The organism is Nocardia noduli (genome assembly GCF_019038455.1).
GTDB lineage: Bacteria > Actinomycetota > Actinomycetes > Mycobacteriales > Mycobacteriaceae > Nocardia > Nocardia noduli.
Genome location: NZ_JAFMPL010000018.1, coordinates 1 through 55,633, shown reverse-complemented (window position 1 = coordinate 55,633; position 55,633 = coordinate 1). Strand labels below are relative to the sequence as shown.

Sequence of the window (55,633 nt, the reverse complement as noted above, 5' to 3'; positions counted from 1 at the left end):
GCCGGTCTCGACCACCCCGCGACGATCACCCACCTGGCCTGCCTCGACGTGCTGCCCACGCTGGACATGTGGGAGGTCATGCGCGGAGTGGACGCGGCCGTCGGCTTCCACCTGTATCTGATGGCGCAGCCGCCCGGACTTCCCGAACGGATGATCGCGGCGTCGGCCGACGCGTTCTTCGCCCATTTCCTCGATCAGTGGACCAACGATCCCGTCGCGATTCCGGCGGAGATCCGCGCGGCCTATCTCGACGCCTGCCGCGCCGCGGTCCCGTCCATCGTCGCGGACTACCGCGCCTCGGCGACCGTCGATCTCGACCACGACCGCGCCGACCGCGCCTCGGGCACCCGGCTGTCCATGCCGGTGACCGTCCTGCAACAGGATTGGGGCGCCGCACTCGGCTACGACGCGGTGGCGCTGTGGTCCGGCTGGGCCGCCGACCTCGACCATCGCACCGTCACCTCGGGCCATTTCATGGCCGAGGAAGCACCCACCGAGATCACCGCCGCCCTCCGCGATCTCCTCCGCCGCTGAGCGCCCTGCCACCTTCCCGAGAGGCCCGGGCATCCTCCGGGATCGTCGCGCGTTCAATCCTGCGACTCGCCGTGTTCACATCGTGTTTACGATAACCGAATGCTTATTCACGACGCGCCCGGCAGTTCGACCTCACCACCGGATCCACCGGGTGCGGAAGGACTCCGGGAGCGTCACTTTCGGCCCGCGGTGATCTGGGGCGGGATCGGCGCCGCGATCGTGGTATTGGTCGCGGGTCAGCTCATGTCCGTTCACATCCACGCGCTCGGCCCGTTGACCAGCCTTTTTCGCGACTATGCCGGGGTTCCGAAGTCCGCGACGACGCCGTGGGCCGGTTTCCTGCTCGCGCTGATCGGCATCACGGCGCGGGCCCGGGTGAACGCCCTCGCCGCGGCCGTGGTCATCGACCTGATCTTCGTCGCGATCCGGACCGTCGACGGCAGGCCGTTCACCGTCGGCAACGGTCCGACCATCGTGCTGACCGCCGTGGCGCTCATCGCCGCGCTGCGCTGGTCCGGCATCCGGCGCTCGACCGCGTTGCGCACCATCGCCCTGGGCGCGCTGCTCATCCTGGCGACCAAGGTGGGCGAGATCTGGCTCGACATCACCGCGTGGGCCTGCCCGCAGGTCCTGGATTCCTATGTGGAAGTGGCCGATCGGGCCCTCGGCAGTCCCGCGTGGGTCGTCGGGCACGCGCTCGATATCGCGGGGCCGGTGCCGCTGGGCATCGTGCGCTGGGTGTACTTCGAACTGCCGGTGGCCGCGATCGTCGTCGCGGCCTGGCAACTGCGCCGGGTGACCACGGGGGTGTGGCCGAGCCATCACCTGGTGCGGACATTCCTCGTACTCGGTCTGGTCGGGCCGATCTGCTACGTGCTGTTCCCGGTGGTCGGACCCGTTCTCGCGTTCGGACCGCAGGGCAACGGGCTGGAACTGGCCGATGTGTGGCCCGATCTCGTTCCCGCCCTGCCCGCTTCGGTGGATTCCATGCCGTTCGACGGCATCACCCCGCGCAATTGCATGCCGTCGCTGCACACGGCGTGGGCGCTGTCGCTGTTCATCCACTCCCGCCGCGGGCCGTTGTGGTTGCGCTGGGGTGGCGCGTTCTGGTTGGTGTGCACTCTCGTGGCGACCCTCGGACTCGGGGCGCACTACGGCCTGGATCTGGTGGCGGGCGCGGCGCTGTGCCTGACGGTCGAGTCGGCGCTGCGCGACCCGGAACGCGGCTGGGACCGCGCGCGGGTGACCGTGATGACACTCGGCGTCGCGGTCTTCGCCGGGGTGCTGCTGTGCACGCGCTACCTCGCGATACCGATGGCGACCTATCCCGCGCCGTTCGGCATCGTGATCCTCGGTGCGCTGACGGCGCTGGCGATCGTGTTCTACCGGACCTGGTTCGCCGACCGGCCCGGCGACCGCGTCAGCCCCGAATGACCAGCACGACCGCCGCGGTCACGACCGCGAGCGCGATGGCGGCGATGCCGTAGGCGAGGCGGTGGTAGCGCAGACCGGGTAGGAAGTGGTCGAAGGCGACACGCCCCGGCCCGGTCAACGCGAGTCCCGCCGCCGTGCAGGCCAGCACCAGGTCGTATTCGATCCCCTTCGGCGCGAAGAACTCGCCGGTGCCCTTCACCGCGATGGCGTTGATCATCACGCCGAGGATCGCGGCGGCGGCCAACGGGGTGAACAGCCCCGCGATCAGGCCGATACCGCCGAGGGTTTCGCTCAGCCCGGCGATCCAGGCCATGGTCTCGCCCTGCGGGTAGCCGCTGGATTCGAAGAACCCGCCGGTCCCGGCGATCCCGCCACCGTCGAACCAGCCGAACAATTTCTGGGTGCCGTGGGCCGCCATGGTCACGCCGACGACCAGTCGGATGACGAGCAACCCGAGGTCGAGCGCGGATTGATCAGCGACGGGCGCGGTGAGCACGGGCCTGTTCGAGGGAATCGTTGCCATGGGTATCTCCTTGCCGGTGGGGTGATCGGATCAGCCGAACTGGACGGAGCGTTTGGATAAACCGTGCCAGAAATCATCGATGACCGTGCGCTGGGTCGCCATATCGGTTTCGCCCGCGCCCAACGTGACGAACAGCGGGGCGAAATGCTCGGAGCGCGGATGCGCCAGCTGCGCCGCGGGCGCCTTGTGCTCGAAATCCAGGAGCGCGTCGATATCGCCGGAGGCCAGCGCGCGGTTGCCCCAGTCGTCGAATTCGGCCATCACGGGGTGCACCGAGCCGTCGTCGGTGAGCGCGCGCAGATTGTGGGTGAAGAAGCCACTGCCGACGATCAGCACTCCCGCGTCGCGCAGCGGGGCCAGCGCGCGCCCGACCTCGAACAGTCCGCGTGGGTCGAGGGTGGGCAGCGACATCTGGAGGACCGGCACATCCGCGTTCGGATACATCTCGACCAGTGGCACGTACGCGCCGTGGTCGAGTCCGCGCCCCGGTACGTCCCGCACCGCCGTGCCCCGCCCGCTCAACAGCGCGCGCACCTGGGCGGCCAGTTCGGGAGCGCCGGGCGCCGGGTAGCGCACCTGGTAGTAGTGCCGGGGGAATCCCCCGAAGTCGTAGACCAGCGGCACCGATTCGGTGGCGCCGAGCGCGATGGGGGCGTCCTCCCAGTGCGCGGAGATCATCAGCACGGCGGTGGGTTTCGGCAGTTCCGCCGACCACGCCGCGAGCTGCCCCGGCCAGATCGGGTCGTCGGCCAGCGGCGGCGCGCCGTGCGACAGGTACAGCACGGGCATCCGCGTGGACTGCGTCGCTGTCATGAGACCTCCCATGTCCCTCATATCATTCAAATTTGAACAACCTTCTCGAAGACTACCTGTTAGTTCGAATTCGAACAACAGCGGTAGGCTTATCCGCGTGGACGAAACGACGTGGCTGAACAGCGAGGAGATGCGCGCCTGGCAGGCACTGCTGTCCGGATGGGCGCTGCTCGATCGCGAGATCGAGCACCAGCTCAAGAACGATTCCGGACTGTCCCACACCCAGTACGAGGTGCTGGTGCGACTGGCCGCCGCGCCGGAGGGCCGGATCAGGATGACCGAACTGGCCGATTCGCTGGTGAACTCCAAGAGCGGGCTGACCTACCAGGTGAGCCGCCTCGAAGAGGCCGGACTGGTGCGCCGCGAGGCCTGCCCGACCGATGTCCGCGGTGTCAGCGCGGTCCTCACCGACAAAGGTCGAGACACCCTGGACAAAGCCGCGCCCGGTCACGTCGCCCAGGTCCGCGAACTGCTCATCGACGTGTTGACGCCGACGCAAATCACCGCGCTGGCCGACGGCCTCGGCGAGGTCGCGCGCCGCATCCAGGAAGGCTCGCCACGCGCCGGACGAGCGCCGACGACACGGCGGCCCGAGCGCACCGTCTGACTCCCTTCGGCTCGGCCGGGGACGGTTCTACCCCCACCACTGCCCGCCCGCTCGACCGCGTTGCCTACGATCCGGCCATGGCCGAGATCAGGAGTGAACGGCGGGGCAAGGCAGCGGTGATCACCGTGCACGACCCCGACCGACGGAACGCGTTGACACTGGAGTTGTCCGAACAGTTGGCGGCGGCGGTGGACGACGCCGAGCGCGACGATGCCGTGCACGCGGTGATCGTCACCGGAACACCGCCCGCGTTCTGCGCTGGCGCCGATCTGACGGCACTCGGTGAAGCGCGCGAGCAGGGTTTGCGCGCCATCTATCACGGATTCCTCGCCGTGGCGCGATGCTCGCTGCCGACCATCGCCGCGGTCGGCGGCGCGGCGGTGGGAGCCGGACTCAACCTGGCACTGGCGGCCGATATCAGGATCGCCGGGCCGCGCGCCCGTTTCGACGCGCGATTCCTGCGCCTGGGCATCCATCCCGGCGGCGGGATGACCTGGATGCTGCAACGGGCGATCGGCACACAACGAGCGACCGCGATGACACTGTTCGGGGAGATCCTCGACGCCGAGGCGGCCCGCGAAGCGGGTTTGGCGCACCGGGTCGTCGACGGCGACCACGACGCACTGCTGGCGGCGGCCGTCGAATTCGCGAGCGGTGCGGCCGAAGCACCGCGCGAGTTGCTGAAGACCACCAAGCGCACCATGCGCCACACCGCGACGCTGGACGCGCACGCCGACGCGGTCGACGCCGAGATCGTGCCGCAGGTCGCCTCGATCGAATCACCGGAGTTCGCGGCCAGACTGGCCACGATGAAGGCCAGAATCGGCGGAAACTGATACCCGATGTGCCGCAGCGACTTCGGCTGCGGCACATCGTTTCGATCACGGAAGTATCACGCATAACAAATTGCCGAATTCGGTCAATACGACCCAATGCCCGATTACCGACATCCGACCGAACATGTGACACTTGTCTCCACAGCGGCTCGACCGAGGCAATAAATAAGCCCTGAGCTGCAGTTTCAATTCTTCTCACCGCGCTCGACACCTCGCGAGAACAGAGTTTCAAAAGACGGACACAATTGGTTAACCGGCCGTTCGCTGGAATCGATTGTTATCGAATCGTCCCACTTGTGAAACGATTCGAACGAGGTATCCGAGAAATGCTGATGAGGAAATTCGCCGCCACGTCGGCACTTCTGATCGCCGCGCTGGGCGTCACCGCGGGCGCCGCCGACGCCGCCCCGGCACCGACCGAAACCCCCGTCGGCTTCACCGCCGACACCGTGGGCTCCTCGACCGTCGTGCGAACCGACGCCGGATCCCTCACCGTCGACAACGGCGTCTTCCAGATCAGGGCCGACAACGGCACCGTCCTCGCGGGCGCACCGCTGTCCTTCCGCGTCGACGATTTCGAATTCCCGATCGCCGCCGATATCGCCGACCACACCGCGACCCTGACCCCGCAACTCGACATGGCGCACGCGACCTACAAGCCGGTCGCGCTGCCGTTCGAAGACAAGGCGCCCTGGAAGAGCGAATACGACCGCGAGCAGGCCGCCTTCAACCGCATGAAGGACACCATCGCCATGGGCGCCACCATCGGCACCCTCGCGGGCGGTCTCGGCGGCGCGGCCGTCGGCTGCGTCCTGGGCGGCATCGCGGGCGCGACCGTCGCCTCGGCCACCATCATCGGCCTGTTCGGACCGTTCATCCCCGCCGCCGTCATCGGCTGCCTCGGTGGCGTCGTCGCCGTCGGCGCGCTCGGCACCGTCGCCGGACAACTCCTGGTCACCGCGCCGGTCGCGATCGGCGCCGCGATCCAATACTTCGCCACCGTCAACGCCCCCTTCCAGACCAAGTGAGTCGTTCCGACTGCCACCGAGATCGGTTCGGCGACCGATAGTTTCACCCTCCCGCGTTGCCGGAGCATTGCCCCCGGATCGAGTCGGCCGACTCGATCCGGGGGCGTTCTCGTTTTCCCGGCATCGGGTTCGGGCGCGTTTCCTTTCGATCGATGACCGACACGCCCGACCCGTACACGAGTTTCCCGCGCGAGATCCGGGCCAACGGGACGCCATCGGACGGCAGCGGCGGAATCCGCACCGGATGCGCGAAAGACATTCCAGATCAACAACTTCCGGGATCGACCCGCCCGAACGCATCGCATGACGGCGCGACGCCCGCATCCCGGACCACCGAACCCCGACCGCCGTGTCGACGGCACCACCGCTGCGGCGACACCGGGGTCCGTCACCGACGCAATGACATTGGGGAGACCGCGGTGTCACATCGGCGGGCAGCGCGACTTCCGTAAGCCACAAGTTATCCCTCAGTTCACGGCTGTGTCGCCGAAGGATAACTTCGACGAAGACCGGCACGAGGCGGTTCACACGCACGATCGAGGCCCCGACACTTCGAACGGCCTCTGCCGTCGCGATATTTCGCCTGCGGACTCGGCGGCCGAAAGACGAACATGATCAGCATGTCCGACCCGGCAAATCGCAGCGTGGGACGCCTCTTCCGGCGAACCGCACCCCGTGCGGACAGTTCGGTCGAAGCCTCACACCGAATCGTCGACGATTCGCCGTAACCTCCTGTATGTTAATAATCATTCCGACACGGTGAAGCTGACGACGTGACGCGCATCCCGCATCACTCGTCACCGATCACCGGCGGGATGACAGCCCGGAGTATCGGCGCCGACGTGTCGGCAGATCTCCGCGGGTGGACCGAACGGGTGGAAGACATGCGCACGACAACTCGACGAAGAAGCCGGGACAGCCCGCCGCCGACCGGCGAATCGGGCGGCGACACCGAATTCGGCCACGATGGACAGCGTCGGTCGTCATCCCCCTGAACCGGGACGACGACCGCACACGCCGCGCGCGCAACATGGCTTACACTTCCCGGGCGGTCCCCGTACTCCATGAATTCCGTGTCGCGGCACTCTCGCCAGACCTTGTGCCGACAGGGGATCCGCCCTGTATCGCGCAACCGTCCCGGGCACCACTTCGACCGAGTGACTTTCGGCAGTGAATACAACGGAGTACACGATGCTGACACGATGGAAGATCCATGCCGCCGCCTGCGTGGCCACGATGCTGACCGCCGCCCTCCAGTTCGGAGGCGCCGCCGTCGCGGGAGCCGCACCGGCCCATTGCCCCGACCTGTATGTCGTGGCTGTTCCCGGCACATGGGAAACATCCAATTCCGAACCGGGCAGGGGGATACTCGCGCAGAGCGTCGACAATCTGCCCGGTGATGTCCAGGTCGACTACGTCACCTACGCGGCCACCGCGTTCCCCTGGGAGGGTGAGGTATACGGCCGCTCCAAACAGGAGGCGATCGACAAAGCGCGCGGATTCGTCGCCGACATGGGCCGGTCCTGCGCGGCGACCCGTATCGCACTGGTCGGTTACAGCCAGGGCGCGGACGCGGCGGGCGATCTCGCGGCCGAGATCGGCACCGGGCTCGGTGTCGTCCCGGCGCACCGGGTCGCGCTGGTCGGATTGATCTCCGATCCTCGCCGCTCCCCCTCCGACACCTTGATCGGCCCGCCCGTGCGTGGCGCCGGAGCGGGCGGCCCCAGGGTCGGCGGTTTCGGCTGGGTCAGCCCGCAGACCTACACCTTCTGCGTCGACGGCGACCTCTACTGCGCCATGCCCGACGGTGATTTCGCGGGCCGGATCGCCGGTTTCGTCGTCCAGCTGTCGAATCCCGATCCCACCAAGATCGGCAGCTACCAGAGCCAGGCGGGCGAGCTCATCGGCGACGCGCTGGCGGCGGGAGGGCTCGGTCTGCTGTCCGACCAACTCAACGGCACCGCCTACGAACAGCGCAAACAGCAGGTCGACAACTTCCTGAAGTCCGGCGCTCACCAGGCCTATCCCTCGTACGCCGTCGACCCAGGCGGCGCCACCCCGTTGACCTGGCTGCGTCAACGGTTGATCGAGGCCGCCGGTCGATGACCATGGTCCCGCACGGTTCTCTTTTGGTACCTTCAGCTGAAGAGTCGACGTCGACTTTTCTGCGTGAAGGGTGATCCGGAGTGTCCAAAGGCTATGTGATCGTCACCGAGGCGATCAAAGATCCGAGCAAGATGGCCGAGTACGGCAAAGCCGCCGCGAAGGCCATGGCCAAGGGAGTGACCGTCCTTGCCGTCGATACCAAGACCCAGGTGCTCGAGGGCGAATGGCACGGAAACCAGACGGTGGTGCTGGAATTCGAATCCCCCGAGGCGGCGAAAGCCTGGTACGACTCCGAGGAATACCAGGCGGCCATCCCGCTGCGCCAGGCAGCCGCGGACGCCAATTTCGTGATCGTGAACGGACTGTAGGACCCGCTCGAATCCCCGAGGTTGTGATCGGCACCCGTGTCGATCACAACCTCGATTCGTGTTCGAATCGCCACGGCTGACCAGGAGAGATATGTCCTACGACCTGTTCGCGTTGGATGGCAGGGTCGCGGTCGTCACCGGCGGCGGACGTGGCATCGGCAAGATGATCGCGCGCGGCCTGCTGCACGCGGGCGCCACCGTGTACGTGAGCAGCCGCAAGGCCGCCGAACTCGACGCGACCGTCGAGGAACTCTCCCCGCTCGGCCGCATCGAGGCCATCCCCGCCGACCTGAGCACCGACGCGGGAATCACCGAACTGGTCGACACCGTCGGCCGACGCGAGAACTCGGTCCACGCCCTGTTCAACAACGCGGGCGCGACCTGGGGCGCACCGCTCGAGGAATTCCCCGACTCCGCCTGGGACAAGACCTTCGACCTCAATGTCAAAAGCGTCTTCACGCTGACCCGCGCTCTGCTGCCGATGTTGCGCGACGCGGCCACCGACGACGATCCGGCGCGGGTGATCAATACCGGAAGTATCGATGGACTCCGCGTCCCGATCGCGGGTTTCGACAACTTCTCCTACAGCGCGAGCAAAGCCGCGGTGCATATGCTCACCCGCCACCTCGCCGCCGAACTGGCCCCCGAGGTCCTGGTCAACGCCATCGCGCCCGGCCTGTTCGAATCGAAGATGTCCGCGGCGGTCCTGAAGACCGGAGGCGACGCCATCGCCGCGCAGTTCCCGCTCAAACGCATCGGCAGGCCCGACGATATCGCGGGCATCGCCGTCTTTCTCGCGAGCCGCGCCAGCGCCTACATCACCGGCGCCGTCATCCCCGTCGACGGCGGGGTGAGCACGACCCGCTGAGCGGTGGACGACGCCGCCGGGCGTAGGGAATTCAGTGGTCGGGCAGGACGACGCGAATCCTGGAACCCGGATCGGCGACGGCGATCGTGCCGCCGTGCAATTCCACGATCCACCGCGAGATCGCCAATCCCAATCCCGTTCCGCCACCGTCGGAGCGACCGCCCCGGGTGAAACGATCGAAGATCCCGGCTCGCTCCGCCACCGGAATTCCGGGACCGTCGTCCTCGACATCGATGACCACTCGGCCCTCGGCGGCGCGCGCCGTTATCCGCACCTCGCCACCCGCGGGACCGTGCCGGGCGGCGTTGTCGAGCAGATTGAGCAACACCTGATGCAATCGTGCGCGGTCTGCGTGGACGCACACGTCGCCGGGGTCCACGTCGGTGCCGAAACGCACGCCTCGGCCCAACACCGCCGCCGTCACCTCGGCTTCGTCGACGACCTGCGCCAAGAGCGGTGCGACGGCGACCTCTTCACGGTCGAGCGGAATCGCGCCCGCTTCGATACTCGACAGATCCAGGAGTTCGGAGACGAGCAACCCGAGACGTTCGGTCTGGGCCAAGGCGGTGCGCAGCGTGCCCGGATCGGGTTCGGACACCCCGTCGACCAGATTCTCCAGCACCGCGTTGAGTGCCGTGATCGGCGTGCGCAATTCGTGCGACACGTTGGCGATGAGATCGCGACGCTGCTGATCGGCGGCGGCCAGGTCGGCGGCCATCTGGTTGAACGCCTCGGCGAGCTGGCCGACCTCGTCGCGGGAGCTGGCCCGCACCCGGCGCGTGTAGTCCCCCTGCGCCATTCGCTTCGCCGCCGCCGTCATCTCCCGCAGCGGCCGGGTGATGCCGTGCGCGAGAAACTGTGATGTCACCAGCGCGATCACCAACGCGGCCACGGTGGTCTTCGGCGGTAACCACCCGATCCGGAATCGGAAGAACCCGAACGCGACACCGCCGGACACCAACATCAGAATCGCCAGTTTGAGTTTGACCGAGCGCACCGGGTCGAGCGGACGCGGAAGTACCGTCGCGATGTGGTCCGTCCACACCCGAATCCGCTGTGCGGACGAACCCTTCCCGATCTCGCCGCCGCGAGCGGAATCGGTCTGCGACTCGATCACGGCGCCTCCAGCGCATACCCGACACCGTGCACGGTCCGGATCAGGTCGGCCCCGAGCTTGCGGCGCAACGCCTTGACATGACTGTCCACGGCACGGGTACCCGCGGCGTCGGCCCAGTCCCACACCTCCTCGAGCAACCGTTCCCTGGCCAGCACCACGCGGGGGCGGCGCGCGAGTCGGGCGAGCAGTTCGAATTCCAGCGGCGTGAGCTGAGCTTCGTTCTCCGCGCGCCACACCCGGCGCTGGTCGACGTCGATGCGCAGATCGCCGACGACGATGCTCGCCCCGTCGCGGTCCGCCGCCCGATCCACCCGGCGCAGCAGCGCGTGGACCCGAGCGGCGAGCACCCGCATCGAGAACGGTTTGGTGAGATAGTCGTCCGCCCCGACCCCCAAGCCGACGAGCTGATCGGTCTCGTCGATCCGCGCGGTCAACATCAGCACCGGAATCGCCCGCCCCGCCTGGATTCTGCGGCACACCTCCAACCCGTCGAACCCGGGCAGCATCACATCGAGCACCACGAGATCCGGCTCGTTCGCCCGCACCGCCGCGACCGCCCCCGGCCCGTCGTGCGCCATTTCGACGGTGAATCCCTCCGCCCGCAATCGAGCCGCGACCGATTCCGCGATGGTCACTTCGTCGTCGACCACCAGAATCCGCCGCGCCCGCGCATTCCCCGCCCCACTGTGTTCCATGTCGGAACCCTAACCATTCGGTGTGGAGACCACCCGCCCCGATTGTGGAGATTCGGTGCGGTTTCGTCATCGATCCGGACCTTCGATGGCGCAGGCGTCGGAGGATGATCTCGCACCTCGCGACATCGAGAGAACGGCCCCGCGCCTCCGTGCGCCGCCGCCTCGGACCTTCGCGCGGCATCGTCGTGGTCGATCATTCGCACGAGGCGGGCGCGAGCCTCGAGGCAATTCAACCGCACAAAGTTAAGTTATATTCTTCCCTGAAATGAGACGGTGACGCACGATTCGAAAAGGCCTACGGCGGGCGGCGGCGATATCACGTCGAGGAGTCCCGGTCGGCGATCTGTGACTCGAGACAGTCGGAGTGCACTTCTACGTATACTTCTCTGGCGCTTCGGCATTGCGACGACCGGCGAGTGGGGAACTCTCCAGATTCGGGCGATCCACTCGCCACCTACGCGAAGACTGATAAGTTACTAGCTGTTCTTATTGGATTGCATGAAGTATCGATCTCGTCGCTCGTATACCCCTGGCGAGGCGGCGAGCTCATCGGTCGGCTCGACCCGTACCGCCCAGTGGATTTCGACACCCGGTGCCACGATGCCCGACCACCCACTTCCTGTTGTCCCACGCACCACGCCTTCTCGTACCCGGAGGATCCATGAACTCCCCAAGAACCGCTCGCCTGCGATCGGCCGCCGCCGCGCTCACCGCCTGCCTCGCGATCGTCGCGCCGCCCGCCGCCCTCGCGGGCGCGCAGCCCGCCGCACCGACCGTGGTACTCGTGCACGGCGCCTTCGCCGACCCGAGCAGCTGGGCGGCGGTGGCCGATCAGCTTGCCGCGCAGGGTATCCCGGTCCGCACCTTCGACAATCCGTTGCGCAGCGTGGCCGGTGACGCGGCCGCGCTCACCGCCTTCCTCGACGGCATCGACGGTCCGATCGTGCTGGTCGGCCACTCCTACGGCGGGGCGGTCATCAGCAATGTCCACGATCCCGATGTGAAGGCGAATGTCTTCACGCCCGCGGTCGCCGCCGACCTGTACGCCCACCAGAGAACCGCGGCGTTGCAAGCCAACCTCGAACCCAGCGGCCCACCGTCCTGGGCGCACACGCCCAGCTGGTACCTCGTCTCGACCCGAGATCGTGTCATCCCACCGGCGCTGCAACGCATGATGGCCGATCGCGCCGCACCCGGCCGCACCGGTGACGTCGACGCATCGCACGTCTCCCCCGTCTCTCGGCCCGACCGCGTGACCGCGGTGATCCGCGATGCCGTCGCGGCGACATCCTGACCTCACATCGACACCGGGACGTCCTCGGCGCGGGAAGCCACAGCGTGACCGCCGCCGAGAGCCGCGTCGAGCGTAATAAGGAAGTCGACGATGACTACCGAATATCCGGACGGATCCGAGCTCGTATCGACGGGCGTGACCGCATCCGAAACAGCAATGGATACCCGGGCGCTGGCCGACGAGCTGGTCCGCCACCTGTTCGACAGCATGGTTTCGCGTGGCGCCGCTCCCGACAGCGGGACCCGCGAATACGTCACCGACGTCACCCAGGCATGCCTGGATGTTGCTGTCGCCACCTTGGACGGACGCTACAAGTCGGCGGCGAGAAGTCTGAAACCACTCGAGGTGGCCGCGGCACAGTGGGCTCGCGACGGGGTCCCGATCGAGCGGATCAACCACGCCATCCACGACGGCTTCCGCCTGATGATGGAACTGATCTCGTCGAACGCGTTCGGCACCGACGCGAATTATCTGGCGCGCGTGCGTCGAGTGGCGATGGAGGTACTGGAAACAGTGACCTCGACGATGTCGTTCGCCTACGTCAAAGAACTCCACGCGGTGATCGCCGAGAATCACCGAATCCCGCGGTCGCTGACCGTGGCATTGCTCGGCGGGCACGATACGTCGACGATCACCCACGAGAGCGGCATCAAGATCGCGCGAAGTTATTCGGTGTTGGCCGTGCACTTTCCCACCCGTCGAGACGACAACAACTCCACGTCGAGCACCCATATCATCGGCGGACGGGTACTGCGGCGGATACGGGTATCGCTCGCCGCGCAATGTTCGGTGAGCGCGTTGTCCCTGCTGAACATCGATGGCGGAATCATTTTGATTCCCTCGTCACGGTGCGCCGACGGGGACCTGGACCGCCTGGTGGTCGGCCTGTCCGAGGCGGCGGACATCGAACTGACCGCGACCTGCGCGGAGGCGGAGCCGGAAGATATTCCGGCGGTGGTGGAGCATCTGCGCGAACTACTGAATCTGGTCAGGCAACTGCAATTCGCCCCCGGGCTCTACCGTTTCGCCGATCTGGCGGTCGAATACCAGCTGACCAGGCCGAGCCCCGCACGTCGGTTTCTCGGCGAGATGCTGGCGCCGCTCGACGCCCATCCGATGTTGATGGACACCCTGCGAACCCACATCGGCAACAATTTCAACCGCCGTCGCAGCGCACGCGACCTCAATATTCATACGAACACCATCGACTACCGCCTCAAGAAGATCGGTGAGCTCACCGGATTCGACCCCACGCAGCCCGGCGATTTGTGGCATCTACAGTCGGCTCTTATCGTGCGAAAGGCCGACGTCGAGTCGGCCTGACCTCGAATTCCGCCCCATCGAACACGCGCGTGGGCGTGGTTATTCCTGTCGAAAAATTCCACTGCGCGAATCCGCCCGATTGATTCCGCTCACAACGGTTTCTGTGCAGTTCACATGGCATTCGCTATCGCAGACGCGGCGGGAAATATGTTCTGATCGTATTACGCAGCCACACGGGATCAATTTATTTCATCACGGACTGCGTTTCGGTTTCGAAGAGGAGCAAGCATGGACAATCTCAGTAGACGAAACGTATTCAAGGTGGGCGGGGCCTTGGGTGCGGTCGGCGCGCTGGCGATGGTCACCCCGGCACGCGCGGAGCCGTGGACGTGGTCACCGAAGGGTTCGGTGGTCGGGACGGGGGCCGGCGCCGACCCGATGACACTGTGGGATCCCGAGGCGGACTCGGTGGTGGCCTCGCTCCTCGACAAGGGCGCTGTGCCCAAGGTCAACGAACTACTGCGGACGTGGACCAAGAACGGTCAGGCGCTGCCGACCGGACTGCCCACCGAACTCCGCGATTTCATGGAATACGCCCGCGCGTTGCCGCCCTGGACCGACCGGGCGAAGCTGGACGCCGCGATCGATTTCAACAAGAAGCGAGGTCTCTACCTCGGCGTGCTGTACGGGCTGGCCAGCGGCATGATGAGCACCGTCATCCCCAAGGAGGCGCGGGCGGTCTACCACTCCAAAGGTGGCGCGGACCTGAAGGATCGGATCTCGAAGACCGCGAAACTCGGCTACGACATCGGGACCGCGAACGCGTACAAGCCCGATGGCGAAATGATCGTGACCTGCGTGAAGACCCGGTTGGTTCACGCGGCGGTACGCCATCTGCTGCCGCAGTCCCCGCATTGGTCCCAGGTCGCCGACGAGGAGATCCCCATCAGCCAGAACGACCTGATGGTCACCTGGCACAGTCTGCCCACGACCGTCATGAAGAACCTGACCGCGTGGAAGGTGCCGATCTCGTCCACCGAGTCGTCGGCCTTCCTGCACACGTGGCAACTGTCCGCGCACATGCTCGGTATCCGTGACGAATACATTCCGGCGTCGTGGGACGCGGCGAACGCCCAGGCGAAGCAGGTGCTGGATCCGGTACTCGCTCCGACCCCCGAGGGGTTGAAGCTGTCCGACATCCTGCTGAGTCTGGGCGCCGAGGTCGATGCGGGCATTCTGAGCAAACCGATCCTCGGCGCGTTCACGCGTTTCCTGCTCGGCGACAAGATCGCCGACTGGCTCGCCATTCCGAAGGAACTCGTCTGGGATTCGCTGCTCGATGTCGCCTGGGGCCCCTTCATCGCGGTCCGTGAAGGACTGCTCCCGGTTCCCTTGGCCCCGGAGGCCTATTCGCTCTTCGACGAATTCCTCCGACAGGCGGCGCTGCTGTATCTGTCCGAACTGCGCACCATCAGCATCGAAATCCCTCAGACCAACCGCCCGAATTGATCCGAACGTGCCGAGCCGGAGATTCCGGGCCCGAGTCATACGAATTCTGGAGGTAACCATGGGCCAATTCAGCATTTGGCATTGGGCGATCGTGGCCGCGGTGTTCATGCTGTTCTTCGGCGCGAAGAGGATGCCCGACGCCGCACGCGGACTCGGTAAATCGTTGCGGATCTTCAAGAGCGAGGTGAGCCAGATGCAGTCCGAGGACGAGAGTCCCGAGACCGCTACCCCGGCACAGATTCCGACGATCGCCATGCCGCAGGCGCGGTCGAAATCCCTCTGAGCGTGCGCCAGGAATCGGGGTGGGCCGGTCCACCCCGATTCCGCATCGGATCGAATCTGAACGGTGCCCCGTCCCGGAGTGACGGGGCGGGGCACCGGGATCGTGCGGGTCAGCTACCCGGCATCTTGAATATCGGGGTGGTGTCGACGGCCTTCACATCGACCAATGTCCCGTCCTCCTCGGCTTTTCCGAGGAGCGCGGAAGCGGTGCAGATGTTCGGGACGACCGCGATCGGCTTGCTCCCGCACTGGAAGGTGTCACCGGCGGCGAGGGGCAGCGGTTTCGGTTCGGGCATCGCGTTCAGGCGCGCGACGACCGTCTCGCGGGTGATGTCACCCGGCATACCGTTCAGCGCCGACCAGAGTCCGAGAATCGCCCGGTACGCGGACGCGGCCGAGTCCGGCTTCTTGGCACCGGATCCCTCGACGACCGCGTCGAAGATCTTGGTTTCCGGTGCGCCCGGGTCGAGCGCGGCGTTGACGATGACCATGACGTCCTTGTAGCCACCCGGAATCTGCGAAGCGGCCTCGGCGTCGCCGATGCACTGGGTGACCGACATGACCGGTTGGGTGGCGTTCAGCGTCCGCATCGCCTTGATCGCCGACGTGCAGAACGAGACGTCGCCGAGCAGGTGGAACATATCGGGTTTCTTCTCGAGCGCGGCCTGGATCTGCGGAGTCATATCCGCGGTGCCGAGCGGAACGGCGACCACATCCACCTGCGCTCCGGCGTTGCCGAACGCGAAGGGCCCCAGTCGTTTCAGCGGTTCGACGGCGGTGGGCGAGTCGACGGTCAGGATCGCGACATTCTTGTAGCCCTTCTGTTTCGCGTACGCGGCGGGCACTCCGGCGAGGGCGCCGAGCGAGTTGCCCAGCACATAGGTGTTCGGCAGCATCAGCGATTGCTGTCCGCCCGCGGCCGTGAGGTACGGCATCGCCAGCGGGGAGGTGATGCTCGCGACGGTGTCGGCGTTGCTGGTCTCGCCGCTCGCCACCGCGACCGCGCCGGACTGGACGAATTTGTTGGCGCAGTTGCGCGCCAGGCTGACCTGGATCTCGTCCTCGCAGGTGGTGAGTGCGATCGGGCGGCCGTTGATGCCGCCCAGGTAATTGTTGATGTACGAGACGGTCGCCTTGGCCACCTCGAGTTCCTCGGTGTACACCGGCGCCTTGGGACCGGTGGTGATGAAGGCGATCTCGACCGGCGCGCCGGTGGCTTTGTTCTCCGGGCCGAGTACGGATTTGTCCGGTACGCGGCCGGACGACTCGGTGTCGTCACCGGAACAACCGGAGGCGAGAAGCGCCACCGCGAGCGCGGCGCACGGCAGGGCGGCCCACCGTCTCCGTGTGGAAAGGGACATTGCGATCTCCTGTAACTGTGGTGTAGCCCCCCTGCGATTCTGGATTCGAGGAATCACCCTGCGGCTGTGATGGATTCACCTCCGAGATACGCGGCTTCGAGGCGTTCGGGTGTCGCCCGCAGGTCCTCGGCGCGACCGCGCAGCGTCACGTCGCCGTGCACGAGGACGATGGCGTTGTCGGCTACCTCGAGTGCGAGTCGCACGTGTTGTTCGACGAGTACGACCGCGGCGCCGGTGTTGTCGGCGATATGCCGGACGGCGGGCAGCAGACTCTCCACGATCACGGGGGCGAGTCCCATGCTCATCTCATCGATGAGCAGCACCTGCGGGTTCTGGATCAGGGCGCGGCCGACGGCGAGCATCTGCTGTTCGCCGCCGGAGAGCGAGCCCGCCGCGACCTTCCATCGTGGCCGCAGCGCGGGCAGGAGTTCGAGGATCTCCTCGAGCGGGCGACCGTCGCGCCGTCGCGCGATCTGGAGGTTCTCCGCGACGGTCAAGCTGGTGAACAGGGCCCGGTTGTCCGGTACGAGCACGATGCCCGCCCGGTTCGCGGTGGCGGGCCTGCCGTTGGGCAGTCGCCGTTGTCCCACCGCCACCTCACCGGCGAGTGCGGGCAGCAGACCGGCCAGTGTCCGCATGAGTGTGGTCTTGCCCGAGCCGTTCGGTCCGAGGATGGCGGTGACGGTGCCTGCGGGGACGTCGAGATCGAGGTCGCGGACGATGGGGAGTTTGCCGTATCCGGCGGTCAGTCCGGTCAGTCGTAGACTCATCCGAGCACTTCCTCGGTGTACATGGCGCCGAGATAGGCCTCGGCGACTGTGCGGTCGCCGCGAATCTGCTCGGGTGTGCCCGAGGCGAGGGTGCGGCCGAAGTTCAGGACCTGGACGATGTCGCAGATCCGCAGGACCAGGCTCATATCGTGTTCGACCAGCAGGATCGTCACGCCGCTGGCGCGGATCGCCAGCAATCGGTCACCCAGCCAACGGCTTTCGGTGGTGTCGAGACCTCCGGCGGGTTCGTCGAGTAGCAGCACTTTCGGCTTGCCCGCGAGCGCGCGGGCGATCGACACCAATTGCCGCTGCCCCTGGGACAATTCACCGGCGGGTGTATCGCAGACCTCCACGAGTCCGAGCAGATCGAAGATCTCGTCCAGCTCGGCGGCGGTGTCGGCTCCCCCGGCTCTGCCGCGACCGGACAATCCGACCTGGACGTTCTCGCGGACGGTGAGATCCTCGTACAGTTCGATCGCCTGGAATGTCCGGCCGAGACCCGCGTGGACTCGCCGGTGCGTGCTCTTGTCGCCCAGTGCTTCGCCCGCGACTGCGACGGTGCCATCGGCGCGCACCGATCCGCTGATGGCGTCGATCAGGGTGGTCTTTCCCGCCCCGTTCGGACCGATGAGTCCGACGATCGCGCCTTCGGGCACATCGAAACTCACCTGGTCCACGGCGACGACGCCGCCGTAGCGGACAGTCACCCCGTCCAGCGAGAGCAACGGGTCTCCCGGTCTCACAGGCGTCGGATCGAGATCGGCGACCGGCGAACCCGCGAGCGGAGCGGGTCCGTCGACGGCCGGTCCAGCGGCGGCGACCATCGAGCCTGTGCGCGGAGACGGGCTTCTTCCCGCTCGTGCCAGAGCTCGCTGCGCCGGGCCGACGATTCCCTCGGGATTCATCAGCACGGTCACCATGAGACCGACGCCGACGATCACCTGATACCAGGTGCCCGCCGATTCGCCCACATTCTCGAGCAGCAGGAACGCGACACCGCCCGCGCCGAGTACACCGCTGAGGACCCCGCCCGAGATCGAGGTGATGCCCGCGAGATACACGATGGCGAACAGGGTGAGCCCGGCCAGTGCCGTGAAGGACTGGAACGAGACGTTGGTCTGTTGATAGGCGAGCAGACAGCCGCCGATTCCGGCGATGAACGCGCCGATCGCGAAGGCCGACAGTTTCGTTCGCACCACATCGACACCGGAGGCGGCGGCCGAACGCTCGTTCGCTCGAACGGCGAGCATGCGGGTGCCGAGCCCACTGCGTCGCAGATAGGCGACGCCCACCGCGACCACGGTGAGTACCGCGAGGCAGAACAATCCGAATTCCAGCCTCGGATAATTCTCTCCGCGACCGATCCCGAGGCTGTATCCGAAGATCTTCGGATCCGGGATATCGACACCGCTCGAGGGAACGAAATCCAGATTCCGGAACCACAGCGCTTCGATGGCGTAGGCCAGGGCCAGGGTGACCACCGCGACGGTGAGTCCCCGAATTCGCAAGGCGGGCAATCCCACGACCACCCCCAAAACCGTGGCGACGAGCGCGGCCAGCAGTGGCGCGAACGGGAACGGAATACCCCAACTCGCGGTGATCGGCCCGAGGATGAAGGCCGCCGCGCCCGCCAGGGCGAGTTGGGCCAGGGAGACCTGACCCGCGTAACCGGTGACGACCACCTGGGAAAGTCCGATGACAGCGAGTATCAGCGTCGTGATGAGCGCGACCCGCACATCGTTTCCGGACAGGATCAGCGCCAGTCCGACGATCACCACACCGATCCCGGCGCCGCTCCACACCTTGCGCGGATAGGGCGCGTTACCCAATTCGGAAACGATGACCGCACCGCGGGACGGCAACGGTTTGGCCCGGATGACCAAGACGACCAGGATCACCACCAGCGGAACCAATTCGACCAGGCCGCTGGAGGGCAGCCACTCGTGGATCCGCGCGAGGTAGGTGGCCTCGGACTGGAGCATTCCGATCACCAGACCCGCCGCGACGGCGGCGACGACCGAGGAGAACTGCCCGATGATCGCGGCGGCCAGCGCCGGAACGATGAACAGCGAATATCCCGTCGGCGTGAGCGGCACGATCGGTGAGATCAGAATGCCCGCCGAACCCGCCACCGCCGAACCGATCATCCAGTTGTAGGCCGCGACCCGATCCGGCGACAAACCGCTGACGTAGGCGCCTTCCTCGCTTTCCGCGGTGGCGCGCGTCAGCAGACCGAATCGAGTGAACCGGTACAGCGCGGCGAGCACCAGGGCCAGCGCGAAGATCGCGATCCCGAAATACACACGATCCTGCGGAATCCGGATACTTCCCACGGTCCAGATATCGACCGGGAATATCGCTTTCACGCCGACGGTGTTGGTGCCGACCTGTTTGCTCGCGATCGCCACCAGCACGATCATCAACGCGATCGAGGCGACCGCGCGTGCGATCGGAGGCGCTTTACGCAAGGGCCGGAACACGACCACGTACACGAGCAGTCCGAACAACGCCGAGAGCGCCACCGCGATCGCCGCCGACGCCGCGAAACCCGGATCACCACCGATATCGACGGATTTCGGCAGACCCGGCACCAGGATGACGAACTCACCCTTACGGAGAAAGGCGTAGATATAGGCGCAATTGAGCGCGATGGCCCCGGTGGCGAAGTTGAGTACGCCCGAACTCCGATAGGTCAGTACCAAGGCGATGGCGAGCGCGCCGAATACACCGCCGCTGCCGATACCGAGAAGCAGAAACTGTATGTGCTGGCTCATGCCCGACATCCCGCCGGACGGGCGGCCGCACCGCGGATATCGCGGCGACCACGGCCGATGTCTGGTCGGCTTCCGATCATCGCATTCCGCGATCGCACCGAATTCGATGGAACAAAACGCATCGCGTGCCTTACTCGTCTGTCGGGCGGTCGTGGCAGCTGCCGGATCCGAGTAGTCCTGCGCGGACCGCGGCGTGCCCGCCGGCCGGAGCCGGTATCGCTGGGGTCGACCATGTGACGTGGGCAACACTACGGTAACCACTACCGTAAGCACAATAGTCAGCATGGCGGGAATCTTCGGAGGATCGCGGGTCACTTCTCGGCGAACCGACGACGCCCGCCCGGGCAGCCGCGGGAACCACCGCGAGGACGCCGGGAAGATCGACAGAGTCGCACCCGCACGCCCCGGCGCTCACGTCGATAACGATGCCGGGAACGCGACCACCGCTACTGCCGGGCAGGCCGCTCACCAACGGACCCGACAGCCCGGCCCGGCGACGCGAATTCGACGCGCGGCGCACCCCGGGCTTCCGATGCGCTCGACAGCCCCCGTCCGACTCGGGCCGACCGGATCCGCGCGCCCACCGAACGCGCGGATCCGAATCAGCCGTCCACGCGGCTCGCCGCGATCTGTTGGCGCACATAGGCGTTGAGTCGACGCTCGATCACCCGGGGCGCGATCCGGTTGAGATACCAGCCGATCCGGGTGCGGCGCGGGACGACCACCCGCGACCGGTTCGCCGTGACGGCGGCCAGTATCTCCGAGGCCAGGCGATCGGGTGGGTATGCGCGCGTGGACTTCTCGGCGCCGAGCAGGAAACTTCGCCCGGGGAAGGACCCGACCCTGCCCGAGTCGAGGATCGGCGTCTCCACGGCCGAGGGACACACGACCGTGACGCCGATGCCGTGCCCCACCGCTTCCGACCGCAGCGCGTCGGACAGGCCGACGACGGCGAATTTCGTGGCGCAATAACTGGTGAGCAGGCCCGAGGCCATCAGACCCGCCGCGGAGGCCGTGTTGACGATATGTCCGCCGCGAGCGGCGATCATATGCGGATACGCGGCATGGACACCGTGCACGACCCCGCGCAGGTTGATATCGATGATGCGGTTCCACTGCTCCAGCGTCAGCAGTTGGGTTTCGCCGCCGATGAAGATGCCCGCGTTGTTGAATATCAGGTCGATCGAACCCGATTCGGCGACGATATCGTCCACGGCCGCCCGCACCTCCTCGGCATCGGTGACATCGAGGGCGACCGCCACCGCCTTACCCGGACCGTCGATCGCGCCGACCACACGTTCGGCGGCCACGACATCGATATCGGCGCACCGCACCTGTGCGCCCGCGGCGGCCAGGGCTCGGGTCAACGCGGCCCCGATACCGGATCCGCCGCCGGTGACCAGTGCGGTGCGGCCGACGAAACGCCCACCGTAGGGACCGTTCACCACCGCGACCTCGGATTCGTCATGGCATTACCTCATCTCGAATTCGCGCACGACGGTCACCCGCCGACGCACGTCGCCGACCTATTCGACGAGTGGTGGAAATGTCGCGGGCCGAGCCCGTACGAACAGCCGGGCAGCGCCGACGAGTCGAGTACCGAGTGTATTCCAGTAGCGCATTCTGGTGAGCATTCTGGAGAACTTTCCATAAGAGCTGTCGGCAGGTCGCTCCACCGCCCGCACGCCGGGCGCGCACGGCGCGTGCGCGGTACCGTCGACAGCGATGGCGGGCGCGCGCGAACGCGCTCGGGGACCGGGGAATCGGAGATGAACGTGTCGTATCAGTACCCACCGCCCCAGCCGCCCTATCGGTCACCGCAGGATCAGCCGCCGCGCTGGTCACCGCCCCCGCGAACGCGCGGCGTCGGTGTCCTCGCCACGATGCTCACGCATGATCGTCGCCCTGCTGATCACTCCGGTCGGCATCGGGTTGGTCGCCAACGGCAGCCGATCCACCGACCGCTGGGAGACGTTCTCCAACAGCGGGGACCGTCTCGGCCCGAATATCCAGATCGTCGGTGGCGCGATCCTGCTGCTCCTGGTCGCCGCGCTCGCGGCCTACGCGCCGACCGGCACGGTGGTCGCGGGCTGGGTGTGGGGTTTGATCCCGGGGGCAGTCGCCCTGCTGTTTCCCGGGGACACCCTGCGCGCGATCCGGGACATACCCGCGCTGCCGATCGAGACGCGGCTCGCGCTGAGCGTCTGGGCGACCGACGGCGGACTTCTCCTCATCGGCGCCCTGCTCCTCGGAGCGGGCCTGGCATCGGCCATGCGACGCCGCTGAGCGGACCGGTCGGACCGAGCGCTGTTCACGCTCGCGTGACGATCCTGCCGCGCACCTCGCCGAATCCGATGCGCGAGTTGCCCGGGCCGGGCGCGTCGGCCGAGATGACGATCTCGTCGCCGTCCTCGAGGAAGGTGCGGGTCTCACCCCGCACGATGATCGGCCGCGCACCGCCGCTCGTCAGCTCGATGAACGAACCGCGTTGGTCCTGCCCCGCGCCGGAGATCGTTCCGGAGGCGAACAGGTCCCCCGTCCGCGCCGTCGCCCCGTTGACGGTGAGATGGGCCAGCATCTGCGCGGGAGACCAGTACATCTGTCCGTAGGGCGGTCGGCTGACCCGCTCCCCGTTCCAGCGCACCTCGAGATCGACGTCGAGCCCCCATGGCCGCGCCCCGCGCAGATAGGGCAGCGGCACCGGGAGTTGGGGCGGGGTGTGTATCCAGGCGTGGCTCAACGCCGCCAGGGGCACGACCCACGGCGAGATCGAGGTCGCGAAACTCTTGCCGAGGAACGGCCCGAGCGGAACGTACTCCCACGCCTGGATGTCGCGGGCGGACCAGTCGTTGACGACCACCGCCCCGAACACGTGCTCGGCGAAATCGTCGACGCCGATCGGTGTCGTGGACGGCACGCCGACGACGAATCCGAGTTCGGCCTCGATATCCAAACGCGTACTCGGCCCGAATTCCGGGTTGTCGGCACCGGGGGCTCGCCGCTGTCCTTCGGGTCGCACGATATCGGTCCCCGACACCACGACGGTGCCCGCTCGACCGTGGTATCCCACCGGCAGATGTTTCCAATTCGGCAGCAGCGGTTCGGTATTCGGCCGGAACAGGCGACCGAGGGCGACGGCGTGGTGTTCGGAGGCGTAGAAATCCACGTAATCGGCCACCTCGAACGGCAGATGCATCCGCACCTCGGTCACGGCGTGTAGAACACCGTCGGGCACCTCGCCCGTCCCGACGAAACCCCGTAGTCGCTCCCGCACCTCCGCCCACCGCGCCGGACCGCGCGACATGAACGCGTTCAGCGAACCCGTCGTGAAGACCGGGTCGCCGAAGACCGCGCCGAGATCCAGGACGTGATCGCCGAACCGGACACCCGCGCGTGGCGTGAGTTCCGCGGTGGAGAAGATGCCGAACGGGAGATTGTCCGGGCCGAAGAGGGAGTCGTCGGGAATCGACAGACCGGTCACGCCGGACCCGCTGCCTCGCGGACGTCGCCGGGACCGCGACCGGCCCACGTCCACGCGTAATCCGGGTCCTCGCAGGCGAAAGCGCCTTCCCCGAGTTCGAGCGGCCGGAAGGTGTCCACCATGACGGCCAGTTCGTCGAAGAACTCGGCCCCGATGCTGCGCTCGTACGCGCCCGGCTGCGGCCCGTGGGCGTGACCGCCCGGATGTAGCGAGACCGAACCCGCCCCGATCCCGGATCCCTTGCGCGCCTCGTAGTCGCCGCCGCAATAGAACATGACCTCGTCGGAGTCGACATTGGAGTGGTAGTAGGGAACGGGGATCGCCAACGGGTGGTAGTCGACCTTCCTCGGCACGAAATTACAGATCACGAAATTCGCGCCCTCGAATACCTGGTGCGCGGGCGGGGGCTGGTGCACCCGTCCGGTCAACGGCTCGAAATCGGCGATGTCGAACGTGTACGGGTAGAGACATCCGTCCCAGCCGACCACATCGAACGGGTGTGTCGGATAGACCATCCTGGTGCCGACGACACCGGAGGAGCCCCGATGTTTGACCAGCACTTCGACGTCACCCGTGACGGTGGCGAGCAGGGGTTCACCCGGACCGTGCAGATCCCGCTCGCAATACGGGGCGGATTCGAGCAACTGACCGAAGCGTGACAGGTAGCGCTTCGCCGGAACGATATGGCTGCCCGCCTCGATCGCGTACGCCCGCAACACTTCGTCACCGCGGGGAATCCAGCGGTGTGTCGTCGCACGGGGGATCACGACGTAATCGCCCCGGCGCGCGTTCAACACACCGAAGACGGTTTCGACCGACGCCTCGCCCGACTCGAGGTAGACCACCTCGTCGCCGATCGCGTTGCGGTACAGCGGGGACGGCGCACCCGCCACCACGTAGGAGATGCGGACATCGGCGTTGCCGAGGATCAGCAGCCGCCCGGTGACGACGTCGGTCCCGGCTATCGCGTCGGCGTCGAACAGCGTGCGCAAGCGTAGGTGGCGCGGGCGTAGCGGATGATTCGGCACCGACGTCTGATCCGGTAACTCCCACACGGTGGCGTCGACGATCGCCGAGGGAATGTGACGGTGATACAGCAGCGACGAATCCGAGGAGAAGCCCTCCTCCCCCATCAACTCCTCGTAGTACAACGCGCCTTCCTGGCTCCGGTGCTGCGTGTGACGCTTCGGAGGAACCGAGCCCACCGATCGGTAATACGGCACGTGGCACTCCTCGGATGTCGATGCGGATGGACGCCGATCATCAGAAGTTATCGGTTCGAGCTGTGTCGGATCGCGGAAAGCGGGCATTGCTGCCCCATGGTGACACTGCGCTCCCGACTTCCCGCGACGACGGGTCGGCTGTTCTCGCGTTCCCATGACGGTCCCGCGTCCGGCGCGTCGCGCGTCCGGACGAGCACTCCCCGGGTGCACCGGGGACACGAGGCCGTCCTCGTCCTCGGGATCGGCTCGGCCGTACTCGGACTATTGGTCGCGATCTGGCCCGACAAGACGGTCCACTCGTTGGAAATGCTGCTCGGCGCGGGCATCGCCCTCGGCGCCGGAGTACAGATCTACCTCGCGATCGCCGCCCGATTCGCGACACCGTTGCGCGCCGTGCTGGCGCTGTGCGGAATGCTGACCGCGGCGCTGGCGCTGTTCAACGTGGTGGGCGGCAACTCGATTCCGTTGCTGTCGATCTGGCTCGGAGCGAGCTGGGCGATCGGCGGTGTCGGCCAGGCGACGGTCTCGGTCTGGGACGATCGGCTGGCCGAACCCGTACGCCACGAACTGACCGGCGTCGCGACCATGCTCGTCGGCATTCTCGTCCTGCTGTTTCCCCCGCAATCGCCGACCGCGCTGGGCTTCCTCGCCGCGGCGGGACTGGTTCTGCTCGGCGCGGCGAATCTGGCCCTGGCCGGAGTCGGCAGCAGCGCCGTCCACGTGGCGTGGACGCAGCGAATTCCCGTATCGCATACCTGAACCCGGGACGGTCAGTACAGATCGAATTCGGGCCGTAGATCAGGATCGGTGGAAGCGCGCCGTTCGCCGAACGCGGCGCGTAACCGTTCCTGTTCGCGACTGAGCAGCGTCCAGTCGTAGCTACAGTCGGGATGTTCGGCGACATCGACCAGCGGGTCGTCGGGATAGTCGAGATCCTCGTGCACGGCGATCACCCGGGCCAGACCGCCGCGCATATCGTCCTCGCCGTGGCCGAGGAACAGCTGGTTGTCGACATAGATGTCCGAACCCACCACGGGCCGATCGGTGAACGTGATTCGTTCGGAACCGCCGGCTCCCATACTCGCCTCCTCCACGGCGTCGAACCACACGGCGCCCTCCGGAGCGTACTGGTCAGTTGGTTGGACCATATCCTTTTCCCGCCCTCGAACCCCACCGAGTCGAACCGTCGCCCGCATTCGACCGTCCCGAGCGGACGGAATCGAGCCCTTCCCCTGCGCTCCTTGCGATCTCGTCCGTCTTCTTCGGCCTCCGCTTCACCACCGAAGGCGTCTACATGCGTTGATCGCAATATCTCCATATCGGCATCTTATAACCCTTACCCGGCCGACGCGCCCAGGAAATCACTCCGCAACGCCCGCCCTCTACGTTGACCCACACCGATGACCACACCCGACGAAGGGCACGCCGTGAACACCTACGCTCTGCCACGCTCCTACGGCGCGACCATGCCCGACTGGGTCTTCGACGAAATCGAGCACTCCCCCGCCGTTCTCGACTCCGACGAACAGCGCATGGCGCTGGTCCACCGGCTCGCGGCACGCAACCCGCGCGAAGGGTCCGGCGGACCGTTCGCGGCGCTCGTCATCGACAGCGCCACCGGCGCGATCGTCGCGGCGGGCGTCAATCTGGTACTGGCCAGCGGGCTTTCGTCCGCCCACGCCGAGGTGGTCGCGCTGTCGCTGGCGCAGACGCGGGTGGGCGACTGGGATCTCGGCGCGGTGGACGCGCCCGATCGCGAACTCGTCGTCAATTGGCGGCCCTGCGCCCAGTGCTACGGCGCGGTGCTGTGGTCGGGGGTGAAACGTCTGGTCATCGCGGGCGAAGGACCGGAACTGGAGCAGTTGACCGGTTTCGACGAAGGACCGATGCGCGAGGACTGGGCCGAACAATTCCGCGGCCGTGGCATCCGGGTCGATATCGGCGTCCAGCGCGACCGCGCGCTCGAGGTGTTCGCCGACTACGGACGCATGGCGGCCGACCGGGAATTCACCGTCTACAACGCGCGCGGCGCCGCCTGAGCGAGGCTCCGCCATCCTCGGGTAACCCGCACCGCAATCACTCCGCCTCCCGGTGCCGCGCACGCGATCACGCCCGCGCGGGTGAGAACACCTGCGGGTTCGCCGCCTCGGCCGCAGCCGACCGGCCTGCCCGCACCTCGGCCACCGTTGCGCTCGAGCCGAATGTAAACGTCGCGCAAACCGCCGAGCGTTCCTAGCCTTTCGGGGCATGACCACGGATCCGCGCGACCCGCCGATCGAGATGGTCGACGCCACGGCGACTGCGGTGGCCGATGACCCGACCGCCGCGCGCGTGGTGTTCCGAACCTCACCCCCATCGTCTGGAGCCCTCGCATGACCGACCCGTCGACGGCCGCGGATCCCACCGCGAGCTGGAGTTTCGAGACCAAGCAGATCCACGTCGGACAACTTCCCGACGGCACCACCTCCGCACGCGCGCTGCCGATCTACCAGACCACCTCCTACACCTTCCGCGACACCGACCACGCGGCGGCGCTGTTCGGATTGACCGAACCCGGCAATATCTACACCCGCATCATGAATCCCACCCAGGACGCGGTCGAGCAGCGCATCGCCGCGCTCGAGGGCGGTGTGGCCGCACTGCTGCTGTCCTCCGGACAGGCCGCCGAAACCTTCGCGATCCTGAATATCGCCGGGGCCGGCGACCACATCGTGTCGAGCCCGCGGCTGTACGGCGGCACCTACAACCTGTTCAGGTACACGCTGCCGAAACTCGGTATCGAGGTGTCCTTCGTCGACGATCCCGACGATCTGGAGCAGTGGCGTTCGGCGATCCGCCCGAATACCAAGGCGGTCTACGGCGAGACGATCTCCAACCCGCAGAACCACATCCTCGACATCCCCGGTATCGCCGAGGTCGCCCACGCCGCCGGAGTTCCGCTGATCGTGGACAACACGGTGGCCACTCCGTACCTGATCCAGCCGCTCGCGCACGGCGCGGATATCGTCGTGCATTCGGCGACCAAATATCTCGGCGGGCACGGCACCGCGATCGCGGGTGTCATCGTCGACGGCGGCGGTTTCGACTGGCGCGGTGGACGTTTCCCCGGTTTCACCGAACCCGACCCCAGCTACCACGGCGTCGTCTACGCCGATCTCGGCGCTCCGGCGTACGCGCTCAAGGCCAGGGTGCAGTTGCTGCGCGACCTCGGTTCGGCCGTGTCGCCGTTCAACGCCTTCCTCATCAGCCAGGGCCTGGAAACACTGAGCCTGCGCATCGAACGGCACGTGAGCAACGCGAAGGCCGTCGCGGAATTCCTCACCGAACAGCAGGGCGTCACCTCGGTCGCCTACGCGGGGCTGCCGTCCTCGCCGTGGTACGAGCGCGCGCTGGCGCTGGCCCCGAAGGGCGCGGGCGCGATCATCGGATTCGAACTCGCGGGCGGTGTCGACGCGGGCAAGCGTTTCGTCGAAGCGCTCACCCTGCACAGCCACGTCGCCAATATCGGTGACGTCCGGTCGCTGGTCATCCATCCGGCCTCGACCACGCATTCCCAGCTGACCCCCGAGGAGCAGCTCGCCGCCGGTGTCACGCCGGGGCTGGTCCGCCTCGCGGTCGGCGTCGAGGGGATCGACGACATCCTCGCCGATCTGCGCACCGGATTGGCTGCCGCCAACGCGTGATCCGTCGTCGGGGCGGTGGGCCGAGGTCCACCGCCCCGACGCGCGCTCCCGCGACCTCTCCACCGGACGCTCGTCCACCGATGGCCGCGACGCGCGGTGACACATACGATGTTCGTGCGTCGCGAGGAACGCGCGACGCCGGTCGATGAGCGCAGTCGGATCCCCCGCACGCAGCACGCGCCGGGCCGAGGTAGCCGTCGACCCGCGAGGTGCATATGGACCCGAACTCCGGATCCTGGATGTCGTACTCCCGATATGTCGCCATCGGAGACAGCCAGACCGAAGGCGTCGGGGATCCCGACGGCATGGGCGGCTATCGCGGGTGGGCCGACAGGTTCGCCGAATTGCTCGACGCGGCGTATCCGGGAGCGCACTACGCGAATCTCGCGGTCCGGGGCCGACGGGTCGGGCAGATCCGCGACGAACAGCTCGAGCAGGCGATCGCCCTCGATCCGGATCTCGTCACGGTCATGGCGGGTATGAACGATCTGATCCGGCCGCGCTTCGACCGGAAACCGCTGCTCGCCGATCTCGACATCATCTTCGGCGCGCTCATCGACACCGGCGCGACCGTGGTCAGCTTCACCTATCCCGATATCGGCGGCATCGCCCCGCTGGTGCGCCCGCTCTCACCGCGCATCTACGCGCTGAACGACGATCTGCGCACCCTGGCCGCGGAGCACGGTGTCGTACTCCTGGACTTCGAACTGGTCGAGGCGACCACGCATCCACTGGTCTGGTGCGACGATCGCCTGCACCTCGGCCCGCTCGGGCACGATCTCGTCGCCCGTGCCGTGGCCGACGCCCTGAGGCTGCCCGGCTCCGGCGACACCTGGCGCGATCCGCTGCCCCCGGCTCCGCACGCGAGCACGCTCACCGCGGAATCGGGGTGGGCGATCCGTCATCTGCTGCCGTGGATCGGCAGACGGATGCGCGGAACCTCCTCCGGCACCGGACTGTCCGCCAAACGCCCCGACCTGTTGCCCGTGGTGCTCTGACCGCGACCGACGGTCGATCAGGAGGCGGCCCGGGTCGCCGCGATCTCGAGGTACTCGGTACACGCGCTGCGTGAGGCGGGCCCGAAGACGACCTGGGCCCCGCCCGGCGACTCGGCGAAACACGGCCACAGCGCGTACCGCTGCGCCGCGTCGAGCAGGACGAAGAAGTCCTCGATTTCCTCGAAAGGCCCCATAGCTCACCTCACCGTCGCACGGCGGCTCGTCCGGTCGACTTCGGAAAACCCGAGGTACCGGTTGTGCCGAACTTCCGCCGGACTCCGAATTCCCTGATGCTGAACGAGTGCTTAGCATGACTGGCAGGGTTGATTTATAGCACTCACCGGGAAGGGAGGCAACAGGCCGTGCGCCACCGCCTCCCGGGCACCTATATCGACGCCTGAATCAGGTCCAGAGCACCGCGACGAGGACGTTCACGATCGCGAGTCCGCCCGCCGCATGGGTCATCCACGGGATGTCGTTGCCGCGTTTCGCGTCCGCCCGGCCCATCTCCGCGAAGGCCGCGACGAGGATCGCGATCACCAGCTTGACCCCGACTTTCGCGTTGTCGGGTTCCTTGCCGATCGAATCGATCGCCGAGGCCATACCGACCAGGATCAGTCCCGTGATGATCTGGGCGCGCGCACCCCACACCATCAGTTCCGAGACCTTCGGCTGCCCGGCGACATATCCGCCGACCACCGCCGCCATACCGAGCAGATGTGTCACGACCACGACGTTGTAGACGACTTCCGGCGCACTCACGTTGCGAACTCCCAACCGTTGAACGGGGACCGATGACGTCCGTTCTACCGTGCCGATCCCCGGTGGCCGCGTGCGGGACCGACCCTCGCACCACGAGTCACCCGGCCCGCGAACCGGTTCCACCGGGCCGACCCGAAAACGCGAGCGTGGCGCGGCGGGCGACCGGACCGGATTCGCCTATTCTGTCCGGCATGATCGGCGGACTCGACGCGACCGAAACGCTGGAACAGCCAGGATATCGACCGGACGCGGGCGGATTGGTCGCGATGCTGTCGGAGGCCGCGCGACGCCTCGACGAGGTCCCGTACGCGCCACAGCCCGCGGTCGTGATGCTCGCCCGATGCTTCCACGGATTCGCCGCGGCGGGACTGTCCAGCACGGCGCTCTACGAGCATCACGTGCCCCGTCCGCACGAATGTCTGCCGGTGGCACAGGAATGCGAGGCGATCAGCTACGAACTGATCGAGGTCATCGGCGAACATCGTCGTCTCGAGTATCGACTCGACCAGCACGCGATCGTCGAACAGCTCGCCGATCCCCTGCTGACCACCATCGGTCCCGACCTGACCGAATGTGTCACGCAGACACTGCGATTGGCGCAGCGACTACGCGAGGTCCTCGACCACCTCGCGGACGATGCCACCGCACCGCCGGAGGTGCGCGAGGTGGCCGCCGTCGCGGCGCGGTCGGCCGAATACCTGCGAAGCCAGTACGAATAGCGGGCGCGCGGGTGGCTTCCCGCACGCCCCTTCGTCACTCAGCGTCCGGCGCGCCCGCACCGCCGTCTCATCGACGACGGGTCGCGTAGACCTCGTGCAATTCGGTGCCGATCAGCGCCGCGTCCTGTCTGGTGCGCGCCGTGAATCCCTGCCTGCTCAGCAGATCGCAGACCTGGGCGAGGCGGCCATCGATATCGTGGACCTCGGCGACGACGGCGCGGATGCGGGGCCAATCGCCCTCGGCGACACCGCGCAGCACATCCATCTCGGCTCGCTCGACATCGATCTTGAGTACGCCGATCTCGCTGTCGGGCGCGTGCTCGTCGATGATCGCCGACACGGTGGTGACCTCGACGTCGATCTGCTCACCTTCGTGGAGTTCGGCGGTGATCATGTCGATCGCCTCGTCGGGCAGGCCGCTGTTGCGCAGGAAGACCTTGGTCGCCTCGTCGTCGGCCGCGCGGTCGGCGTAGAACCCCGAATTCGCCGTTGCCCGCGGGTACCAGGTGAACGGCAGCGTTCCGCGTTCCGCGCCGACGGCGATGCGCAACGGAATACCCCCGGGCACATGGGAAGCCACGTTCCGCTCCAGGCAGTCGAACGTCGCCGGAGCCGGTTCGGCGGTGACGACCTTGACCCCCGGGCAGGTGTCGGCGAACATCATCGCGCTGAGGCCGATATTGGCCCCGATATCGATGGCGACGTCGGAGGGCCGCAATTCCGCGGCGGCCAGCCGGTAGAAACCGGTCGTCGACATCTCGCCCCACAGCATTCGCGCCTCGGCCGGACTCGTACAGGCGATCATCCTGCCGTCGTCCAACCGAAGCTGTTGAATCTGAGAAGAACTCGTTTGCATACGTTCACGAACCTTTCGAGGATCACTCCGATGAGGACAGCAGAGAACTTGATCGAACTCGAGATGGTGTGCCGAACGCCGTCCATGATTCATCCGCGCCCGCGCTCACGCAAGAACCGGGTCGGACGCGCGTCACCCGCGCGGGGACGGGAGCCGCGCGGGGACGGGAGGCGCGGGGTTCAGCGGGCGGCGTCGGCCAGGATGTCGGCGGGCGTGAGTGCCGCGGTGATGGTGTCGACGGTGACACCGGGCATCAGGTCGCATTCCGCGCCCCTGGTGACCATGCGTAGCGGGGTATCCGCGGGAATGTGGCGGCGCAGGTGCGCGGCGATGGCGGCCGCCTGGCCGAGGGTGCCCGCGATGGTGAGGCCGCGATCGTCCATCTGGGCGTAGCAGAGGTCACCGGGCTCCTCGATATCGGCGCGGATCCGCAGCAGCTCCTCACGACCCCCGCCGTGGAAGTGGATGCCCGCCCGCGCCGTATCGGTGAACACCTCGGGCCGGTAATGGGCCATCGCCTCGAAGACCAGGGTGCGCAACGGCACGCGCCCGCGACCTGTCACCGGAGTTGTCACCGCCGGGCCGTACACGCCGTAGTCCGAGAAATACCACTTCGAATGACGCTCGACGATCACTGCCACGCTGTCTCCTCACGACTCGAAACGCACCTGTCGCGCTCGGGGACGGTTCGGACCACGAACGCGTGTGTATCTCAGGACGCGGGACGACGTCCGAGGCGAGGATCACTCCCGGAGAACGCCCGCCGTAACGGCAGGGGCGCATCGTCGAACGGGCTGTGACGACGGTGCACCACCTCGGTATTCGTAGCAGACCGCCGACCCGGCGGCGGCGCAACGACCCGATCCGTTACGCGAGTGAGCCCGTATGCCGTCCTCGGCATACGGGCTCGACACACCGAGAGAACAGGTGTCGGGAACGACTGCTCCCGCACCTGCTCTCGGTCGGCGCGATCAGCGCACCGAGCGGCTGCGCCCGGTCACCAGACCGACCAGGAACAGCAGGATCACCGCGCCGCCGAGGCAGGTGAAGAAGCTGAACCACAGGCCGCCGCCCTCGACGTCGACATCGAAGAGCTTCAGGACGAACCCGCCGAGCAGGCCGCCGATGACACCGACCACGATATTGAGCAGAATGCCCTGTTGCGCATCGGTTTTCATGATCTTGCTGGCGATCCATCCGGCCAGGCCGCCGATGATGATCCATCCGATGATTCCGAGACCGAGCATCGTGTTCTCCCATTCTGGAGCCGAGCGCCTCACCGTTCGAGTCGCTTCGCCCACGGCATACCCCGCACGAGGGCGCTCAATCGAGCAGAATCACACCGTCGGAGTCGACGGGTGGCCCCGGTCGTCTCGACCGGACGGATCAGGTCGTGATATTGTTCCAGACACTTGTCCAGTGCACTGTCTTATTATTTCCGTACCGGACACACAGCCGTCACCACCGACCCATCGAGCACCGTGATGTCGAGCAATTTCGCAGACCTTTTCGAACAGACCGCCGACCGCGTACCCCACCGTGCCGCGGTGGTCCACGGTGACCGGACCGCGACCTTCGCCGAACTCGACGTCCGCGCCAATCGAATAGCCCACACGCTCGCCGCGCGCGGGGTGGGCCTGGGCACCCACGTCGGCTACCTGATGCACAACAGCATCGAGACCGTCGAGACGATCCTCGCCTGTTTCAAACTCGGCGCGGTGCTGGTCAACGTCGGCTACTGGCACGGGTGGGCCCAGATCCGGCACCTGTGCGATCACGCCGATCTCGAAATCCTCGTCCATCACCGCTGCTACGAACCGGCGGTCGCCGAGGCGCGTCAGAGCCTGCCGAATCTGCGCCACACCATCGCGGTCGCCGACGAGTTCACCGAGCGCAGGCAGGCGCCGAGCGCGGCGTCCGCGGAAACGGATCTGCGCGCGGGCCTGCCGTTCCGCCCGCTCTCGGCGCGCGGCGGCGAGGATCTGATGCTCGTCTACACGCTCGGCACCACGGGACCGCCCAAGGCGATCATGTGGCAGCACCAGGATCTGGCGCGGGTACTCGCGGGGAGTATGGATTTCCACCTCGACCGACTCGGCGCGCGCAGACTGCGCGGCTCCCACCAGGGCGCCGGTCATCCCGAATGGCTCGTCCTCGTTCCGCTCGGCGACGCCGCGGGCGTCATGCCGACGCTGACCGCGTTGCTGTGCGGCCACACGGTGGTGCTGACCTCACGATTCGATCCGGAGGAGATCTGGCGGATCGTCGCGGAGAAACGTCCGCAGGTCCTGGTGTCGGCGGGCGACGCGATGGCGCGGCCGCTCCTCGACGCCTATCGCCGACGCCCGACCGACGCCACCTCGCTCACGACCATCGCCTCCTGCGCCGCCCCGCTGTCGCAATCGGTGAAGAACGAACTGCTCGAACAATTCCCGTGGACCGACGTCTTCGAATCCATCGGATCGTCGGAAACCGGATTGCGCGGCGCGGGCGTGGCCCGCAAGGACGACGATCTCGCCCGCCGCTCCCGCTTCCACCTCGCCCCCGGCACCGTCGTCGTCGACGCCGACGGCGCGCCGACCGAGACCGGGGCCGAAGGGTATCTCGCGGCGACCAGAAATCTTCCGCTCGGCTATTACAAGGACCAGCGCGGCACCGATTCCCTGCTGCGGGCCACCGCGCGGGAGTCACTGGCCATCTCCCAGGATGTCGCCAGGGTCGAATCGGACAGCACGATCACCTTCATCGGCCGCCGGGACACCTCGATCGAGATAGCGGGCGTGACGGTCTTCGTCGAAGAGATCGAGAACGTCCTCAAATCGTTCGACACGATCGGCGACGCGATGGCGATCGCCCTACCCCACCCCGGCAGGGGCAGTCAGATCGCGGCGCTGGTCTGCTCGACGGACGGGACGACCTTGTCCTCGGCGGCACTCAAACGACACCTGTGCCGTCATCTGGCCTGGTCGAAAGTGCCGCGGCTGATCTGGTCGGCGCCGACCCTGCCGCGCTCCCCCAGCGGCAAACCCGACTATCGCCGGGTCCAGAGTTACATCGCCGAACGCGTTCCCAATCATGTGCTCGCGCCACGCGGCCCGGCGTGAGCCGCGGCGGATATCGCGCGGCGGGAATAGGAACGCGACGCCCGGCGCTGATCGTGACACGTTCGATTCGTAGGGGAGGGCGTCATGTCCCTGACGCTGGTGGTGCTGATCGCACTACTTCCGGCCGTCGCGGTGCTCGCGGCATACACGACGGTGACGTTGAGCTACTGGTGGGAAATGCGGAAATCCGTCGAACCCGCCGCGATACAACAGAATCCGCCCGGTGTGGAACGACCGCGCTGATGTCGCGTTCCGGCGTGCGCCGCGATCACCCGGCCGCCCGCCCGCCCGCGGCCGGTAGCGCGCCGTGGTAGAAGTATCGGCCCAGACCCACCGTGAAGACGATGATTCCGTAGATAGAGTGCTCGACCGAGGCCGTGAACAGTGACTGCGTTCGCAGGTATCGGGTCGCGAAGATCCAGCCGCCGACGGCACTCGCCGCCACGGAGAACCAGCTCCCGAAGATGATGTGCACGTAGCCGAAGGCGGCCGCGCTGGCGGCGACCGCGCCGACACCGTCACCGAAGATCGGCGCGTAGCGGTGCAGGAGAAACGACCGGAAGATCACTTCCTGCGGATACACGCTCACCACGGGATAGGCCAGCATCACCGCGAGCCAGATCCGCGGATTCCGTCGCGGTAGGTCGAACAGATCGGCGCGCCGGAACACCGCGACGGCCGCGGACAATCCGAGCGCGCTGGTCGCCGCGGCCGCCGCCATCGACGGGCTCTGCGCGCGCAACGCGCCCGCCCGCCAGAATCTGCCGCGATCGAAATCCGGTGCGCGGCGCAGATACAGCACGGCCCCCGAGGTCAACGCCAGCAACGCGGGAATCGGCGACCTACCGCGCGTCACCGCGTTGTACACCGTCGGTCCACCGAAGAACAGCACCGCGTATTCGGCTCCGAGATATGCCCGCCGCAGGCGTGGAATCCTCACGCGCGTCAACCTATTCGCCGCGCTCCCGACCACCGCTTCGCGCAGCCGAACCGCGGGTGGCACGAACGCGAATTCTTCGCGTCTTCGCGGCGAGCCGGTCCCGGTTGTTATGTGAGCGGAGTCGTCGCGCTGGGGCCCTGACGGTAGCGCGTCATCGTCAGTCGTTGTTCGACGGCGTTGTATTCGGGGATCGGCAGCGGGAACCAGTAACTTCCGTCGAGCCACATCTGACCGAGCAGCGGGACCGGCTTACCCAGGATGTTCACGCCCTCGCCGTGCGGCGGGTTCGTGAACGCTCCGACCGAGCCGCCGTCGATGAAGAATTCCACTCGCTCGTGGTCGAGGCGGACCGCGTAGGAATGATCCGCCGCGAGCAGGCCGGGGTCGAGCATGGTGATCCGCGGAACGAGTTCTCCGCCGCGCTTGACCATGAGGAAGAAGCCGCGCGGTAGTTCCGATCCGAGCACAGTGAAGATCGGGCGGGTGAGAGCGCTCGCGTCACCGATCAGACCGTGCGAGCCGTTGTACATGAACCAGGCGATCTCCAGGCCGAGCGGATCGATCGACCGGTTCGACACACCCCAGCCAGCGGTGCCGTTGTGGCCGGTCATATCCGGCGCGCCCTCGATGTCCATCGTCATCGTCTGACCGGGTTCGAAGACGGGCCGGGCCAGGATCTCGGAGTTGTTGTAGGGGAACAGGCCGTCGACGGTGCGAGGGTTGACCATGGTGACACCGTCCGCGTAGCCGGTGGACGAGTACCCGACATTGGTATTGCACCAGTCACCGACCGGCGCGGCGGCGAAACTCTCGTCCATCGCGCGGGTGGGGGTCGGCGCTCCGGTGCCGATATAGCCCGCGAACGCGTTGATGTTCAGTACCGCGCAGTTCGGCAGCCCGTCATCGGCGCCCGGGATCTGGATATTCGGATCGGCGGCGGCCACTCCGGCCGCCATCACCGTGGCGAGAACGACACCGGTCGCCCCCGCCGTCATCGTGCGCCGCCGCTTCTGTGCACTGCTCATGTTCTCTCCCGCTTACGTGGTTGATGAGATGATGCACAAAGAAACGTATCAATATCTCAACCTCGCGCGGCTATCCGAGTGGGCGATACCTCGCCTACCGCACCACCAAACCCGCTGCGGTACTGAAGAATTCGCACACAACATGATTCGGGCCACTATTCCGCGAAACCGCCCGTTATGATCGAGTAGTTGATAGAGTTAGTACCTAATCATGTCATTGCCGCATCGTGGCGGCCTGGAGAAGCGAGACCCGATGCCGTGCTGCCTGCTTGCCGGATACCTCTCCGCCGGCGCGCACCGACTCTGGCGGCGCGTACGCGGCCGACCGATCGCACCGGCGGAATTCGCGCCGACCGCACAGCGCCCCGGCCCCGCCGCCTCGCACACGGCACGAACCGAGGCCGCCTGATGAGCGCGCCCGCCCCGCGAATCATGCCCTCGGTCACCGAATCCGACACCGACGATCTCGCCTTCCAGCGCTATGTCCTCGACCTGGCACTGCAACCGATCGACCGGTTCGACGGATTCGACCGCATCGAACAGATCGGCGGCAGCGCGCTGCGCTACCAGCTGAATTTCATCGGCTACGCACTCGCCATGGCGCAATACACCAGAACTCCGGCCTTCACCGGCTATCTCGCCGAGGCGCAGCGCAACGCCATCGTCAAGATGTGCGACAAACGCGTGTGGGGTTACTGGGCCGCGGAAAGCCTGGTCGGCTACGCCAGGATCAACACCGATCCCATCCGGCACGCGAACGTCATGTACAGCGGCTATTTCGGGGTCATGCTCGGCCTCTACGAAACCCTCAACGCCGACCCGACTTTCGACCGTCCGGGATCGTTGAAACTGACCTGGAGCCCGCGCACGACACACGACTACGATTTCGCCCGGCTCTCCCGCGCGATCCGCCGCAACATGCTGGCGCGCGAGGACTGTCCGCAGTACGCGTGTGAACCGCATCTGATCTACCCGATCTGCAACGTCTTCGCATTCAACACACTGGTCATGCACGACCGCCTGCACGGCACGGAACTGACCGGCGATCTCGTCGACCGGGTACGCCACAGCTACCTGCACGACGGATGGCGACTGCGCAACGGGCGGTTCATCCCGGGCAGGCTCGGCCCCTCCCTCACCATCAGCAAGCCGGTACTCGGCTACGACGCGGGCATGGTCGCCTGGCTGAACGCGATGATGCCCGACCTCGCGCGCGACACGTGGACCACCATCCGCGATCGGTTCGTCGACTACGACGGTACGAACGCGCGCCTGCGCGGCAGCGCCCGCGCCCGGGTCGATCTCGGCAACTACAACGTCGTCAACGGCGACGGCATGACCAAGGTCTTCGTGGCGAGCGCCGCGGCCGAGTTGGGTGACACCGATCTCGCTGCCGCGCTGACCCGTTCCCTGGGCGAGAGCTATCGCCTCGTCGAACGCGACGGCGCGCGACGTTTCGCCGACGTCTCGACCGTCACGAACGCCCATCACGCGCTGACCCGATTCCTGCGACCGGACGGCCTGCGCGATCTGATGCTCGGCGCGGTTCCGCCAGGGTGGCGGACCGGGCCCGTTCTGGCCGACGCCGCCTATCCCGACGTGCTCGTCGCGCGCGCGGTGACCGACGGCACCGGACTCGAACTGGTGCTGCGGCCGGGGCGTGGCGACAAGCGGGTTCGGCTGGCCGTGCACCGACTCCTCCCGCACCGGAGTTACCGCGTCACGGGTGCGACCGAGCCGACGGTATCCGCGGACGCGAACGGCGAATGCGTGATCGAAGTCGACCTCGGCGGACGCACCGACGTGCACGTCACCCCGGTCTGACCTCGGCGTGGATCACGCGAACACCGCGGTGACATGGGCGCTGTTCGTCGCGTGCCTGCTCGCCGCGATCGTGGCGGGCACCCGGCTGTTCCGACCCGATCCCGGCCGGTTCGGACGAGGTGGGGAGCTCGTCCACGTGATCATGCTCGTCGCCATGTCCGCGATGTGGACCACGGCGGGCGCGGGGCTCCCGATCGCCTTCTGGCGCATCGTTTTCGGCGCGGTGGCGGTGGGATCGACGGTGTGGTCGGTCGTCGGAGGTCGAAGGATCGGTCCGGCGAGCAAAGAAGGTCGGTTCGGTGCCGTGGTCCCCGGCGAATCGACCGGTGTGGACCGTTCCGTCGGGCGGGCCGATATCGCACCGTCCAGCCGACCGGATGCGACACGCTCCGGCGAACCGGCCGTTGCGGACCGGCGGGCCGAGGCGAGCGGGCGATCCGTCGGTGGGGGCAACGATGCGGAACTGTTCGGCGAGAAATCCGGCGCGGCGATCTATCACGGCATCGCCGCGTTCGCCATGGTCTACGCGACGCTCACCCCGCACGGTCCGCGTGCCGAACACACCCCGCACGCGTCGACTCCGCCGATCCCGGCGATCGGATGGGTGCTGGTCGCACTGTTCGTCCTCGACGCGATGGTTCTCGTCGCCACCGCGCTCCGCGTGCCCGAGCGGTTCGGCCGAAGTCTTCCCGCGACGTTCGCGGCGGTATTCCCGCACGCGACAATGGATTTCGCCATGGCGACGATGCTCGCCCTCGCCCTGCGACCTCCCGGCTGAACGCCGCGCGGCCATCTGCGATGCCCCCGGATCCGTCCGCGCCTCCCTCGACGCAGTTCGCGCCCTGTCGGATCAGCGTTCGCCGCGCGGTCCCACCTCCAGTGCTCCGCCGGCGGCGCGCCAGTCGATCAATCCACCGGACATGTTCTTGGCGTCGAAGCCGTAATCGATGAGCAGGTTGGCGGCGCCGTAGGACCGCAGGCCTCCGGTGCAGAAGGTGATCAGGAGTCGGTCCTCGGGTAGTTCCTCGCATCCCGCTGTCAGCTGTTCCAGCGGAAGGTGGATCGCACCGGGGATGTGGGTGCGGTTCCATTCGAACCGGCGGCGCACGTCCACGATCAGCGCGCCCGCCCGGACGGCGTCGATCGCCTCGGCCGCCGAAACGGCGGGGGCGCGATGGAGGTAGTGGCGGATACTCATGGTCGGTCCTCACGTGGTCGGTCGTTCTTACTCGTTCGCGAATGTCTGTGCGGCCCGGCGGATTCACGCGATCGCCCCGGACCGGGCCGGTCACCGGCCGCCTGTACGGCGCGAAAGAGGCCGGGCAGCATCTCGCGCAGCGCGCTCGGGTCCATCGCCTCCGACAGGAGAGCGTCGAGTTCGGCGTACGCCTGTTTCCCGACGTCGAGCAGCCGTCGCCCCTCGTCGGTCACCGCCAGCTTCGCGGTGCGACCGCGGCCGCCGCCGGTCACCTTCTCGACCGCTCCCGATTCCTCGAGTTTCGACAGCGTCGCCTGCATGCTCTGCGGGGTCACCGACGCACGGCGTGCCAACTCGCTGTAGGACAGGCCGGGATCCCGGGAGAGATGCCCCAGCGCGGAGAGATGGCGGATCGCGATGCCCTCGGCCGCCAATCGGGCTTCGACACCGCCGCGCAACCGACTCCCCAGCATGATCAGTAGGAACGCGGGACTCAGCGGTGGGACTGCACCCCGGTCACCGGACACGACATTCACCACCTCTCCAGTTTCAGTCTAACTGAAACCGGAGAGCGATCATCGCGAGCGCAAATCTGGTGCGCGCCGACCTTGCCGCGCAGAATCCTCCCATGAATTCTGCCGCGAACGGCGTTGTGGGCCCGTGGCATTCGGCCTAGCGCGCGCGACGGGACCGGTCGCGCCGGTCGTGTACGACCGGCGGTCCACCCTGTGGTGCTGCCTCGGGGCGGGGTTCGCGACCTTGCTCGACGGCGCCGTCATCGCTTTCACCGCGCCGTCGGTCCAGTCGGCACTCGGCCTCGGCGATTCCGCGACGCTGTGGTTCCTTTCCGCGTTCTCCTTGACGTTCGGGCTCGGACTCGCGCCCGCCGGACGGCTCGGCGACGCCTACGGGCGGCGCGGGCTGTTCCTCGCGGGGCTGGGCTTCTTCCTGGTCGGATGCGTCGCGTCGGCGGGAGCGGTCGGCACCTGGTCGGTGATCCTCGGACGGCTCGTCCAGGGTTTCGGCGCGGGCGTCATCAGCGCGCAGGTACTCGGGGTCATCCAGGATGTCTTCACCGGCCCCGACCGGTTGCGCGCCCTGGCCCGGTATTCCGCCGCGGGCGCGGCCGCGGCGATCGCGGGCCCGGTACTCGCCGGTGTCGCACTGTGGCTGCTGCCCGCCGAATTCGCCTGGCGCGTAGTGCTTCTGCTACCGATCCCCTTCACCGTCGCGACGATCGTGCTCGGCGTCCGGGGACTGCCGCGCGTTCCCCGAGCACGTCGCGCGACCGATCTCGACCTGCCCGGTATCGCCGCGCTGGGACTCCTCGTCGTCCTCGTGACGGTGCCGATCATCGATCCCGGCCTCCCGGGTGCCGCCATCGCCGCCGTCTGCGTCCTCGGCTGCGGGTCGGCGGTCGGACTCGCGTGCTGGGAACGGCACTACGCTCGCACCGGACGCCTGCCGTTGTTCGCACCGGCGCTGATGCGGTCACGCGGCTACGTGACCGGCAATGTGGTGGCGCTGCTGTGGTTCGGGTCCAGCCTGGCCTTCCACACCGTCAAGACCATCTATTTCATGCAGGTGTGCGAGATTCCCGCGCTCGCCATCGCGCTGGCGCTCATCCCCTCGGCCGTCGCGCGCATCGTCGCGTCGGGCTGGGGGCAGCGACTCTTCGCGACGCACGGTCCGCCGCTGGTCACCTACGGTCTCGTCGTGCACACCGGCTGTCTGGCGGCGAGCGCGGGAGCGACCGCGTTCTCGGACGGTTGGACGCTGTTCTTCGTCCTCGCCGCGATCCAAATCGCCTTCGGACTCTCCAGCGGCGTCGTGGAACCGCCACTGCGGGTCGTGACCCTGGCCTTCTCCCCCTCGTCACTGCACGGCGTCGCCGCGTCGTTCCTGCAACTGACGCAACGCCTTTCGGCGACCGTATGCATCGCACTGTGCACCGGCGTGCTGCTCGCCTTCGGCGGCACGGCCTCGTCGGCATCGTTGCGGTGGGCGATGATCCTCTGTGCCGTGGCCTCGGCGGTGGCGACCGCCGCGTCGTTCTCGCGACACTTCCGCACGGACGCGCCCCCGGCCGTGCCCGAGACTCCGGAACCGGGTATGGACTCGCACGGCGTCGCCTGACCGGCGAGGGTCGCCGGGAACCGATCACCACGAGCGCAAACCTTGTTCCCCTCGATCGCCGGTGACGACAATCGCGGTATGAGGATCGCTTTCGCCGTGTCCGCCGCGGTCGCCGCCTGCCTGTGGAGCGCGGGGATCGCCGGAGCCGACACGTTGACACCGGATTACGCGCAGGTCGCGAACGGATCGGGCGACGACCCGTCCGACAATCTCACCCCCGGCGCCTCCCCTATCCAGGTGCCCGATCTCGACGTGCGGCACACACCCGACACCACCGTCGTCGTCGCCCACCCCTACCTCGCACCGTGGGTGCACGCCCTGGTGCCGGTGCCCGCGAACATCGGCCTCGAGATCCGAGGTGCGGCGCGGGTGACGCTGCCGTCTCCGGTCGACGGCACGACAACGGTGCTGAATCCCAACGGCCACTGCGTATTCGGCGCCGTGGACGATCCCGCGCTGTCCGCGACCGCACTGGCGCCGATCCGGATCGACACCCCCGGATTCCAGCTGGTGATCGACCCGGCCCTCAGCCGATAGGCCGAGTCACCAGGTCAGCACCGGCTTGACGACATGGCCCGCGCGCTGATCCGCCAGCGCGGCCTCGATATCGGCGTGCGGATATCCGGCCACCAGTCGCTCGATCGGGAATCGGCCCGCCGCGTGTAGTTCCAGCAGACGCGGGATGAAGGTATGCGGGTCGGCGTCACCTTCGAGGCAACCGCGCACGGTTTTGCCGCCGAGGACGATATCGCGAATATCGATGGCGGGCACGCCTGCGCCCAAGCCCACGGCGACGACCGTCCCGCCGACCGCGAGCGCCGCGGCGGCCTCGGCGAGCACGGTCGCCGATCCGGTGGTGTCGAGCACGTGGGTCGCGCCGCCCCGGGTCAGGTCGCGGATCGCCGCGGTCGTCTCGCCACCGGCCGGATCGATCGCGGTGACGGCACCGAGGGTGAGCGCGAGTTCACGACGCGGTCCGTTCGGTTCGACCACGATGATCTGCTCGACACCCGCCGCGCGCGCCGCCAGCACACCGGCCATACCCACGGCACCGGCGCCGTAGACGACGAGGGCCGCTTCGGGTTCGGGACACAGGACATTGAGCACCGCACCCGCGCCGGTCTGGAATCCGCAGCCCAGCGGCGCGGCGAGAACCGGATCGGTGGCGGCGTCGACGACCACCGTATTGTCCCGGGTGCTCAAGGCGTAGCCCGCGAAACTGGACTGGCCGAAGAATCCGTCGCGCACCCGCGCACCGCCGACCGTGACCCTCGGCGACTTGTCGGACCTGGCGCCGAACTGGTTCAGGGCCAACGAATGTCGGCAATAGGCGAGGCGCCCGCCGCGACAGCTCGCGCACTCACCGCAGGAGCGGAAACTCAGGACGACCCGGTCGCCCGCACGCACCCCGCCGACCTCCGCGCCGACCGCCTCCACGACGCCCGCGCCCTCGTGCCCGAGCAGGACCGGTCGATCCGGTCCGCCCGCCGCGCGGGTGACGAGATCGGTGTGGCAGATGCCGACGGCCTCGACCCGGACCAGGATCTCGTCCTCGCGCGGGGAGTCGACCTCGACGTCCTCGAGGCTGAACGGCGCGGCGGGGTCACGTGACAGCAGCGCGGTGGTCAGCACTCGCCGTCCCGCTCGAGCAGGAAGTAGAAGTATTCGCCCTCGGCGAGCACCAGATCGGGGCGTCCGTTCATGATGCCCATCAGGGTCGACTCGTCCAGACGTTTGAAATGGTCGAAGACCGGACGTCCGTCGTAGACCATCGTCGCGGTGACCTCACCGCGGAATTCGATATTCCACAGACTCGCCTCGCCGCCGCCGAGTTCGACATTGGAGAACAGCGATCCGTCCTCGGCCCGGCAGATCAACGGTTCCGCGCGGGGCAGCGAATGGAAATTCTTGCCGTACCAGCGGCTGGCGGGCAGGGCCCGGCACAGCGGGTGTCCCGTGGCGAAGGCCGCGCCGCGCCACCGTCCGAGTATCTCTTCGGCCCGCACGGTCGGCAGTTGCGCCCACAGCGCGTCCAGGTCCGCGGTGGCCACCCCCGATTCCCGGGCAGCCAGTTCCCTCCAGGACTCCACAGATACAGCCATCGGCGACACCTTCCGTTTCAGAACCATCCGGTTCGTAAACCTTAACCGCGAACCAAATGGTTCGGCAAGATAGGATGCCGCAATGCGCGCCGCCGGTCATGCCACCAGGGAACGGATTCTCGTCGCCGCCAAAGCCGAATTCGCGCAGTACGGTGTCGCGGGCGCGCGGATCAATCGCATCGCCGCGGCGGCCAAGGCCAGCAAGGACCGGCTCTACGCCTATTTCGCGAGCAAGGACGCGCTCTACACCGCGGTCACCGAGCAGTGGGCCGACCACACCACCGCCGAGACCGCGTTGAACGCCGCCGACCTACCCGGTTACGTCGGTCGGCTGTACGACCACTACCTCCGATATCCGGACAACGCCCGGCTACAGGCCTGGGCCGATGTCGAACGACTCCACATCCCCGAAGCCGAACAGGTCGTCCGGCGCGTGATCGCCGCCAAGATCACCGAGGTCGAACGCGGCCAGCGCGAAGGTCTGGTGACGACCGATTTCCAGCCGATCACCCTGATCGTCATGCTCACCGACCTGGCCCGCACCGCCTCCGCGCACGCCACGAGGGACGACGGCAAACACAATATCGCCGAACGCCGCGCCGCCCTGGTGCTCGCGGCGCGGCGGCTGGTGACACCCGACCAGGGGTGAGAACGGGTCAGGCGTCGGCCCCGACGCGGCTCTCCTCCACCACCGCGCCGTCGTCCTCCCCCACCGGGGCGCGACCGGCCCGGTACCGCTCCCACATCCTCACCACCACGATGGTGATCCCGACGTACAGGTAGCCGAGCAGCACGTCGATGACATAGTGCTCACCGCCGTAGACCAGGGTGAACGCCATAGCGAACGGGAAGAGCGCCAACGGGACTCGCAGCCACCACCTGCGCACCAGCGGCCAGAGCGTCACGGTCACGAGCACGGCGAAGGCGGTATGCAGCGACGGCAGGGCCGCGACGTAATTGCCCTGCTCCTCGAGCCATTTCGCACTCACGTCCGGCGACACCATGCCCAGCCCGAAACCCGAGATCCGCTGAACCTCCTCGTCGATCGCCCCCTCGCGGCTCGCGTACCACGGCGGGGCGGCGGGCACGAGAATGTAGGTGACCAGGGCGAGATAGGACAGCACAAGGATGCGGCGCATGTACCGCGCCCACATCGGCCGCGAATACAGGTAGAAGATCGCCGCCACCGCCCACGGGACGATGAAATGGGTGGTGTAGACGATGCCGATGATCGGCGTCCACCAGGGCTGGCCGTCCTCGGCGAGATGCTGTTGCAGCCACACCGTGGGCAACGCGCCGTCGAAGAACCAACGCTCCACCGTCACCAGTTCGTGCATGCGCAACGGCATCCCGACGGTGTCGGCCAGGTCGCGGGTGAAGTCGTACACCAGCAGCACCGCCACCAGCGGCAGCCAGTCCACCACGACCCGCAGATGATCCCGCCACGGCCGATCGATGCTGAACGCGATGATTCCGGTCAGGATCCACGCCACCTCGGTCAACCGACCGCCCGGAATGAGGCCGGTGAGAACCGCCGCGACGAGCGCGATCAGGTAGGCGTACCGGACCGCGACGCGCACCACGCGCCGCGTCCCGTGCGGATAGTCTTCCTCGGATACCGCTGTCCGAGTGAATTCGGTGGACAACCCCGTCATTCACCCAGTGTTCCACGCCGATTCACCATCTTGCGTTCCGAGCGTTGCGCTCCGAGATTCTCGCGTGGGGAATCAGGGTGGGGAAAGTGCGCGCTACCACCGGTTTCCCTGCCCTCATCGGCCGAATCACCCATTCAGGACAAAACGCCGACCGAAACCGCCGTCGGTCCGGTGCGCGGGCCTTCGATGACGATGGTCATCGTCGAGTGCTGGTCGGCGGCGGCTCGCCCGGCCAGGCGCGTAATCGACAAAGCGGTCATCGCGGCAGTCCGATGACACCTGGACACGCGCCTACGCGCGACCACCGTCGACGGCCGAGCACCGACCAAATGCGCACGCGGTGACGTGCAGTCATCGCGCTTTTCGTCACAGTCACTGATTACGTCATCCGACGGACGCGGTGCCGTGTGCGCTCTACCTAGCGTCGACCTGGTGACCGGATGCGGTCACCAGACGATCCCCAGGGAGTTTCGATGACCATCAACAGACGACGACTGTTCGGCGGAGCCATCGCGGTGGGCGCAGCCGGAGTCGCCGCGAGCGCGCTCGGCGCCTGTTCGACCGACGAATCCGCTGCACCAGTTGCCGCCCCCACTCCCGGCGCGGCGCTGCGCGTCGGCTCGGGAGCCAACATCACCCTCGGCCCGGTGAAACATGTCGAAGCGGGACTGCTCAACACCGCCTACATCGAGTACGGTCCCATCACCGGCACCCCGGTGCTGCTGCTACACGGCTGGCCCTACGATCCCTACAGCTACGCCGATGTCGGGCCACTGCTCGGGGCGGCGGGCTACCGGGTGATCGTGCCGTACCTGCGTGGCTACGGCCCCACCACATTCCTGTCCGCACAGACGGTCCGCAATGCCCAGCAGACCGCGATCGCACGCGACGTCGTCGACCTGATGGACGCACTACGCATCGACACCGCGATCCTCGGCGGGTTCGACTGGGGCTCACGGACCGCCGACATCGTCGCCGCGCTGTGGCCGCAACGCTGCAAAGCACTGGTCTCGGTGAGCGGATATCTGGTCACCTCGCTCACCGCCAATCAGCAACCACTGCCACCACAGGCCGAACTCGGATGGTGGTATCAGTACTACTTCGCCACCGAGCGCGGACGCCTCGGCTACGACCGAAACCGCCACGACTTCAACAAACTCATCTGGCAGACCGCCTCACCACAATGGCATTTCGACGATGCCACCTACGAACGAAGCGCGGCCACTTTCGACAATCCCGACCACGTCGACATCGTCGTCCACAACTACCGCTGGCGCCTCGGCCTGGCGCCGGGCGAGCCGCAATACGACGGCTACGAACAGCGACTCGCGACCGCTCCGGCCATCGCCGCGCCCACCATCACCCTGGCCAGCGACTTCGACGGCGCAGCCAAGAACGGCGCGGCCTACCGGGGCAAGTTCACCGGCCGATACGAACACCGCGTACTCGACGGAATCGGGCACAACGTCCCCCAGGAAGCGCCGCAGCCGTTCGCCCGAGCGGTCATCGACGCCGATCACCTGTGACTGCCGTGCAGCGCACACCGGTGATGCTTCTGCACGGCGCATGGCTGCACGCCTCGTCCTGGCGGGCGTGGGCCCGGGAACTGACGAACCGTGGGTTCGCGGTCAGCGCACCCCGGTGGCCGGGCGAGCCCAACTCTGTCGCCGTGGTTCAGGCCGAACCCGACCGATTGCGCGGTATCGGGCTGGTCGCCCTCACCGCCCACTATTCCCGCATCGCGCGATCCTTCGATACGCCACCGGTATTGATCGGCCATTCGGTGGGCGGCCTGATCGCCCAACGTCTGCTCGCGGCGAACCTCGGCCGAGCGGCGGTGGCGCTGGCACCCCTGCCGACCGGCCACCACCCAATTCCGGCGTGGGCGGAGATTGTGCGGCGGAGCTCCGGGCCCCCGTCCGACGGGCTACTACCGCTGTCGCGACGCGAGTTCGGGCGTGATTTCGCCAACACCGTCACAGCAGCGGAGGCAACCGACCTTTTCACTCGGCTCGTCGTTCCTGCACCGCGGCGACTGCTGCGCGACCTCGAAGAAGATCCTGCGCGGACCGGATCTCACGTCGATACCCACAATTCGGGTCGCGGCCCGCTGCTGCTCATCTCCGGGCAAGAAGATCGGATGGCTCCCGACGCGGAGACTCGTGCGATGTATAAGCGGTACGGGGATTCGGTGGCGGTGACCGATCTCGCCCAGTTCGCCGACCGCGGTCACTCGCTGGTGATCGACAGCGGCTGGCGGGCAATCGCCGTCCACACCCTCGCCTGGCTGGCCGACCAGGGTATCCGCGCCGCGTAGGAGCTCAAGGTTGTGGTTCGGCCACGGCGGGTTGCTCGGACAGGTCGGAGGAACGACTGAGCGCGTCACGCAGCGCAGCGCGAGTGGTGATACCCAGTTTCGGGAATATCCGATAGAGGTGTGAACTGACGGTACGTGGCGACAGATGCAATTGTCTGCCGATCTCCTTGTTGGTCATGCCTGCCGCCGCCAAATCAGCGATCCGACGCTCCTGCCAGGTCAACGTGGCAGATTCCGGCAGGGAACCGGGTACCACCACGCCCAACGGACGAAGTTCTGCCCGCGCGCGTTCGGACCATGCGGGCGCCCCCAGCCGGTCGAATGTCTCTGCCGCCGCCAACAGGTACTGCCTGGCCGCAGTCCGGCTGTTGCCGTGCCGCAGCCGCAACCCGTGTGAGAGCCGGATGCGCGCCAGTTCGAACGGGAAACGCGTTGCAGCGGGGTGGCTCTCGGCGCGACCCGCCATCTCTGCGGCCAGTTCGTCGTCGTCGGCGGCCATAGCAGAGGCACCGAAGGTGACGATCGCTAATCGGGGTGAGACTGCGGGAAGCCCCGCTGCCAGAGCGGCGTCGGCGTGCGCGCGGGCCTCGTCGACGCGCCCGGTATGCACGGCAGCCTCGACCAAATCCAGCAGGCTGCGCGAGGCCTGGTACGCATACGGGACGAACTCGCCCGGTGGTGTGATGCCAATGGCGTGCAGATACGCCGCTTCGAAATCGCCCGCAGCGAGCGCGGCGGTCGTTCCGGCGGCGTCTGCGGCCTGGGTGAGGAAACCCAGGCCGCGGGGCCTCGCCCAGGAGTCGACGACAGCTTGTAGCTCGCGTGCCTCGCCCAAACGCCCGCGCAATGCGGCCAGTTGCGCCAGATAACCACGGCTCTGCTGCGCGAATAATTCGTGTCCGAGTTCGGTTGCTCGTTCGAGTGAGCGCAGACCGGTGCGCTCGGCCGCATCCCATTCTCCTGAGACCGTTTGGTCGAGGGTGATCAGTTGCAGCATCACGATCCCGCTGGCGACCGCACCGGTCTCGAGTTCGCGGTCGACAATGCGTTGCAGATACGGGCGATACTCGCCGGCGATGTCGAGGTGATATGCCGAGACTGCCAGCCGGGTGACGTCCCATGGCTCGAGCTCGGTGAGCCGTGCTGCGGCCGCTTCCACGAGAGCGCCCGCGCCCGCGCCGTGGCGCACCACATCGCTCCACGTATCGCGGTAGATGCGGGACCGGGCGGACACGAGATCGCCCATCTGGTCCAGCAACCGGCGGGTGCGGCCCCAGAGTTCAGCGTCGCCCGCGTACTGGCTGATTGCCAGCAGCAAATTCATCAACCGGACCAGCACCTCGGTCGGTTCGTTCCTCGCGGCCACGCCCCACTGCTCAATCGCATCCGATACCCGCCGGTGCGAGGTACGTACGTCACCGTCTTCATAGAGTGCTGAATACGCTGAGGCCAGCACCGCCGCCGGGGTCTCGTGGCCGCCCGGGCCCGGGTCGGACTGCACGATTTGCTGCGCCTGCCCCAGGCGGGCGGCATGTCCGGCGACGAACGCGGCGTCGCCGAGGCGGCGGGAGCGGGCTTCGTGCGTCTCGCTGAGCTGAGCGGCGCGGGTCAGCCACGCCACCGCCGCCACCGCGCCGCCGCGTCGAGTGGCTGATTCGGCTGCTGCCTCGAGCGCTGCGGCGACTTGCTCGTCCGGGTCGACGGTTGCGGCCGCCAGATGCCGGGCGCGGCGCTGGACATCGTCGCGGTGAACCTGTGCCAGCGCGGCGTGCGCGGTTCGCCGCTGATTCGGCGTGGCCAGTTGCACGAGCGCCGAACGCACCAGCGGGTGGCGAAACGCGAACTCGCCACTGACAGGGTCGATCTCGAGCAGGCCTGCGATCACGGCCTCTTCGGCGTCGCGCATACGGTAATAGGTGGCCGGTCCCGCTGCGGTCCCGGCGCGCGCACCGACACCGTCGAGTGCGCCCATGAGCAGTTCGGCGCGCACCGGCTCAGCGAGCGCAGCGATGCGCCCGCTGTACAACTGCTGGAGACGTTTCGGCAGCGGCACGGCCTGCTCGCCGATGCTGTCGTCATGCGCGGCGGCGCCACCTGCGATGTAGGAGGGCAGTTCCAGCAAGGCCAGCGCGTTGCCACGGGCGTGCTCCAGGGTGAGAAGGCGGGTCCGCGCGTGCAGCCCCGGATGATGTTGGTCGAGCAGGCGGGACGCGGCGTCCTCCGTGAGCGGCGGGATCGGGATCTCCGGCAGGGCGGCCGTGTCGAACCGCGACGCGATGTCGGCACGTAGCGCGATCAACATCTTCACTGTGCCCGCGCTCAGCCTGCGTCCGACGAAACCGCACACCTCCACGCTGGCGGCGTCGAGCCACTGTCCGTCATCGAGGATCAGCAGCAGTCGCCGCTCTTGTGCCGCCACGGCCAGCAAATTCAGTACGGCGATACCCAACGTCATGACCGAGGGCGGATCGCCTGCTCTATGCCCGAAGACGGCGTCGAACACAGTTCTGGTGCCGCCATCCAGGTCGTCCGTGTGGGTGAGCAGCGGGTACAGCACCTGATGCAGACCCGCGTAGGGGAGGTCGGATTCGGCTTCCACTCCAGTGACCCGAGTGACGGTGTGCCCGGCACGCCCGGCGAGCTCGGCGACGTGGGCCAGCAGCGCGCTCTTGCCAACCCCGGTCTCGCCACGCAGGATCAGCGCCTGCCCGCTATCAGCGCTCACGAACGACTGGAGCTGCGCCTGCTCCTCCTCACGGCCAACGATCGCCGCAGCACATGACTCCATACTGGGCCGCTCCTCTCGCATCTTCGGCCAGACTAATCGGTCGGTTCCAGTCTGTTGACGCCATGGTGCGGCAAGGTCACCTCGGCCGTTCGATCGCTCGCAACGCGGCGGCACACGCTCCAGGGCCGCAAGAAGATACGTGAGCCCACCCCTCATCCGGCAGATTCGCCGGACCACTGCTGACAGCGATTTTCCATGGGTGGCCGGACCCGTCGAGGCGAAACAGCCCACACGACCGCGCCGGTCGAGGCTCGCCCGTAAACCTGAGAAAAGGAAACGAACATGAAGAACAGGATCCGTCGGCGCATCTCGCCCCACGCCATCACAGCGGCTACAGGGCTCCGTGTGTGGCCGAGATGATCGCGTCGACTGATCCGGACCGTTCGGACGAAGGCCACCATTGGTTGATGCAAACGTCAGCGCCGCCGAACCGGGGTCGGAGCGGTCTCGGTATTGCGTTGCACGCCGAGGCTGGGTGAGGACCTGGGCGTGTAACCGCTGACCGGGAGTGGGTTACCGCAGGATCGGGCGGATGCGTTTCGACCTCACCTGCAGTGACCGATCACCAGATGGTGGTGAGGGCGGTGGTGAAGAACTGGGCGAGCTTGTCTACCGCCGGGACGATGTACTCCAGCTTGTCGTAGAGGTCGACGTGGCTGGCGCCCCCGATCCAATGGATCTCCGAGGGGCCGGTAGCGCGCTTGTGGGCCTCGATACCCATCCAGGCGGTGACGGCGCGTTCTCCGATGATCTGCAGGATCGGACGCGGCCCGATCAGCGGGATCGCGTAGAACACGTCGCTGGACGCCATCTTGTCGATGCTGTCCCAGGTCAGGAACTTGGCTGACCGCTCATGCTCACCCCGTGAAGTGCAGTAGTACTCGAAGCCCTCGATCCCGTGCTGCCCGCCCAACTCTCCGGCCTGTTCGGCGGTCTGCGGGAACATGGTCATCGTGCCGGGATCTTGCCCGAGGGCAGCGGTCGTCCGGGCTCGGGCGGCGGCGGCGAGCAGGTTCTGGAACACGGCCGGGTTCTGGGTGCCGTCGGCACCGAACCGGAACTGGCGTGCAGGCTCTGCCGTGCACACGGTACCCACCGCCTTGACTCGGTGATCGCCGGCGGTCGCGGCCAACGAGTAGCCACCCGACGCACACACACCCAACAGACCGATCCGGTTCGCGTCGACCTCCGCGCGCGTGCTCAGGTACGACACTGCTGCCTTGAAATCCTCCACCCGCTGGGCCGGGTCCTCCAGACCACGGGGAACTCCACCGGATTCTCCCTGGTAGGCGGCGTCGAAAGCGAGAGCGACGAAGCCACGCTCGGCCATCAACTGCGCGTAGGTTCCCGACGCCTGCTCTTTGACGCCGGTACCCGGGTGCCCGACCACCAGTGCAGGCGATGGGTCCGATCCGGCTTGGTCGGGAACGTAGAGGTGGGCGGCGATCTCGATACCCGCACTGTCGAAGGACACCGTTGTTCTGGTCATGAAAATCTCTTTCCTCACATCTGTCACTGTCATCGAATACGGCATGGGGGGCCGTTTGTGGTGTGGCTCATCCCGTAGATCGACAGTGCACGGGGCAGACAGATCGGGCATAGCGTCAAGTGACGGTCAACTCGTTGAGCAGTCTCGAAGCCGATTTCTGCACGCCTTGTCTGGATGACTGGATCCAGCCTCACCCCGGCGCGGCGTCAGCGAAATGGGCAGATCCCTGCCTGGGCATAAACATGGCCACCTTCCTCGGTACCGTCGGCATGCCAACGCGGTGACACTGGAGGCATGTCCCCGCTTTCGCATTCCCACCTCGGTGCCTTCCTCAAGGCCCGACGGGCTCAACTCACACCGCCGGACTGCGGACTGCCCGAGACCGCATCCGCGCGCCGGGTGGCAGGTCTGCGCCGTGAGGAGGTCGCCCAACTCGCCGCGATCAGCGTGGACTACTACACCCGACTCGAGCAGGGCCGCGTCCGGGCCTCCGCTACAGTCCTGGCCACCCTGGCCCGTGCCCTCCGCCTGGACGACGATCAGCGGCGCTACATGTACGAACTAGCGGGTCGAGGCGACACCCGGACACGACCCCGCCGATCCAGCGAGCCGGTACGCCCCGCCATGCGGCGCCTGCTCGACCAACTCACACACACCCCAGCGCTGGTCCTGGGCAAGCACCTCGACATTCTGGCCTGGAACCTCGCCGCTACGGCCCTATACACCGACTTCTCGCGACTTGCCCCACAACACCGCAACTACGTCCACCTGCTCTTCACCGATCAGGTCATCCGTCAGCTACACCGAAACTGGGAACACGATGCCCGCGACGCCGTGGCCGCCCTGCGCATGCAAGCCGCCGCCGACCCCGCCGACCCGCACCTTGCCAGTCTTGTCGGCGAACTCACCATCAACGACCCCGACTTCAGTACGTGGTGGACCGAACACCGCGTCAACAACGCCAGCTACGGAACCAAGCAATTCCACCACCGCCTGGTCGGCGACCTCACTCTCGACTGCGACACCTGGGCCAGCCCCGACAGCTCCGGCCAACGCCTGATGATTCTGACCGCCGAACCCGACAGCCCCTCCCACGACGCTCTGAACATTCTCACAACCTGGTCCGCCCAACAGGCCGACACCGCCAAGGACTCGACCCGATGACCGCATGGCCTCCCACCGACCAAACGCTGCTCTCCGATACCCCTACTCTGATCCTGAACGCCGGCGAAAATGACGGGCCCGGCGTCGAAGTCGGCATGGTCCTCATCGACGGCGAACTGTGGGTTCGCGCCTACCGGGGCGTCGACTCTCACTGGTATCGCGCGGCACAGGACTCAGGCTGGGGAATGATCCGAGTGGCGGGCACTGTCCACCGAGTCGTTTTACTCACCACCGACGCAGAGACCCCACCCGGCCTCGACGTCGCATTCCGCAGCAAGTACGGGCAACTCGCCGATATCCTCGACAGCCCGCAAGCCCGCGCCGCCACACTCCGGATCGATCCCGCGCCTTCGCCAGACCCTCCACCCAGCTTGACTCGTGATCTCGCCGCAGGATCTGCGCCGCGACCGGCAGACGCTGTTCCGAGACGAGACTTCGAGACATCCTGAGCTGGGAGTTACCATCGACAAGGCGGCCGTCGATCGCGGTCTCGATACAAGGTAATGAGACTGGGAAGCTGGGGATTTCACCCAGTGTCAGCGGGTGCATGTGACGATGGTCGGCGTGCAACTTGATGGCGTTGACGTTCCATATCGGAGACCTGAATCGGGTTCTCGTTCCGCGCCGTAGGCTCTAAACTCTGTTGGATCGGAATGTGGCCCGCGATTCACCGTAGCGATGTGCATATTCTCCGGCATGCACCACCAGGCGCGCACGCCGCCATCGGTTTGTCTCGACCACGACCATTCATGTTCGTATCGGAGGGAGAACCCATGCCCACTCTCCACTTCACCGAGACCACGACCGCGACACCCGAAGAATTCCTCGCGGCGCTCACCGACTTCGGACCCGACCGCGAGAAACTGTTCGGGAACAGCGCCGGCCAATACCTCGAGGTGCACCACCGCGGCCCCACCGAAGCCGACGTCACGGAGGGATCACGCGGTATCTGGGAACGCCTGCACTACGACTGGTCCGACCCCCGCCGCGTCGTCATGACGACCACCGATTCCAATCTGTGGGGTGGCCACTCGGGCCACACCTACACCTTCACACCCCGCCCCGACGGCAAGACCGATATCGATGTCACGGTGGTGCGCGAGGGCAAGAACCTCAAGGGCCGTGCGGTCGGAGCCGTGGTCGGCACCGTCGGTCAGGGCATCCTGCGAAACGCATTCCACAAGACCGTCGACGCCGTCGAGGCCCGCACCAACGGAACCGACCGGGCCTGAAACACCCGGCCGACGGGCCTCCAGAACTGAATTACTCGGCCCTCACTATGCCTTTGTGTTTCAAGCGACCGGCGTCAAGTCGACACCGAAAGGCCGGAAGGCCGACACATCTGTCCGGAATATTTCCGTCGGCTCGACCGCCATATCCCGATGACCCGCGGCCGCGAACGCGTGAGCCTTGAATGCCTGGGCGGCGATACTCAACCGATGAACCACCCGCTCCACCCGATGCTCCGGTGGCGACATCCAACTCTCCCCCCACACCACCACCTCGATTCCGCTGTCCCCCAACGCCCTGATCAAACCGTCGTGCGCCCGCGAATCGCGTTCGATCACATCTGCGGCGATCGCCAGCGCGTCCGGACGACGCCCCTCACCGCCGGAGGCCAACACCCGCTCGAGATCCACCATTTCCGCCCCCAGAATACGAAGTGGGCGCGAATCCCCCGGATTGGCCACGAGAGCGGCGATATCCCATCCGGCCGCCCCGCGATCGAACAGCCACCCTCCGGCGAACGCGACCACATCGATGACATCGAACGCCACCACATCCAGGCGATACCGCACCGCATCCCGCTCCGGGCGAATTCCTTCACCGACGGCCACGGGCACAGGTTGTAGGCCTCCGATCGGGGGATCCAAGGTTCGAGAAGTCATGAGGTCTCCGTTCATAGACAGGGCGAAATTGTCGACCAGTTGTTCGCAGGCGCTATGCCCGCCTATGCGCGATCCACTACCGGCGCCAAGTACAGCCC

At 67.1% G+C, this 55,633-nt stretch carries 58 protein-coding genes (1 of these 58 cut by a window edge); 31 read left to right on the top strand and 27 right to left on the bottom strand.

Translation table 11 applies throughout. The annotated features are described in order from the left end of the window. Together JZ792_RS13575 and JZ792_RS13570 are read left to right on the top strand one after the other, a co-directional pair. Positions 1 to 534 carry the 3' portion of an alpha/beta fold hydrolase gene (locus JZ792_RS13575; RefSeq protein WP_216910608.1) on the top strand. It extends 345 nt beyond the left edge of the window, so 534 of the gene's 879 nt are visible here — the last part of the coding sequence; the start codon falls outside the window, past its left edge; the stop codon is at positions 532 to 534. 99 nt (positions 535 to 633) lie between these two features. Beyond that, positions 634 to 1,968 carry a phosphatase PAP2 family protein gene (locus JZ792_RS13570; RefSeq protein ID WP_216910606.1) on the top strand — a complete coding sequence of 445 codons (1,335 nt, stop codon included), beginning with the start codon at positions 634 to 636 and terminating at the stop codon, positions 1,966 to 1,968. On the opposite strand, the gene JZ792_RS13565 is transcribed toward JZ792_RS13570, so the two are convergent. Both JZ792_RS13565 and JZ792_RS13560 read right to left on the bottom strand, forming a co-directional pair. Beyond that, positions 1,955 to 2,491, bottom strand: a complete 537-nt coding sequence (locus JZ792_RS13565) for a DoxX family protein (RefSeq protein ID WP_216910604.1) — start codon at positions 2,489 to 2,491, stop codon at positions 1,955 to 1,957. The two genes, JZ792_RS13570 and JZ792_RS13565, sit on opposite strands and share 14 nt — an antisense overlap. 30 nt (positions 2,492 to 2,521) lie before the next feature. After that, a complete protein-coding gene (locus JZ792_RS13560) occupies positions 2,522 to 3,304 on the bottom strand; it encodes a dioxygenase family protein (protein ID WP_254189765.1) in 783 nt (260 codons plus the stop codon). A 97-nt stretch (positions 3,305 to 3,401) separates the two neighbouring features. Here JZ792_RS13560 and JZ792_RS13555 point away from each other — a divergent pair, with 97 nt between their 5' ends. The 6 genes from JZ792_RS13555 (at position 3,402) to JZ792_RS13530 (ending at position 9,117) form a co-directional block, all read left to right on the top strand. Next, positions 3,402 to 3,911 (top strand): MarR family winged helix-turn-helix transcriptional regulator, encoded by a 510-nt coding sequence (locus JZ792_RS13555; protein ID WP_216910602.1) that lies wholly within the window; start codon positions 3,402 to 3,404, stop codon positions 3,909 to 3,911. 77 nt (positions 3,912 to 3,988) lie between these two features. Beyond that, complete coding sequence (locus JZ792_RS13550) at positions 3,989 to 4,747, top strand: enoyl-CoA hydratase (protein ID WP_216910600.1); 759 nt, start codon at positions 3,989 to 3,991, stop codon at positions 4,745 to 4,747. 326 nt (positions 4,748 to 5,073) lie between these two features. After that, positions 5,074 to 5,775, top strand: a complete 702-nt coding sequence (locus tag JZ792_RS13545) for a DUF8020 domain-containing protein (RefSeq protein ID WP_216910598.1) — start codon at positions 5,074 to 5,076, stop codon at positions 5,773 to 5,775. 1,191 nt (positions 5,776 to 6,966) lie between these two features. After that, positions 6,967 to 7,881, top strand: a complete 915-nt coding sequence (locus JZ792_RS13540) for a cutinase family protein (RefSeq protein WP_216910596.1) — start codon at positions 6,967 to 6,969, stop codon at positions 7,879 to 7,881. 80 nt (positions 7,882 to 7,961) lie between these two features. Beyond that, entirely contained in the window at positions 7,962 to 8,249 is a 288-nt protein-coding gene (locus JZ792_RS13535) for a DUF1330 domain-containing protein (RefSeq protein ID WP_109530509.1), read from the top strand. Between the two features lie 91 nt (positions 8,250 to 8,340). Then, the gene (locus tag JZ792_RS13530) at positions 8,341 to 9,117 is read left to right on the top strand and encodes an SDR family oxidoreductase (protein ID WP_216910594.1); all 777 of its coding nucleotides are present in this window, start codon (positions 8,341 to 8,343) and stop codon (positions 9,115 to 9,117) included. A gap of 31 nt (positions 9,118 to 9,148) precedes the next feature. Here JZ792_RS13530 and JZ792_RS13525 read toward each other — a convergent pair whose 3' ends face one another. Further along, a complete protein-coding gene (locus JZ792_RS13525; protein ID WP_216910728.1) occupies positions 9,149 to 10,081 on the bottom strand; it encodes a HAMP domain-containing sensor histidine kinase in 933 nt (310 codons plus the stop codon). Between the two features lie 149 nt (positions 10,082 to 10,230). Continuing rightward, positions 10,231 to 10,929 (bottom strand): response regulator, encoded by a 699-nt coding sequence (locus tag JZ792_RS13520; protein ID WP_216910592.1) that lies wholly within the window; start codon positions 10,927 to 10,929, stop codon positions 10,231 to 10,233. A 661-nt stretch (positions 10,930 to 11,590) separates the two neighbouring features. Here JZ792_RS13520 and JZ792_RS13515 point away from each other — a divergent pair. From JZ792_RS13515 to tatA, 4 genes are all read left to right on the top strand, one after another. After that, positions 11,591 to 12,223, top strand: coding sequence for an alpha/beta fold hydrolase (locus JZ792_RS13515; protein WP_216910590.1), 633 nt, complete (start codon positions 11,591 to 11,593; stop codon positions 12,221 to 12,223). Between the two features lie 90 nt (positions 12,224 to 12,313). Further along, positions 12,314 to 13,546, top strand: a complete 1,233-nt coding sequence (locus tag JZ792_RS13510) for a PucR family transcriptional regulator (RefSeq protein WP_216910588.1) — start codon at positions 12,314 to 12,316, stop codon at positions 13,544 to 13,546. A gap of 228 nt (positions 13,547 to 13,774) precedes the next feature. Continuing rightward, positions 13,775 to 14,995: an oxygenase MpaB family protein gene (locus JZ792_RS13505; protein WP_216910586.1), complete on the top strand. Its 1,221-nt coding sequence runs from the start codon at positions 13,775 to 13,777 to the stop codon at positions 14,993 to 14,995. A 58-nt stretch (positions 14,996 to 15,053) separates the two neighbouring features. After that, entirely contained in the window at positions 15,054 to 15,278 is a 225-nt protein-coding gene (tatA, locus tag JZ792_RS13500) for a Sec-independent protein translocase subunit TatA (RefSeq protein WP_216910584.1), read from the top strand. 109 nt (positions 15,279 to 15,387) lie between these two features. Here tatA and JZ792_RS13495 read toward each other — a convergent pair whose 3' ends face one another. From JZ792_RS13495 to JZ792_RS13480, 4 genes are all read right to left on the bottom strand, one after another. Continuing rightward, positions 15,388 to 16,638: an ABC transporter substrate-binding protein gene (locus tag JZ792_RS13495; protein ID WP_216910576.1), complete on the bottom strand. Its 1,251-nt coding sequence runs from the start codon at positions 16,636 to 16,638 to the stop codon at positions 15,388 to 15,390. Between the two features lie 53 nt (positions 16,639 to 16,691). Then, the gene (locus JZ792_RS13490; RefSeq protein ID WP_216910574.1) at positions 16,692 to 17,408 is read right to left on the bottom strand and encodes an ABC transporter ATP-binding protein; all 717 of its coding nucleotides are present in this window, start codon (positions 17,406 to 17,408) and stop codon (positions 16,692 to 16,694) included. Continuing rightward, positions 17,405 to 20,182 (bottom strand): branched-chain amino acid ABC transporter permease/ATP-binding protein, encoded by a 2,778-nt coding sequence (locus tag JZ792_RS13485; RefSeq protein ID WP_216910572.1) that lies wholly within the window; start codon positions 20,180 to 20,182, stop codon positions 17,405 to 17,407. The genes JZ792_RS13490 and JZ792_RS13485 overlap by 4 nt, the downstream gene beginning before the upstream one ends. 602 nt (positions 20,183 to 20,784) lie before the next feature. After that, entirely contained in the window at positions 20,785 to 21,627 is an 843-nt protein-coding gene (locus JZ792_RS13480) for an SDR family NAD(P)-dependent oxidoreductase (RefSeq protein WP_216910570.1), read from the bottom strand. 448 nt (positions 21,628 to 22,075) lie between these two features. Here JZ792_RS13480 and JZ792_RS13475 point away from each other — a divergent pair, with 448 nt between their 5' ends. Then, a complete protein-coding gene (locus JZ792_RS13475; RefSeq protein ID WP_216910568.1) occupies positions 22,076 to 22,468 on the top strand; it encodes a hypothetical protein in 393 nt (130 codons plus the stop codon). 25 nt (positions 22,469 to 22,493) lie between these two features. Here the strand turns inward: JZ792_RS13475 and fahA are convergent, their stop codons facing one another. Together fahA and JZ792_RS13465 are read right to left on the bottom strand one after the other, a co-directional pair. Next, positions 22,494 to 23,663: a fumarylacetoacetase gene (gene fahA / locus JZ792_RS13470; protein WP_216910566.1), complete on the bottom strand. Its 1,170-nt coding sequence runs from the start codon at positions 23,661 to 23,663 to the stop codon at positions 22,494 to 22,496. Then, on the bottom strand, positions 23,660 to 24,886 hold the full coding sequence (locus JZ792_RS13465) for a homogentisate 1,2-dioxygenase (RefSeq protein ID WP_216910563.1): 1,227 nt from the start codon (positions 24,884 to 24,886) through the stop codon (positions 23,660 to 23,662). Before JZ792_RS13465 ends, fahA begins: the two co-directional genes overlap by 4 nt. A 96-nt stretch (positions 24,887 to 24,982) precedes the next feature. On the opposite strand from JZ792_RS13465, the gene JZ792_RS13460 reads away from it, so the two are divergent. Beyond that, a complete protein-coding gene (locus JZ792_RS13460) occupies positions 24,983 to 25,645 on the top strand; it encodes a DUF308 domain-containing protein (RefSeq protein ID WP_216910561.1) in 663 nt (220 codons plus the stop codon). Between the two features lie 11 nt (positions 25,646 to 25,656). On the opposite strand, the gene JZ792_RS13455 is transcribed toward JZ792_RS13460, so the two are convergent. After that, positions 25,657 to 26,034, bottom strand: coding sequence for a hypothetical protein (locus JZ792_RS13455; RefSeq protein WP_216910559.1), 378 nt, complete (start codon positions 26,032 to 26,034; stop codon positions 25,657 to 25,659). Positions 26,035 to 26,286: 252 nt separating this feature from the next. On the opposite strand from JZ792_RS13455, the gene JZ792_RS13450 reads away from it, so the two are divergent. The 3 genes from JZ792_RS13450 (at position 26,287) to JZ792_RS13440 (ending at position 29,567) form a co-directional block, all read left to right on the top strand. Beyond that, positions 26,287 to 26,925 (top strand): nucleoside deaminase, encoded by a 639-nt coding sequence (locus JZ792_RS13450; RefSeq protein ID WP_254189764.1) that lies wholly within the window; start codon positions 26,287 to 26,289, stop codon positions 26,923 to 26,925. 333 nt (positions 26,926 to 27,258) lie between these two features. Beyond that, positions 27,259 to 28,569 (top strand): bifunctional o-acetylhomoserine/o-acetylserine sulfhydrylase, encoded by a 1,311-nt coding sequence (locus JZ792_RS13445; protein WP_216910557.1) that lies wholly within the window; start codon positions 27,259 to 27,261, stop codon positions 28,567 to 28,569. Positions 28,570 to 28,808: 239 nt separating this feature from the next. Beyond that, the gene (locus JZ792_RS13440; protein WP_254189763.1) at positions 28,809 to 29,567 is read left to right on the top strand and encodes an SGNH/GDSL hydrolase family protein; all 759 of its coding nucleotides are present in this window, start codon (positions 28,809 to 28,811) and stop codon (positions 29,565 to 29,567) included. 17 nt (positions 29,568 to 29,584) lie between these two features. Here the strand turns inward: JZ792_RS13440 and JZ792_RS13435 are convergent, their stop codons facing one another. Together JZ792_RS13435 and JZ792_RS13430 are read right to left on the bottom strand one after the other, a co-directional pair. Then, positions 29,585 to 29,761 (bottom strand): MbtH family NRPS accessory protein, encoded by a 177-nt coding sequence (locus JZ792_RS13435; protein WP_216910553.1) that lies wholly within the window; start codon positions 29,759 to 29,761, stop codon positions 29,585 to 29,587. Positions 29,762 to 29,969: 208 nt separating this feature from the next. Further along, positions 29,970 to 30,275, bottom strand: a complete 306-nt coding sequence (locus tag JZ792_RS13430) for a hypothetical protein (RefSeq protein WP_216910724.1) — start codon at positions 30,273 to 30,275, stop codon at positions 29,970 to 29,972. A gap of 245 nt (positions 30,276 to 30,520) precedes the next feature. Between JZ792_RS13430 and JZ792_RS13425 the strand changes: the two genes are divergently transcribed. After that, on the top strand, positions 30,521 to 31,048 hold the full coding sequence (locus tag JZ792_RS13425) for a hypothetical protein (protein WP_216910545.1): 528 nt from the start codon (positions 30,521 to 30,523) through the stop codon (positions 31,046 to 31,048). A 67-nt stretch (positions 31,049 to 31,115) separates the two neighbouring features. Here the strand turns inward: JZ792_RS13425 and JZ792_RS13420 are convergent, their stop codons facing one another. The 3 genes from JZ792_RS13420 to JZ792_RS13410 form a co-directional block, all read right to left on the bottom strand. Further along, positions 31,116 to 31,853 (bottom strand): FkbM family methyltransferase, encoded by a 738-nt coding sequence (locus JZ792_RS13420; protein WP_216910543.1) that lies wholly within the window; start codon positions 31,851 to 31,853, stop codon positions 31,116 to 31,118. A gap of 230 nt (positions 31,854 to 32,083) precedes the next feature. Beyond that, positions 32,084 to 32,545: a hypothetical protein gene (locus JZ792_RS13415; protein ID WP_216910541.1), complete on the bottom strand. Its 462-nt coding sequence runs from the start codon at positions 32,543 to 32,545 to the stop codon at positions 32,084 to 32,086. 330 nt (positions 32,546 to 32,875) lie between these two features. After that, complete coding sequence (locus JZ792_RS13410; protein ID WP_109530523.1) at positions 32,876 to 33,151, bottom strand: GlsB/YeaQ/YmgE family stress response membrane protein; 276 nt, start codon at positions 33,149 to 33,151, stop codon at positions 32,876 to 32,878. A 237-nt stretch (positions 33,152 to 33,388) separates the two neighbouring features. Here JZ792_RS13410 and JZ792_RS13405 point away from each other — a divergent pair, with 237 nt between their 5' ends. Together JZ792_RS13405 and JZ792_RS13400 are read left to right on the top strand one after the other, a co-directional pair. Then, positions 33,389 to 35,008: an AMP-binding protein gene (locus tag JZ792_RS13405; protein ID WP_216910538.1), complete on the top strand. Its 1,620-nt coding sequence runs from the start codon at positions 33,389 to 33,391 to the stop codon at positions 35,006 to 35,008. A gap of 84 nt (positions 35,009 to 35,092) precedes the next feature. Further along, on the top strand, positions 35,093 to 35,251 hold the full coding sequence (locus JZ792_RS13400) for a hypothetical protein (RefSeq protein WP_216910536.1): 159 nt from the start codon (positions 35,093 to 35,095) through the stop codon (positions 35,249 to 35,251). Positions 35,252 to 35,276: 25 nt separating this feature from the next. On the opposite strand, the gene JZ792_RS13395 is transcribed toward JZ792_RS13400, so the two are convergent. Beyond that, entirely contained in the window at positions 35,277 to 35,948 is a 672-nt protein-coding gene (locus JZ792_RS13395; protein WP_216910534.1) for a CPBP family intramembrane glutamic endopeptidase, read from the bottom strand. 107 nt (positions 35,949 to 36,055) lie between these two features. Then, positions 36,056 to 36,973 (bottom strand): hypothetical protein, encoded by a 918-nt coding sequence (locus JZ792_RS13390; protein WP_254189762.1) that lies wholly within the window; start codon positions 36,971 to 36,973, stop codon positions 36,056 to 36,058. A 211-nt stretch (positions 36,974 to 37,184) separates the two neighbouring features. Between JZ792_RS13390 and JZ792_RS13385 the strand changes: the two genes are divergently transcribed. Genes JZ792_RS13385 through JZ792_RS42660 form a run of 3 tightly spaced genes read left to right on the top strand, consistent with a single transcriptional unit; the run spans position 37,185 to position 39,575 of the window. Next, a complete protein-coding gene (locus JZ792_RS13385; RefSeq protein ID WP_216910532.1) occupies positions 37,185 to 37,382 on the top strand; it encodes a hypothetical protein in 198 nt (65 codons plus the stop codon). Further along, positions 37,382 to 38,797, top strand: a complete 1,416-nt coding sequence (locus tag JZ792_RS13380) for a linalool dehydratase/isomerase domain-containing protein (RefSeq protein ID WP_254189761.1) — start codon at positions 37,382 to 37,384, stop codon at positions 38,795 to 38,797. Before JZ792_RS13385 ends, JZ792_RS13380 begins: the two co-directional genes overlap by 1 nt. Positions 38,798 to 38,804: 7 nt before the next feature. Continuing rightward, on the top strand, positions 38,805 to 39,575 hold the full coding sequence (locus JZ792_RS42660) for a DUF5134 domain-containing protein (protein ID WP_216910530.1): 771 nt from the start codon (positions 38,805 to 38,807) through the stop codon (positions 39,573 to 39,575). A 72-nt stretch (positions 39,576 to 39,647) separates the two neighbouring features. Here JZ792_RS42660 and JZ792_RS13370 read toward each other — a convergent pair whose 3' ends face one another. After that, positions 39,648 to 39,995 carry a rhodanese-like domain-containing protein gene (locus JZ792_RS13370; RefSeq protein ID WP_216910528.1) on the bottom strand — a complete coding sequence of 116 codons (348 nt, stop codon included), beginning with the start codon at positions 39,993 to 39,995 and terminating at the stop codon, positions 39,648 to 39,650. Next, entirely contained in the window at positions 39,992 to 40,534 is a 543-nt protein-coding gene (locus tag JZ792_RS13365) for a MarR family winged helix-turn-helix transcriptional regulator (protein ID WP_308165289.1), read from the bottom strand. Before JZ792_RS13365 ends, JZ792_RS13370 begins: the two co-directional genes overlap by 4 nt. A 121-nt stretch (positions 40,535 to 40,655) precedes the next feature. Here JZ792_RS13365 and JZ792_RS13360 point away from each other — a divergent pair, with 121 nt between their 5' ends. Beyond that, on the top strand, positions 40,656 to 42,131 hold the full coding sequence (locus JZ792_RS13360) for an MFS transporter (RefSeq protein WP_216910526.1): 1,476 nt from the start codon (positions 40,656 to 40,658) through the stop codon (positions 42,129 to 42,131). A 78-nt stretch (positions 42,132 to 42,209) separates the two neighbouring features. Then, entirely contained in the window at positions 42,210 to 42,668 is a 459-nt protein-coding gene (locus JZ792_RS13355; protein WP_216910524.1) for a hypothetical protein, read from the top strand. Positions 42,669 to 42,674: 6 nt separating this feature from the next. Here JZ792_RS13355 and JZ792_RS13350 read toward each other — a convergent pair whose 3' ends face one another. Both JZ792_RS13350 and JZ792_RS13345 read right to left on the bottom strand, forming a co-directional pair. Further along, entirely contained in the window at positions 42,675 to 43,763 is a 1,089-nt protein-coding gene (locus JZ792_RS13350; RefSeq protein ID WP_216910522.1) for an NAD(P)-dependent alcohol dehydrogenase, read from the bottom strand. Next, positions 43,757 to 44,233: a DUF4334 domain-containing protein gene (locus tag JZ792_RS13345; protein WP_216910520.1), complete on the bottom strand. Its 477-nt coding sequence runs from the start codon at positions 44,231 to 44,233 to the stop codon at positions 43,757 to 43,759. Before JZ792_RS13345 ends, JZ792_RS13350 begins: the two co-directional genes overlap by 7 nt. Positions 44,234 to 44,315: 82 nt before the next feature. Between JZ792_RS13345 and JZ792_RS13340 the strand changes: the two genes are divergently transcribed. Beyond that, positions 44,316 to 44,882 carry a TetR family transcriptional regulator gene (locus JZ792_RS13340; RefSeq protein ID WP_216910518.1) on the top strand — a complete coding sequence of 189 codons (567 nt, stop codon included), beginning with the start codon at positions 44,316 to 44,318 and terminating at the stop codon, positions 44,880 to 44,882. Positions 44,883 to 44,889: 7 nt separating this feature from the next. Here the strand turns inward: JZ792_RS13340 and JZ792_RS13335 are convergent, their stop codons facing one another. Both JZ792_RS13335 and JZ792_RS42655 read right to left on the bottom strand, forming a co-directional pair. Then, positions 44,890 to 45,888 (bottom strand): phosphatase PAP2 family protein, encoded by a 999-nt coding sequence (locus JZ792_RS13335; RefSeq protein WP_216910516.1) that lies wholly within the window; start codon positions 45,886 to 45,888, stop codon positions 44,890 to 44,892. Between the two features lie 134 nt (positions 45,889 to 46,022). Next, the gene (locus tag JZ792_RS42655) at positions 46,023 to 46,148 is read right to left on the bottom strand and encodes a hypothetical protein (RefSeq protein WP_256461418.1); all 126 of its coding nucleotides are present in this window, start codon (positions 46,146 to 46,148) and stop codon (positions 46,023 to 46,025) included. Between the two features lie 213 nt (positions 46,149 to 46,361). Here JZ792_RS42655 and JZ792_RS13330 point away from each other — a divergent pair, with 213 nt between their 5' ends. Next, entirely contained in the window at positions 46,362 to 47,414 is a 1,053-nt protein-coding gene (locus JZ792_RS13330; RefSeq protein ID WP_216910514.1) for an alpha/beta fold hydrolase, read from the top strand. Further along, positions 47,411 to 48,205, top strand: a complete 795-nt coding sequence (locus JZ792_RS13325) for an alpha/beta hydrolase (protein WP_308165288.1) — start codon at positions 47,411 to 47,413, stop codon at positions 48,203 to 48,205. Before JZ792_RS13330 ends, JZ792_RS13325 begins: the two co-directional genes overlap by 4 nt. Before the next feature lie 4 nt (positions 48,206 to 48,209). Here the strand turns inward: JZ792_RS13325 and JZ792_RS13320 are convergent, their stop codons facing one another. Together JZ792_RS13320 and JZ792_RS13315 are read right to left on the bottom strand one after the other, a co-directional pair. Further along, the gene (locus tag JZ792_RS13320) at positions 48,210 to 51,014 is read right to left on the bottom strand and encodes a helix-turn-helix transcriptional regulator (RefSeq protein WP_216910512.1); all 2,805 of its coding nucleotides are present in this window, start codon (positions 51,012 to 51,014) and stop codon (positions 48,210 to 48,212) included. Positions 51,015 to 51,555: 541 nt separating this feature from the next. After that, positions 51,556 to 52,482: an alpha/beta hydrolase gene (locus JZ792_RS13315; RefSeq protein ID WP_216910511.1), complete on the bottom strand. Its 927-nt coding sequence runs from the start codon at positions 52,480 to 52,482 to the stop codon at positions 51,556 to 51,558. A 294-nt stretch (positions 52,483 to 52,776) separates the two neighbouring features. Between JZ792_RS13315 and JZ792_RS13310 the strand changes: the two genes are divergently transcribed. The 3 genes from JZ792_RS13310 to JZ792_RS13300 all read left to right on the top strand — a co-directional run bounded on the left by JZ792_RS13310 (position 52,777) and on the right by JZ792_RS13300 (position 54,878). Next, positions 52,777 to 53,646, top strand: coding sequence for a helix-turn-helix domain-containing protein (locus tag JZ792_RS13310; protein WP_216910508.1), 870 nt, complete (start codon positions 52,777 to 52,779; stop codon positions 53,644 to 53,646). Beyond that, a complete protein-coding gene (locus JZ792_RS13305; RefSeq protein ID WP_216910507.1) occupies positions 53,643 to 54,095 on the top strand; it encodes a DUF2255 family protein in 453 nt (150 codons plus the stop codon). Before JZ792_RS13310 ends, JZ792_RS13305 begins: the two co-directional genes overlap by 4 nt. A 324-nt stretch (positions 54,096 to 54,419) precedes the next feature. Continuing rightward, complete coding sequence (locus JZ792_RS13300; RefSeq protein WP_216910505.1) at positions 54,420 to 54,878, top strand: SRPBCC family protein; 459 nt, start codon at positions 54,420 to 54,422, stop codon at positions 54,876 to 54,878. Between the two features lie 60 nt (positions 54,879 to 54,938). Here the strand turns inward: JZ792_RS13300 and JZ792_RS13295 are convergent, their stop codons facing one another. Next, positions 54,939 to 55,484, bottom strand: a complete 546-nt coding sequence (locus JZ792_RS13295) for a hypothetical protein (RefSeq protein ID WP_308165287.1) — start codon at positions 55,482 to 55,484, stop codon at positions 54,939 to 54,941. Positions 55,485 to 55,633: the final 149 nt, after the last annotated feature.

What these genes read in the sequence shown, in the direction of transcription:
- JZ792_RS13570 (WP_216910606.1), top strand. Translation starts at nt 634, where the DNA reads ATGCTTATTCACGACGCGCCCGGCAGTTCGACCTCACCACCGGATCCA.
- JZ792_RS13565 (WP_216910604.1), bottom strand. Translation starts at nt 2,491, where the DNA reads ATGGCAACGATTCCCTCGAACAGGCCCGTGCTCACCGCGCCCGTCGCT.
- JZ792_RS13560 (WP_254189765.1), bottom strand. Translation starts at nt 3,304, where the DNA reads ATGACAGCGACGCAGTCCACGCGGATGCCCGTGCTGTACCTGTCGCAC.
- JZ792_RS13550 (WP_216910600.1), top strand. Translation starts at nt 3,989, where the DNA reads ATGGCCGAGATCAGGAGTGAACGGCGGGGCAAGGCAGCGGTGATCACC.
- JZ792_RS13545 (WP_216910598.1), top strand. Translation starts at nt 5,074, where the DNA reads ATGCTGATGAGGAAATTCGCCGCCACGTCGGCACTTCTGATCGCCGCG.
- JZ792_RS13540 (WP_216910596.1), top strand. Translation starts at nt 6,967, where the DNA reads ATGCTGACACGATGGAAGATCCATGCCGCCGCCTGCGTGGCCACGATG.
- JZ792_RS13530 (WP_216910594.1), top strand. Translation starts at nt 8,341, where the DNA reads ATGTCCTACGACCTGTTCGCGTTGGATGGCAGGGTCGCGGTCGTCACC.
- JZ792_RS13525 (WP_216910728.1), bottom strand. Translation starts at nt 10,081, where the DNA reads ATGTTGGTGTCCGGCGGTGTCGCGTTCGGGTTCTTCCGATTCCGGATC.
- JZ792_RS13520 (WP_216910592.1), bottom strand. Translation starts at nt 10,929, where the DNA reads ATGGAACACAGTGGGGCGGGGAATGCGCGGGCGCGGCGGATTCTGGTG.
- JZ792_RS13515 (WP_216910590.1), top strand. Translation starts at nt 11,591, where the DNA reads ATGAACTCCCCAAGAACCGCTCGCCTGCGATCGGCCGCCGCCGCGCTC.
- JZ792_RS13510 (WP_216910588.1), top strand. Translation starts at nt 12,314, where the DNA reads ATGACTACCGAATATCCGGACGGATCCGAGCTCGTATCGACGGGCGTG.
- JZ792_RS13505 (WP_216910586.1), top strand. Translation starts at nt 13,775, where the DNA reads ATGGACAATCTCAGTAGACGAAACGTATTCAAGGTGGGCGGGGCCTTG.
- tatA (WP_216910584.1), top strand. Translation starts at nt 15,054, where the DNA reads ATGGGCCAATTCAGCATTTGGCATTGGGCGATCGTGGCCGCGGTGTTC.
- JZ792_RS13495 (WP_216910576.1), bottom strand. Translation starts at nt 16,638, where the DNA reads ATGTCCCTTTCCACACGGAGACGGTGGGCCGCCCTGCCGTGCGCCGCG.
- JZ792_RS13490 (WP_216910574.1), bottom strand. Translation starts at nt 17,408, where the DNA reads ATGAGTCTACGACTGACCGGACTGACCGCCGGATACGGCAAACTCCCC.
- JZ792_RS13485 (WP_216910572.1), bottom strand. Translation starts at nt 20,182, where the DNA reads ATGAGCCAGCACATACAGTTTCTGCTTCTCGGTATCGGCAGCGGCGGT.
- JZ792_RS13475 (WP_216910568.1), top strand. Translation starts at nt 22,076, where the DNA reads ATGATCGTCGCCCTGCTGATCACTCCGGTCGGCATCGGGTTGGTCGCC.
- JZ792_RS13460 (WP_216910561.1), top strand. Translation starts at nt 24,983, where the DNA reads ATGGTGACACTGCGCTCCCGACTTCCCGCGACGACGGGTCGGCTGTTC.
- JZ792_RS13455 (WP_216910559.1), bottom strand. Translation starts at nt 26,034, where the DNA reads ATGGTCCAACCAACTGACCAGTACGCTCCGGAGGGCGCCGTGTGGTTC.
- JZ792_RS13450 (WP_254189764.1), top strand. Translation starts at nt 26,287, where the DNA reads ATGACCACACCCGACGAAGGGCACGCCGTGAACACCTACGCTCTGCCA.
- JZ792_RS13445 (WP_216910557.1), top strand. Translation starts at nt 27,259, where the DNA reads ATGACCGACCCGTCGACGGCCGCGGATCCCACCGCGAGCTGGAGTTTC.
- JZ792_RS13440 (WP_254189763.1), top strand. Translation starts at nt 28,809, where the DNA reads ATGTCGTACTCCCGATATGTCGCCATCGGAGACAGCCAGACCGAAGGC.
- JZ792_RS13435 (WP_216910553.1), bottom strand. Translation starts at nt 29,761, where the DNA reads ATGGGGCCTTTCGAGGAAATCGAGGACTTCTTCGTCCTGCTCGACGCG.
- JZ792_RS13430 (WP_216910724.1), bottom strand. Translation starts at nt 30,275, where the DNA reads ATGGCGGCGGTGGTCGGCGGATATGTCGCCGGGCAGCCGAAGGTCTCG.
- JZ792_RS13425 (WP_216910545.1), top strand. Translation starts at nt 30,521, where the DNA reads ATGATCGGCGGACTCGACGCGACCGAAACGCTGGAACAGCCAGGATAT.
- JZ792_RS13420 (WP_216910543.1), bottom strand. Translation starts at nt 31,853, where the DNA reads ATGATCGCCTGTACGAGTCCGGCCGAGGCGCGAATGCTGTGGGGCGAG.
- JZ792_RS13410 (WP_109530523.1), bottom strand. Translation starts at nt 33,151, where the DNA reads ATGCTCGGTCTCGGAATCATCGGATGGATCATCATCGGCGGCCTGGCC.
- JZ792_RS13405 (WP_216910538.1), top strand. Translation starts at nt 33,389, where the DNA reads ATGTCGAGCAATTTCGCAGACCTTTTCGAACAGACCGCCGACCGCGTA.
- JZ792_RS13400 (WP_216910536.1), top strand. Translation starts at nt 35,093, where the DNA reads ATGTCCCTGACGCTGGTGGTGCTGATCGCACTACTTCCGGCCGTCGCG.
- JZ792_RS13390 (WP_254189762.1), bottom strand. Translation starts at nt 36,973, where the DNA reads ATGAGCAGTGCACAGAAGCGGCGGCGCACGATGACGGCGGGGGCGACC.
- JZ792_RS13385 (WP_216910532.1), top strand. Translation starts at nt 37,185, where the DNA reads ATGTCATTGCCGCATCGTGGCGGCCTGGAGAAGCGAGACCCGATGCCG.
- JZ792_RS13380 (WP_254189761.1), top strand. Translation starts at nt 37,382, where the DNA reads ATGAGCGCGCCCGCCCCGCGAATCATGCCCTCGGTCACCGAATCCGAC.
- JZ792_RS13370 (WP_216910528.1), bottom strand. Translation starts at nt 39,995, where the DNA reads ATGAGTATCCGCCACTACCTCCATCGCGCCCCCGCCGTTTCGGCGGCC.
- JZ792_RS13355 (WP_216910524.1), top strand. Translation starts at nt 42,210, where the DNA reads ATGAGGATCGCTTTCGCCGTGTCCGCCGCGGTCGCCGCCTGCCTGTGG.
- JZ792_RS13345 (WP_216910520.1), bottom strand. Translation starts at nt 44,233, where the DNA reads ATGGCTGTATCTGTGGAGTCCTGGAGGGAACTGGCTGCCCGGGAATCG.
- JZ792_RS13340 (WP_216910518.1), top strand. Translation starts at nt 44,316, where the DNA reads ATGCGCGCCGCCGGTCATGCCACCAGGGAACGGATTCTCGTCGCCGCC.
- JZ792_RS13335 (WP_216910516.1), bottom strand. Translation starts at nt 45,888, where the DNA reads ATGACGGGGTTGTCCACCGAATTCACTCGGACAGCGGTATCCGAGGAA.
- JZ792_RS42655 (WP_256461418.1), bottom strand. Translation starts at nt 46,148, where the DNA reads ATGACCGCTTTGTCGATTACGCGCCTGGCCGGGCGAGCCGCCGCCGAC.
- JZ792_RS13330 (WP_216910514.1), top strand. Translation starts at nt 46,362, where the DNA reads ATGACCATCAACAGACGACGACTGTTCGGCGGAGCCATCGCGGTGGGC.
- JZ792_RS13320 (WP_216910512.1), bottom strand. Translation starts at nt 51,014, where the DNA reads ATGCGAGAGGAGCGGCCCAGTATGGAGTCATGTGCTGCGGCGATCGTT.
- JZ792_RS13315 (WP_216910511.1), bottom strand. Translation starts at nt 52,482, where the DNA reads ATGACCAGAACAACGGTGTCCTTCGACAGTGCGGGTATCGAGATCGCC.
- JZ792_RS13310 (WP_216910508.1), top strand. Translation starts at nt 52,777, where the DNA reads ATGTCCCCGCTTTCGCATTCCCACCTCGGTGCCTTCCTCAAGGCCCGA.
- JZ792_RS13305 (WP_216910507.1), top strand. Translation starts at nt 53,643, where the DNA reads ATGACCGCATGGCCTCCCACCGACCAAACGCTGCTCTCCGATACCCCT.
- JZ792_RS13300 (WP_216910505.1), top strand. Translation starts at nt 54,420, where the DNA reads ATGCCCACTCTCCACTTCACCGAGACCACGACCGCGACACCCGAAGAA.